The organism is Microbacterium sp. Leaf436, from assembly GCF_001424715.1.
In the GTDB taxonomy this organism is placed as follows: domain Bacteria; phylum Actinomycetota; class Actinomycetes; order Actinomycetales; family Microbacteriaceae; genus Microbacterium.
In genome coordinates this window covers 559,981-617,091 of the sequence record NZ_LMRB01000001.1, presented here as the reverse complement: position 1 = coordinate 617,091, position 57,111 = coordinate 559,981, and the positions used below count along the sequence as shown (strand labels likewise).

Sequence of the window (57,111 nt, the reverse complement as noted above, 5' to 3'; positions counted from 1 at the left end):
GCCGCGCTTTTCGCCGTGGTGGCGATTCGGGCGTTCCTCCTGGCCCGTCGAGGTGCGCAGACCGAGCGGGGGGCGTCCACCGATCGCGCGCTCGTGCTCGTCTGCCTGGTCGTCGGCGGCTTCATGCTGGTGCTTCCCGCCCTCACGGCGCTCGGTGCCCCCGGCGGTATCGCCGTGGCGATCTACGCCGTGGCGATCACCGCGGTCCTGGTCGTCCTCTGCCGCTCGAACTGGAGGACCCCCTCTTCCGGGGCTCCGCTCGCCGCTCACGGCCCCGTGATCTGAACCCTCCGGGCGACTCGGGCTACCTGTCGGTCGCCCCGAAGCGCACTCAGCGCAGGGAGCGGATCGCCAGCGCCACCGCCTTCACCTCGCGGATGCGACGCTCGTACGTCGCGGCCACGACGATGAGCAGGACGCCGGCGATGCCGAGCCACAGCCACCAGAGACCCGTCGCGCTCTCGTAGAGCGCGGTGATCCCCGGCCACAGCTGGGCGACGGCGTGGACGATGAGCACCACCCCGCCGAGCAGCACGGGGGCCTGCCAGCGCAACCGTGCGCCGATGAGGAGCACCGCGAGAGCGACGACGCCGAGCGCGAGGACGCGCCAGAGGGCGTTGTCGGCGCCGAAGTCGAACAGCAACGAAGGGACGAGAAGCAGCCCGAGACCGATCCCCAGGGCGGGCCAGGTGCGCAGCTCGGGATGCCGATGCAGGGCCCGGATGCCGTGGAAGACGACGGCTGCGGCGAGAGGAGCGGTGGCCGCCTCGACGGGGTCGGCGCTTCCGAGGACCATCGCGGTGAGGGCGAGGACGGTGGACAGGGCGATCACGGCCCAGAACACGATCCGGCCGCGCCACCACAGCCCCAGGGTCAGGACGGCGACGAGCGTCACGACCAGGCGCACAGCGCCCTCCCCCGTCGCCGACAGACGCGCCGAGGTCAGCGCGACCGCGACCGAGGGGGCGGCGAGGGCGAGGACCACCGGCATCCACGAGGCGACGGCTGCGCGGCGCCGGAGCAGCAGCACGGCCGCACCCGCCAGCGGGACGGTCGCGAGGAGCATCCAGACGTCGAAGAGCGGTGTGGCGAGTTCGCGCAGGGCGCGGAGCGACGCGGCGACGATCAGCGCCAGTCCCGCGACCGCGATGACGGGCGTCAGGAGCGGGGCGAACGCGTGCCGCAGAAGGAGCACCGCCCCCACGAGCACGGCGATCGCCGCGACGGCGACGCCGATCGCCCGGGCCGGCGACGTGTCGGCGAGCACGGCGGAGGGCAGCAGTCCCACGGTCAGCCCCGCCGCGGCGAGCAGCACGAAGGGCGGCGTGATCGGGCGGCGGCGCTCGAGCAGGGCGGCGACGATCCAGGCCAGGGCAAGCGGGATCGTCGTCCACTCGATCGGGCGCACGTCGACTCCCACCCCGGCGACGGCGACCAGACCCGCGCCGCCGAGTCCGGCGATCGACAGAGGGATGCCGAGCAGCGGCGATGCGGATCGGAGAGCGCCGACGCCGAGGGCGCCGAGTACGACGATCGCTCCCACCGTGCGGACGATCGGCCCCCCGTCGGCGGCGACGAGCGCCGTCGAGCCCAAGGCGAGGATCGCGGCCGCCGTCACCGCGGCGATGCGCGCCGATGCCGGCGCCCACGGCGCGGGGCGACGGGTCACTCCCCGCGCGGCCACCCCGATCGCGACCGCCGTGACCATCAAGACGAGATCGGCGAGACCGATGCCCCCGCGACCGGCCGCGTGCCCGAGCTGCGAGACCGTCAGCAGCACGAGGGCGAGCGCTCCCGAGGCACCGACGGCGACGGGCAGCTCGTCGGGAGTGCGCGCGGGGCGCACCCAGGCTCCGGCGACGAGCACCGTGGCCGAGACAGCGCCGACGACGAGAGTGCGGACGGTGTCGTCGGGGGTGGCCAGGGCGCCGGGGGCGAGAGCGACGGTGATTCCCGCGGCGGCGATGACCGCGGGACCGGTCACGGAGCGACCGTCGACGAGACGTCGCGCACGCTCGTGACCGGCGGCCAGAGCGAGGAGCGCAACGCCGACGGGCACCGTGAACGCCTCGACGGCCTCGGTCTGCTGCCAGAACAGCCGGGTCCACAGGGCCAGCGTTCCCAGCAGGAGCGCGAGCCAGACGAGATGACGCCGCGGGCCACGAGAACGGAAGAGGCCATCGACGTCGGTCGCCCAGATCATCGCGGTCACCGCGGCGAGCAGGAGGGGGATCCACCGCACGCCCTGCGACGGCGCATCGGCGATCGACAGGGCCACGACGATCGCCGTTCCGGCGTCGAGGAATGCGCGGGTGAGAGCGTCGGCGCGCAGCAGGCGGAGCGCCGCCGCAGCGGCCACGAGGGCGATCGCCGCGAGAACGACCACGCGCGCGAGAGGGGCCGCGTCGACGAGACGCAGTGCCGCCCCGGCCGCGCCCGCCACGAGCAGCGGGGCCAGGAGGGCCGCGGCCGGCCTCGCCACACGCCACGACCGGTAGGGCACCGTGAGCACGGCTGCCGACGCCCCCGCCGAAACGGCCGCCGAAGCGAGTATCCAGACGTCGGCCGCCACCCCCGTGCGGAACAAGAGCGCCAGTGGTCCCACGGCAGCGATCACCGCGAGGGCCGAGACGATTCCGGATTGGCGTTGCGCCGCGGTGAGCCCCACCCCGCGGACGAGCGGGAGCACGAGGACGATCAGGCACAGGGAGGCCATGACGAGCGACGCGATGAAGAGGGAGAACCCCTCGATGACGACATCGGCGCCGATGCGCATCGCCGGGGGCACGAACGGAGCGCTCCCCGATACGAACAGCACGACCGACACCGTGGACGGCACGCGGAGCCCCGGGTGCACGCCCGCGGCGGCCGCGAGGACGGCGGCCACGACGATCGAAGCGAGCCCCCAGGCGAGCGGAGACGAGAACGACAGCAGCCAGCCGATGCCGAGGGCCATCGACCCGGCCACCGCGGCGAGCGCGATGTCGCCGCGCCGGCGCCGGAGGACGATGAGGGCGACGACAGCCAGCACGAGGTACCAGCCGACGACGAGCAGGAGCACCCGCAGCTGGGGCCCGACGAGCAGGGCGACGGTCGCCGCGGCGATGAGCGCGGGCGATCGGCGTTGCGGCCACGACCCCGAGAGGCGCCAGACGACGGCGGCGAGGGCGACGATGGCGGCGAGCGCGATGACGGCGGCGGTGCTCGTGGCATCCGGAGCTGTGGTGTCGACGGCGGACTGCCCGAACGTCGAGATGATCGAGCGCACCGGGGCGCCGAAGGCGGTCAGCGCCCAGAAGAACGGGACGACCGCGGCGAGCGCGGCGGCGAGGGCGGCCGCCCAGGCAGCGGTCACGACGGTGGTCCGACCCACGCCGGGGGTGGCGCGGCGCGCAGCGGCGTCGAGACCGAGCGCGAGAGCGGCGGCGATGAGCACGGGAACCGTCGCCGACAGCGCGGCGTCGGCCGTGCGGACGGCGGAGGCGGCGACGCCCACGCCCAGGACGAGCACCGACAGCACGGCCGCGGTGGGGGCGAGACGCGCGGCACCGCGCCGGGCGAGCGAGCGGGCGTGCAGCGCGAGAGCCACCGCGAGGGCGGCCGACAGCAGAGCGGGACTCGCGGCATTCCGCGGGTCGACGAGCAGGGCGGCGGTCACCGCGACGGCCGCCCCGACGGCGGCGAGACCCCGTACGACGGCGACCTCGACGGCGAGTGCCGGGCGCGGGCGGCGGGCGAGGAGCGGGGCCAACGGGGCCGCGAGGGCGACGACGAGGAGCGCGAGACCCCCGGCGTACCCGCCGAGGGCGGCATCTCGCTCGACAAGGCCGGTGACCAGCACCGCCGGGCCGATCGCGAGCGACACGACCGCGGTCGACAGCGGGGCACGGAGCCGCGAGAGCCGCGCCCACCCGACGAAGGCTCCGCCCGCGACGATCGAGGTGACTCCCCAGAACACGCGGGGCTCGACGTTCATCGCCCCGCCCAGGTCGTTGGCGCGCACGGCCCAGACGTCGAGGGCGACGAAGGCGATGCCGAGCAGAGCGATGCCCTCGGCGGTGGCTCCGAGACCGCGTCGGCGCAGGATCGACGCGGCGGCGATGATCGCCGCGGTCACCAGCCCGATGATGATCGACCGCAGCACGAGGCCACCGCTGATCCACGCGACGGTGAGGAAGAAGGCCGCCGCGACCGCGAGCAGCACCACACCCACCGACAGCAGGAACACCTGCACGCTCGAGCGGCGCGGCTTCGCCGGCGGGGACGGGGGCGGCGGGGACCCGGCGGGCGGGGACCCCGTCGGCGCCGCCACGGCGGGGGGCGGGCCCCCGACGAACGGCGGGGCCGGGGTGGCGGCGGGCGGCATCGGCGCCGCGACCGGGGGAGGGACCGAGGCGGCGACCGGCGCGGGCGACGGGTCGAGGGGCACAGGAAGAACCGGTGCCCCCGACGGCGGCGCGAAGACCACCTCGGTCGCCGCGACCGGAGCCGAGGCCGCCGCGGAGGGCTCCGCCGCCACCGAGGCCGCAGCTGCGGCGTCAGTCTTGGCTGCAACGTCGGTCGCGGCGGGGGCACGGGGCACCTCGGTGGGGGCCGGCCCCGCCGGCGTCCGCTCCCCCGCAGCCGGAGCCGGAGCGGCCGCAGCCGCCGCTTCCGCGACCGCGGCGTCGCGGTGGACCCGCAGGAGCACGTCGGTGCGCTCGTCGACGAGCTCGACGATACGTTGCGACAGCTCGAGCACGCGCGCGGTGCGTGAGTCGGCGAGGTTCAGTCCGCACGAGACGCACGGCGTCGCGGTGATCGGGGTGAAGCACGACGGGCAGCGCGAGGTGTCGACGAGCGCTCCCGACCTCGGCGGCCAGGCAGGACCGGAGAACTCTCGTCCACCATCGACTTCCGTCATCGTGCCCCCTCGGCGTCGGTCGTCGACCCCAGGCTAACGAAGTCCTGCCCGCGGCCCGTGTCATCCACCCCCGCCCCTCCTCCCCAGGGGGCGGGTGCGGCCATCGACCGAACAGCCGATCCCCCCGCGCTCCGCGGGGACCGTGTCGCGCGACCTAGTCTGGACACCGTGCGGGTGAGGTTCTTCGGCGGCCTGGCCGTGACATCCGACGACGGCGAGGCCGTCGTCGTTCCCGGGCGTGCGCGACAGGCCCTGCTGCTGCGCCTCGCCATCGATGCCGGGACGACCGTGGGCACCCGCGCGCTGGCGGAAGACGTCTGGGTGCGCGACACCCCCGACGATCCCCGCGCGGCCCTGCAGTCGCTCGTCTCGCGCCTGCGCGGGTCGCTGCCGGCGGGGCTCGTCACGTCGACCCCCGGCGGGTACCGGCTCGAGCTCACACGCGACGATGTCGACGTCACCCGCTTCGCCGACCTGGTCGCCGAGGCCCGAGCGGCGAACGACCCCGAGCGCGCTCGCGCGGCGCTGGCGCTGTGGACCGGCGACGTGTGGACCCCGCACGAGGGCTTCGACTGGCTGGTGCGGGACCTGCTCGAAGACCGCGCCCACGCCGAGGGCCTGATCGCCGCCGCCGCGAGAACATCGACGGCATCCCCGCCGACCGCGTCCGCATCCCCGCCCACCGCGTCCGCACAGGCGGCGTCGCCCGTCGGAGCCGCGCTGACCGCCCTCGTCGGCCGCGGCGACGAGCTCGACGCGATCCGCGAGCGGCTCCGCACCGACCGCCTCGTCACCGTCATCGGCCCCGGTGGCGCCGGCAAGACCACGCTCGCCATCGAGACCGCCCGCGCGGTCGCCGATTCGATCGTCGTCGAGCTCGCCCCGGCCGCCGCCGGAGACGTGTGGACCGCGATCGCCGGCGCCGTCGGCCGTCGCATCCGCCTGCCCGAGACCGCGGCCACCCCGGTCTCTCCGCTCGACCGGGTCACCGAGGCCGTGGCCGGCCGCGACGTCGTGATCGTGCTCGACAACTGCGAGCACCTCGTGCGCGAAGCCGCGGAGGCCGCCCTGGCGCTGCTGCGCATGAGTCCCGGCGTGCGCGTGCTCACCACCAGCCGCGAGCCCCTCGGCATCCCGGGCGAGGCGTTCGTCGATCTCGGGCCGTTGCCGCCGACCGATGCCCGGATGCTCTTCGCCCAGCGCGTGCGCTCCGCACGCGGCCGCCTGCCCGACGACGACGAGCGCGCCACGGCGGAGCGCATCGTGCAGCGCCTCGACGGCCTGCCGCTCGCGATCGAACTCGCCGCCGCCCGCACTCGAACACTCACCCTCGCCGAGATCGACGCCGGCCTCGACGACCGGTTCGCGCTGCTGTCGCACGGTCCTCGGCTGAGCGTGGAGCGCCACCGCACCCTGCGCGCCCTCATCGACTGGAGCTGGGACACCCTGTCTGCGGGCGAACGCATCGCACTGCAGGCCTCGGCCGTCTTCGCCGACGGCATCGGCGCCGGGGACGCGGCGGCCGTGGCTGCCGCCTTCGAGGTGGATGCCGAGGAATTCGACGCCCTCGTCGACCGCTCGCTGCTCGTGCGTCGCGACGCCCGCTTCCGCATGCTCGAGACCGTGCGCGAGTACGGACTCGACCGCCTGCGCACCGACGGCGCCGCCGAGACGTACCGCCTGCGCGCGGCCGTGGTGCTGACGGAGCTCGCCGCCGCCCGCGAGGCGCGTACCCGCGGACCGGGCCTGCGCGACGCCCTCGCCTGGTTCGACGCGAACGACGAGAACCTCACCGCGGCCCTGCGCGTCTGCGCCGAGGCGCACGACCGGCGCGCGGGGGTGCGCCTGCTGCGGAGTCTCGTGTGGCCCTGGGCCGTGCGCGAACGCACCGACGACCTGCGCCGCGCCGTCGCCGAGTTCGCCGATCCCACCGCCGCACTCGACGACGAGCCCCGCGTGGTGGTCGAGGCGGTCGCCCTGTTTGCCGCGGCGTTCCCCGCGCCGGGTCGGCCGTCGACGGTGACCCTCGAGAGCTACACCGCCCGCCGCGCCGAACTCGAGCAGGCGGCTCACCGGAATCGATCCGACGTCACCGCGCTGGTGCCGCCCCTGCTGCGCCTAGCACAGACGGTGCTGCGCAGCGGCGCCGGCGACGCCGCGCGCACCTGGCACGTCGACGTCACCGACGAGGAGTTCGCCGCCGCCCCGGCGTGGACGCGCGCGATCCTGCACGCGCTGCGGGCGGGAGCGGCGCAGAACTCCGGCGACATGACCGCGTTGGACCGCGAGAGCGAACGCGCGCTCGCGATGTTCGAGGCGATCGGCGACCCGTGGGGCACGGGGTTCGCGAGCCAGTTGCGCGCGGAATGGCTCTCGCTCGCCGGCCGCCTCGACGATGCCCTGGCCGTCACAGACCGCTCGGCGGCGGCCGTGCAGGGCCTGTCGTCGGTCCCCGACGTTCTGCAGCAGCAGTCGCAGGCGGTGGGCATTCTGCTGCGACTCGGCCGCCTCGACGAGGCACGGCTCCGCGCGCGCGCGATCGACGACGCGGCCCAGGCCGACGGATCGGTGCGCTCGCTCGCCCAGGCGTACATGACCGCGGCCCAGGTCGAGGTCGCGGCGGGCGACGGCGAGGCCGCCCTGCGGGTGGTCGGCCTGGTGGATCTGCGCGGGCAGCCCGGCATCCCCGAGCAGTTCTCGGCATGGCTCGACGCGCAGCGCGCCCAGGCGCTGCTGCTGCTCGGCCGAGACGACGAGGCCCGCGTGACGCTGCGCACCGCGCTCTCGGCGGCGATCTCGTCGCAGGATCACCCGATCATCGCGTCGGTGCTGCTCGCCGTCGCGGGGTGGAACGCCGTCACCGGGCGCTCCGCCCGAGCGCGCGAGGCCCTCGCCCGCGCCACCGCGGTGCGCGGGGCCGCCGACGTGCACGACCCGTTCCACGTGTGGGTGAGCGCACGCACCGGAGCGGGCGCCGAGGAGACCTCGGCGCCCGCTGGTGGCATCCGTTCCGCCCTGTCGGACGTGGATGCCGAGACCCTCACGGCCCTGCTCGACTAGGCCTTGCGCATGTAGGCGCGCACCGTGAGCGGGGCGAAGACCGCCACGATCACCGCGGCGCCGAGCAGCGACACGAGCACGTCGGAGCCGACGACGCCGTTGTTGACGAGGTCGCGCACCGCCGACACCAGGTGCGACACCGGGTTCGCGTCGACGAACCACTGCAGCCACGAGGGCATGGTGTTCGAGGGGACGAAGGCGTTCGAGAGGAACGTCAGGGGGAACAGGATCAGCATCGAGATGCCCTGGACGCTCGACGCGCTGCGCGCGATGACGCCGAAGAAGGCGAAGATCCAGCTGATCGCCCACGAGCAGACGATGACGAGCAGTCCCGCGGCGACGACGGCCCAGAGACCCCCGGCCGGACGGAATCCCATCAGGTAGCCCATCGCGAAGGTGATCGTGGTGGCGATCGCATAGCGGACGGTGTCGGCCAGCAGGGCGCCCGACAGCGGCGCGATGCGCGCGATCGGGAGCGAGCGGAACCGGTCGAACACGCCCTTGTCCATGTCTTCGCGCAACTGCGTCCCCGTCACGACCGAGGTCGTGATCACGGTCTGCACGAGGATGCCCGGAATGATGATGGGCAGGTAGTTCTGCACGTCTCCGGCGATCGCCCCGCCGAAGATGTACGTGAACATCAGGGTGAACAGGATCGGCTGCACCGTGACGTCGATGAGCTGCTCGGGCGTGCGGCGGATCTTCAGCAGACCGCGGCCCGCCATCGTGAGGGTGTTCTGGACGGTCTGGGCGAGACCCGCGGTTCGGGGCAGGTCGCGCGAGAGGGTGAGGGCGCTCATGCGCGGACTCCTTCGAGAGGGGTGGCGCTCTCGTGCGCGCCGGCGTCGTCGGCCGGCACTCCGGCGCCGGTCAGGGTGAGGAAGACCTCGTCGAGGGTGGGTTGCTGCACGCTGAACTCGCTCAGGTGCACGCCCGCCTCGCGGAAGGCCACGAGCAGATCGGTGACCCGGTCGGGGTCGGACATCGGCACGGTGAGGCGCGCCGCCTCGGGCGAGACGATCGCCGTCGCGTCGAGCACCCGGGCCACGGTCGTGCGGGCGAGGTCGAGGTCGGAACCGGGCTGCAGCCGCAGCACGAGCGACGCCTGACCGACCGACGCCTTCAGCTCGAGGGCCGTGCCCTCGGCGACGACGCGGCCGCGGTCGATGACGGCGATGCGGTCGGCCAGCTGGTCGGCCTCGTCGAGGTACTGGGTGGTGAGCACGACGGTGGAACCCGACGACACGAGCCGCCGGATCGTGTCCCACATCTGCCCGCGGGTGCGGGGGTCGAGGCCCGTGGTGGGCTCGTCGAGGAAGATGAGCGGCGGCTGGGCGATGAGGGAGGCCGCGAGGTCGAGCCGGCGACGCATGCCGCCCGAGAACTTCGCCAGGGGGCGGGATGCCGCCTCGGTCAGGCCGAACTCCTCGAGCAGGTCGCTCGCCTTGCGGCGCGCATCGCGGCGCGAGAGGCCGAGCAGCCGGCCGAAGATCATGAGGTTCTCGGTGGCCGAGAGCTTCTCGTCGACCGAGGCGAACTGCCCGGTCAAGCCGATGAGCTGGCGCACGACGTGGGGCTCTCGAGCGACGTCGTGGCCGAAGATCTCGGCGCGACCGCCGTCGGGACGCAGCAGCGTCGTGAGCATGCTGATGGTGGTGGTCTTGCCGGCGCCGTTGGGGCCGAGCACGCCGTAGACGGTGCCCGCCTCGACGACGAGATCGACGCCGTCGACGGCCCGGTTCGAGCCGAACGTCTTGACGAGGCCCTCGGCGCGGACCGCCGGGACGCGGGTGGATGAAGTGGTCATGACGCAAGAATGCGCCGGGGGCTCTGTCGCACCCCTGTCACGGGGACGGGGACGCTGTCACGGCACTGTCGCGGCGCTGTCACGGACCCGTGAGACGACGAGACCGGATGCCGCGACCTCCAGGTCACGGCATCCGGTCAGTCGTGCGTGAGGGGTCAGGCTCCGCGCAGGCGCTCGGCGAGGTAGCCGTGCAGGGCGTCGAGGCCGATGCGCTCCTGGCCCATCGTGTCGCGGTCGCGCACGGTCACGGCGTTGTCGTCGAGCGAGTCGAAGTCGACGGTGACGCAGAACGGGGTGCCGATCTCGTCCTGACGGCGGTAGCGGCGGCCGATGGCGCCGGCGTCGTCGAAGTCGATGTTCCACCCGGCCGCACGCAGCGTGTCGGCGACCTCGCGCGCCAGCGGCGACAGGCGCTCGTTGCGCGACAGCGGCAGCACGGCGACCTTGACCGGCGCGAGGCGCGGGTCGAGCTTGAGCACCGTGCGGGTGTCGGTGCCGCCCTTGGCGTTGGGCACCTCTTCTTCGCGGTAGGCGTCGACGAGGAACGCCATCATGGCCCGCGTCAGACCGAACGAGGGCTCGATGACGTACGGCGTGTACTTCTCACCCGAGGCCTGGTCGAAGAAGGTGAGCGACTGGCCCGATGCCTCGGAGTGGCTCTTGAGGTCGTAGTCGGTGCGGTTGGCGACGCCCATGAGCTCGCCCCACTCCTTGCCCGGGAAACCGAAGCGGTACTCGACGTCGATCGTGCCGGCGGAGTAGTGCGCGCGGTCGTCCTCGGGAACGTCGAAGCGCTTCATGTTGTCGGCGTCGATGCCCAGGTCGAGGAACCAGTTCCAGCACGCCTCGACCCAGTGCTCGAACCACTCGTTCGCCTCGGCGGGCGGCGTGAAGTACTCGATCTCCATCTGCTCGAACTCGCGCGTGCGGAAGATGAAGTTGCCGGGGGTGATCTCGTTGCGGAACGCCTTGCCGACCTGGCCGACGCCGAACGGGGGCTTGCGACGGGATGCCGTGAGCACGTTCGAGAAGTTCACGAAGATGCCCTGGGCGGTCTCGGGACGCAGGAAGTACAGGCCCGACTCGTCGTCGACGACCCCGAGGTAGGTCTTCACCAGGCCCGAGAACGACTTCGGCTCGGTGTACTGCCCCTTGTTGCCGCAGTTGGGGCAGGGCACGTCGGCCAGACCGTTCTCGGCCGCGCGGCCCTTGCGCGCCTCGAAGTCCTCGATGAGCGTGTCGGCGCGGAAGCGCTTGTGGCAGCTGAGGCACTCGACCAGCGGGTCGGTGAAGGTGGCGACGTGCCCCGAGGCCTCCCAGACGCGCTTGGGCAGGATGATGCTCGAGTCGAGCCCGACCATGTCGCCGCGCCCGCGGACGAACGTCTGCCACCACTGCCGGCGGATGTTCTCTTTGAGCTCGGTGCCGAGGGGGCCGTAGTCCCACGCGGAGCGGGAACCGCCGTAGATCTCACCGGCCTGGAAGACGAACCCGCGGTGGCGGGCGAGGGCGATGACCTTGTCGAGGCGGGACTGTTCGGCCACGGTGGCTCCAATGGTCGGGAAAGCTGTGGGGATGCGGCGCGAGTGCGCGGCTCCAGTTTATCGAGCGTCGGCCCTGCTCACCGTGTGAGCCTCTCGCGGCGCACGGTGAAGCGCTCGAGCGCCGCCGCGTCGATCTCGACGCCGAGGCCCGGACCGGTCGGCACGCGCACGTGTCCGTCGTCGAGCACGGCGGGTTCGGTGACGATGTCGTGCTCGTAGAAGCGGGCGGATGCCGAGATGTCGCCGGGCAGAGTGAAGCCCGGCAGGGCCGCGAGGGCGGCGTTGGCGGCACGGCCGATGCCCGTCTCGAGCATGCCGCCGCACCAGACGGCGATGCCGGCGTCGCGGCACAGATCGTGCACCGCGACGGCCTCCAGGTACCCGCCGATCCGACCCGCCTTGACGTTGATGATCGACCCCGACCCCAGCGCCAGGGCGTCGGCCGCCGCCTTCGCCGACACGATCGACTCGTCGAGGCAGACGGGGGTCCGCAACCGCGCGGCGAGCGTCGCGTGGTCGACGAGGTCGTCTTCCTGCAGAGGTTGCTCGATGAGCAGCAGGTCGAAGCGGTCCAGTTCGGCGAGGGTGTCGGCATCCTGCAGCGTGTAGGCCGAGTTCGCGTCGACCTGCAGCGGGATCGATCCGAAGGCCTCGCGCACGGCGGCCGTGTCGGCGAGGTCGCGCCCCGGTTTGATCTTGATCTTGATGCGCACGTAGCCCTCGTCGAGGTACCCGCCGACGACGTCGACGAGCGCCGCGGGGTCGCGCTGGATGCCGACCGAGACGCCCGAGGGCACGCGGTCCTTCTCGGCGCCGAGGTACTGCCCGAAGCTGCGCCCCTCGGCGCGCAGGGCGGCGTCGATCACCGCGAGCTCGAGCCCCGCCTTGGCCATGCGGTGCCCGACGAACGGACGCAGGATGCCGGGGACCTCTTCGGGCGCGAAGGCGCGGCGCTCCAGCAACGCCGGCGCCACGTACCTCGCCAGCACGTCCCACGCGCTCGCGGTGTACTCGCTGGAGTACAGCGGAGCGGCCATGGTCACCACCTCGCCCCACCCCCGCCCGTCGGGAGTCTCCGCCGCGACGACGATCACCTCGCGCACGGTCTCGGTGCCGAACGACGTCGTGAAGGGCGAGACGAGCGGGATCTGCAGCACGCGCAGCTCGACGGCGTCCAGGGTCACGGGGGCGGCGGCGCGGGTGAGCGGCATGAGGGCAGGGTAGCCGGGCCGGGACCGTAACGCCCGCGTCCGACGCTGGCAAGGCCGCCGACCGCGCCGGGGCGCACGCGTAGCGTCGGTCGCATGAGCGACTTCACCCCGCGCCACGCGATCGTCACCGGCTCCGACTCGGGCATCGGTGCCGCCACCGCCCTCGCCCTGGCCGACGCCGGCATCGACGTCGCGATCACCTACCACTCCGACAAGGACGGCGCCGAAGAGACCGCCGAGGCCGTCCGCGGCTGCGGCGCCCGCGCGATCGTCGCGCAGTTCGACGCCACCGACTTCGACTCCGTCCCCGACGCCGTGAACGCCATGGCCGACGAGCTCGGCGGACTCGACGTCTTCGTCAACAACGCGGGCGGCGGCATCGGGGGCACGTTCCTCGACCTCGACCTGAAGACCTGGCGCACCGACATCGCCCTCAACCTCGACGGAGCGTTCCTCGCCCTGCACACCGCGGCCCGCCGCATGGTGCAGGCCGGTAACGGCGGTCGTCTCATCGCGGTGTCGAGCGTGCACGAGCACCAGCCCCGCGTGGGCTCCGCCCCCTACGTCGCCGCCAAGCACGGTCTCGGCGGCCTGATCAAGACGATGGCGCTCGAACTCGGCCAGTACGGCATCACCGCGAACGCCGTCGCCCCGGGCGAGATCGCGACGCCCATCAACGACATGTCGGCCGACGACGCGGAGCGCACGCATCGCCCGGGCATCCCCCTCGGCCGCCCCGGCAAGCCGAGCGAGGTCGCCGATGTGATCCGCTTCCTCGCGTCGCCCTCGGGATCGTACGTCTCGGGCGCCAGCTGGGTCGTCGACGGCGGAATGCTGCAGATGGGCCCGCAGGCGGGCTCCCACATGGAGTCGGACGCCTGGCGTTCGGCGGGCGAGGAGTGAGCGCGATGAGCGACGAGAAGAGCTTCGAAGAGAACCGTCACGACCAGTTGACGAGCGCACCGAAGGCGACCGAAGAAGACGCCGCCCCGCGTTTCGACGTCACCGAGCACGATGGGGTCACGCGCATCGACGTGCGCGACGACGCGGCCGTGCGCCCGGGCCCCGGTCAGGGCGACCCGGCGGCCGAGAAGGACACCCCGATCACCGAGCAGTGATCCCTGCCGCGTCGCCCGCCCCCACGGAGCGGGCGACGCGAGGCGTCACCGCACGATGAGGTACCCGCGTCGATCGAAACCGCCGACGCGGCGACCGGATGCCCCGTGCTCACGCAGTTCGTCGCGCACGCGCACGCGCCACTCGGCGGCGGCCACCGGGTCGCTGCGGCGGAGCGCCGCGACGTCGTCGGGCACCGCCACGGCGGCGAGGATCTCGGCATCCGCGGGGGTCGGTGCGGGCGGCTCGGCGAGCGCCCACGCGACCATGAGGCGGTCGGACTCGTCGCCGCGGTTCACGGCGTCGTCCATCTCGCCGTACTGGTTGACGAGGTAGTCGGTGACGCGGGCGCCGAGGACGGCCAGGTTGAAGTGGGCGTTGCGCGCGACGAGCGGGTCGAAAGTCCAGGTGATGTGCCCGACGCCGCGCTCCAGCGCCCAGGCGCGCTGGTGCTCTTTCAGCTGACGACCGAGGCCGCGGCCCTGGTACCCGGGCAGGATGCCGGTGATGTGCGAGTGCATCGAGCGTTCGGCGGGCGGCGCGAAGAACGCCGCCGACGCGCCGACCATGCGATCGCCGTCGAACAGGCCCACGACGTAGTTGCCCGCGTGTTCGAGGGCGCGCAGGATGTTCGCCGGCATCGTTCCGCGCTCGCCCCACACCTCGTCGAGTACCCCCGCGGCCCGGTGGATGCCGTCGATGTCGTCCAGCGTGCGGATGTCGATCGCGCTCATGCTCCGAGTCTCGCACCGGGTCCGCCGGGTGCGTGTCGGGGAAACCCCGTCGGGGCGTGACGATTCCGCCGCCCGGTACGTCTCCTCCGTGACGACACCGTCACCTTCACGAGAGGACATCGACATGGCATCCACGATCATCGACTCCCGCGTCACGTCGCTCGAGGTGCACCCGTGAGGCGCGCGACCTCGGGTGCCCGTCGCCGGCCCCGCGGCGTGTTCATCGCCACCGGCGTGGGTGCGGCCCTCACGGTGATCATCGCCCTCGCGCTGTACCTGCCCCTCGTCGGCTTCCTCGCCGCGACCACGGCCGGCACGGCGGGCCTCGTTCCGTTCCCCGTCGGCGGTGTCGCCCTCGCGACCCTGCTCGGCGTCGTCGTGGCCGCGGGTGCCCTGCTGGTGGCGGTCACGCGCCGCAGCGTCTGGCTCGCGTGGACCTTCGCGGTCGTCGCCGTGCTCGCCGCCCTCGCGACGACCGTGTATCCCCTCGTCGCGGTGGCCGTCGGTTCGGCCGACCGGGCCTCCGACGTCGTGCCGCTGCTCATCGACCTCTGGCAGCGGGTGACCGGCCTGGGCTGACCGGAGCGATCTGTCCTCCCCTGCCGGCCTCGCCGCGGGCGTCAGCGCGGCAGCTTGTCGAACCCGCCCACGTGACGGATCGTGCGCCCGCGCTCGACGGCGATCGCGATCCCCCCGACGAGCCACAGCGGCACCTGGGTGAGGAACGCCAGGCGGAAGGCATCCAGCGAGTAGGTCGCCGGGGTCCCCGCCCCCTGCACGTCCATCGCGACGCCGATGAACAGGATCGCGAGGAGCGCGGCGAGGAAGCCGCCGCCGTTGACGATGCCGGTCGCGGTACTGAGCCGGTGGCTGGGAGTGAAAGTGCGCGCGTGGTCGAACGCGATCATCGAGGCGGGTCCCCCGGTCGACAGCGCGAACATCAGCACGATCAGCAGCCACACCGGGGCGGGCCCCGGCCAGGCGATCACGGCGATCCACACCAGCGCTTGGAACACCACGACCGGGAGCACGAGCCAGCGCGAACGACGGGTGGGATGCCGACTCGACAACGCGCCGATGACCGGACCGCACACGATGCCGAACAGCACGAGCGTCGTCATGATCAACGACGCCGTCGCCGCCGGCAGCCCCTCGCCCGCGGTGAGGAACGGGAAGCCCCAGAGCAGCATGAACGCCGTCCCCGCGAAGGGGGTGGCGAAGTGCGACCAGAAGCCGAGGCGGGTGCCGGGGTGCGCCCACGACTCGCGGAACCCCTGCCGCAGGTCGGCCGCCGAGGTCACGACCCGGATCGCGCCGGTCTGCGTGTCGACCGAGGTGTCGACCAGGTCGGTACGACGCTCGGGCGGGCGGTTGCGGATGATCGCGTACGTCAGCACCGCGAACAGCACCCCGAGTCCCGCGACGCTGCCGAAGGCGACGCTCCAGCTCGTGGCGTGCAGCAGCGCGGCGAGCGGCACCACGGCGATGATCTGGCCGAACTGGCCGATGATGCCGGTGAGCTGCACCAGCAGCGGCGCGCGTTGCGCCGGGAACCACGTCGCGATCACGCGCAGCACGCTGGGGAAGATGGCTGCGTCGCCCGCCCCGATCAGCACGCGGGCCAGGATGCCGATCCCCACCGCATCGGCGAACGCCATCACCAGCTGGCCGAGCGCCATGAGCACCATGCCGATCGCGATCATGGGCCGCGCGCCGAAGCGGTCGAGCAGCAGGCCCACCGGGATCTGCATGGCGCCGTAGACGAAGAGTTGGATGACGGCGAACATCGACAGCGCCGACGCGTCGGCGTGGAAGCGGGTGGCGGCATCGACGCCCACGGCCGAGAGCGACGTGCGGTTGACGATCGAGACGACGTAGGCGAGCAGGCCGACGCCCCACAGCACCCAGGTGCGCCACCCCGGCCGGTCGAGGCGCAGGGCGTTGTTCACGTCTCCCAGGCTAGCCCCGCCCGCCGACATCGAGGCTGGTGCGGTCAGCCCGGCGCACCGGGGCGCGATCGGCGCACCGGGGCGCACGGTGACCGCCCCGGTGCACGAACAGCGCCCCGCTGTGCGCCGCAACCTGGTCGGCGACCGCGTCGGCGCACGGCAGAATGGTCCGATGGTCTCCGCGAGCCCCCACCTGCAGCCCGATCACGCGTGTCTCATCGTGCACGGCAGTGACACCCCCGGCATCATCGCCGCCGTCTCGGCCCTCATCGCGCGACAGGGCGGCAACGTCGTCGCCTTCGACCAGTACTCCGACCAGCTGCGCGGCGGCGCGTACTTCCAGCGCGTGGTGTTCCACCGCCCCGACCTGCCCGCGGCCCTGCCCGAGATCGAGGCCGACCTCGCGAAGACGCTCGGCGACGGCTTCGAGCTCGAGTGGACCCTCACCGACCTCTCGACGCCGAAGCGCATGGCGATCCTGTCGTCGAAGCAGGACCACTGCCTTCTCGACCTGCTGTGGCGTCACCGCCGTGGCGACCTGCCCGTGAGCATCCCCATGGTGGTGTCGAACCACACCTCCTCGGCCGACGACGTGCGCTCTTTCGGCGTTCCGTTCTTCCACGTCCCCTCGACGCCCGGGCCCGACAAGTCGGCATCCGAGGCCCGCATCCTCGAGCTGCTCGTCGGCAACGTCGACTTCATCGTGCTGGCGCGGTACATGCAGATCCTCTCGCCCGACTTCCTCGAGAAGATCGGGGTGCCGGTGATCAACATCCACCACTCGTTCCTGCCGGCCTTCATCGGCGCGGAGCCGTACAAGAAGGCCAAGCAGCGCGGGGTCAAGCTCATCGGCGCCACCTCGCACTACGTCACGAGCGACCTCGACGAGGGTCCGATCATCGAGCAGGACACGGTGCGCGTCACGCACGCCGACTCGGCGGCCGAGCTCGCCCGTCGCGGCGCCGACGTCGAACGCCAGGTGCTCTCGCGCGCGGTCCTGTGGCACGCCGAAGACCGCGTGCTGCGCGACGGGAACCACACGATCGTCTTCTGACGCGGTCGTGAGGCGGCGTCGCTACCGCCACGCCCGACCGAGGACGCATTCGTTCGTCGAGACCGCATCCGATCGAGCGCACTCACGTGCGGCCTCGACGAACGGATGCGTCCTCGACGAACGGATGCCGCTTCGACGGCGCCCAGCCCGTCCACCGTCTCAGTCGGGATCGCTCGCGCGGCTGAGCGGGCCGCTCCCACCCCGCGGCGGTTGCTTCCGCTGACGCGCCAGCTCGCCGCCGACGCGCCCGCCGTACGGTCGGCCGTGATCGGCGAACTCAGCGCGGAAGTAGGCGAGCCGCCAGTCGCCCAGCTCGATACGCGCACCGGTGCGCAGGATGCGCCCGCCGCGGTCACGACCCGGGCCCTGCTCGCGCGCCCCGCCGCCCCCGACCTCGTCGAAGCCGTACAGCACGTACTCGTCGTCGCCCTCGTGGCGGATCTCGGCGTGCACCGGCGCCAAGCCGGGCAGGCGCAGGTCGACCTCTTCGCCCGAACCGATCACGGTCTTCTCGGGCAGCAGGTCGAACTCGCGCGGCCGCGAGCCGTCCCACGTCGCGTCGCCGACCGCGAAGATCAGGCGCGGCCGCCCCGAGCCGGGCGTGTAGTGCGTCGTGGTGATGCGGCGGCGCACCGTGCGGTTGACGGTGGGAACCAGCGGCATCGGGGTGCCCGGCGGGATCGGGAAGACCGATCCCCGACCGTTCCGTTTCATCAGCAGCGGTGCCACCGCCGCGACCGAACCCAGCCGGATGTGCGCCGACCCCGTGACCGCCCGCTGCAGCACGCTGCGTTTGACGTCGCCGAGGTGCAGGATCGGACCGTCCGGCCCCTCCACACGCACCGAGATGCCCCGGGATGCCAGGGCGTCGGCCAAGGTGGACAGCTCACCCAGGGTGCGCCGACCGCGGCCCGGCAGGCGCGAGGGGTCGCTCACGAAGACGCGCACCTCGGAGCCCGCGGCGGTCACCGCGCCCTCGAACGGAGGCGACCCGGCATCCTCCGTCTCGTCGCGCTCCGAGAAGGCGAGGTCGATGTCGAGACGCACCATGACGGCGCCGCCCCTCAGCTGCCGCGGTGCGGGTCGGACCCGGCCGCGGTGTCGTCGCTCGTCGTGACGCGCAGGGTGCCGTTGAGCTTCCAGGTCGCGCGCGGGGCGTCGGGGCCGATGTCGCGGGGAACCTCGACGGTCATGTCGACGAACGAGTAGTTGACGGCCGCGCCGCGACCGGTCAGGTACGACCACATCTCGCGACCGAGGTCGGTCCAGTCGGTGATGGAGTGGCCCTCGGGGCCGGCGTTGTCGGCGAACGGGTCGGTGGTGGAGGAGTCGGACATGGCCCCGGTCCCTTCTTTCGTGTGGAGGCCAATAGCGTCCCAGCGACCCTCCGCGCCGGGGAAGGGATTGCGTTCGCGCGCCCGGTGGGGGAGCATTCTTCGCCGCCCGTCAGTACACGTACTCCATGAGCTCGACACCCAGCACGCGGAAGGCGTCGTGCGCCCGCAGACGGTGGGCGATCGAGAGGTCGTCGAAGTTGACGATCAGCGCGAACGCGACGCCCGCGCGCGGTCCGCCCAAGACGCCGGCCTCGGCGCGCACGCCCGCCGCGCGACCCGTCTTGTTGACGAACAGCAGACCGTGCTGATCGTTCTCGTGGGCGAAGGGATCGAGGCCGGTGGCGGATGCCACGAGCGACAGGTCGTGGTTCAGGCTCAGCCACTCCGCGACCTGCGCACTGACCCCCGGCGACACGATGGTCGAGTTCACCAGACCGGCGAACACGTGCGCCATCTCGCGCGCCGTGGACAGGGCCAGATGGGGGGCGTCATCGGGTCCGCGGGCGTCGCGGAACCGGTCGAGCAGCGCCGTGCGCCGCAGGCCCAGCTGTTCGACCCGGGCCCGCACCGATTGCAGCCCCACCCGGTGCACGAGGGCATTGACCGCCAGAGCGTCGCCCGACGACGCGGCCAACGCCGCGAGATCGGCCACGGGCAGCGCCGGGGCCTTGAGGTGCTGCCAGACCCCGCCCTGGGCGGCGTCGTGCACCGACGCGCGGTCGACGATCTCGAGCGGGTCGAGGCGCCCCGCCTCGATCGCGGCGGCGACCTCGATCAGCAGCGGCACCACGCCGAGACCGCCGACGGGCAGCGTCACGAAGTCGTCGCCCGAGAGCACCTCCGCCCCACCGTCGAGATCGTCGATGCGCACCGAGACCTTGGCCCCCGACGCCGCCAGCTCGTCGAGCGAGCGCAGCGTCGCCGTGAACGACCGACGACCGGCCGCGGCACGACGGGGGAGGCGCTTGGGCCCCTTGCGTCCCGCCCCGCGCAGGGCGGGGGCGTCGCGACGAGACGACGACTCCACGGGCCCGCCGACGGGGTCGGGCACGGCGGGCTCGGGAACCGGGGGCATGCCCACGAGCGTGGCTCCTTCCGGGTCAGGAGGGCAACAAACGCGACCTCACCAAATGGTGACGCGCTGGTCGGCGTCGAGCCAGAGGGCGTCGCCCTCGGTGACTCCGAACGCCTCGTAGAATGCGTCGATGTTACGCACGATCTGATTGCAGCGGAACTCGTTCGGCGAGTGCGGGTCGATGGTGAGCAGCCGGATCGTCTCGGCGTCGCGCCCCTTCTGCTGCCAGATCTGAGCCCAGCTCAGCAGCAGACGCTGGATGCCGGTGAACCCGTCGACGTCGGGGCCCTCACCCGCCGTCTCGCCCTGTCCCTCGAGGAAGAGGCGGTATGCCGCGATCGCGATGCCGAGGCCGCCCAGGTCGCCGATGTTCTCGCCGATGGTGAGGGCGCCGTTGACGTGGTGCTCGTCGGCGAGGCCCTGCGGCACGAGCGCGTCGTACTGGGCGATGAGGGCCTTGGTGCGCTCCTCGAAGGCCGCGCGGTCGGCATCCGTCCACCAGTCGCGCAGCGACCCGTCACCGTCGAAACGGCTGCCCTGGTCGTCGAAGCCGTGTCCGATCTCGTGACCGATCACCGCACCGATGCCGCCGTAGTTGGCCGCGGCGTCACGGTCGGCGTCGAAGAACGGGTACTGCAGGATCGCGGCGGGGAACACGATCTCGTTCATGAGCGGGTTGTAGTACGCGTTCACGGTCTGCGGGGTCATGTACCACTCGTCGCGGTCGATCGGCTGGCCGACCTTCGCGAGCTGGCGGTCGTGCTCCCACAGGTGAGCGCGGCGTACGTTGCCGATCAGGTCGTCGGCGACGACCTCGAGCTCGCCGTAGTCCTTCCAGCGCACGGGGTAGCCGATCTTCGGCGTGAACGCGTCGAGCTTCGCGAGGGCGCGCTCGCGCGTCTCTTCGGTCATCCACTCGAGGCCGCGGATCGACCGACGGTACGCCTCGATGAGGTTGGCGACCAGGCCGTCCATGGCGTCCTTCGCCGCCGGCGGGAAGTGCCGCTCGACGTAGACCTTGCCGATCGCCTCGCCCAGGGCGGCCTCGACGAGACCCACCCCCCGCTTCCAGCGCTCGCGGTTGACCGGCACGCCCGTCAGCTGCGTGCCGTAGAAGGAGAAGTTCTCGGCGACGAAGTCGTCGGAGAGGAACGATGCGGCGGAGTGCACGATCTTGAACCGCACCCACGCCTTCCAGTCGTCCAGGCGCTCCTCGACCAGCAGCCCCCCGAGCGACTCGATGAAGCTCGGCTGATAGACGACGACCTCGGCGAGCGCGTTCTCGTGCCCCGGCGCGACGGCGGAACGCCACGGCTCGAGGTCGAGCCCGGCCAGGGCGACGGTGTCGTCCCACGACTTCAGGTTGTACGTCTTGACCGCGTCGCGGTTGTCTTCGCGCGACCAGTGGTGCGTGGCGATCTCGGTCTCGAGGGCGAAGACGCGGTCCGCGGATGCCGCGGCCTCGGCGACGCCGGCCAGGTCGAGCAAGCGCTCGATGTGGCCGCGGTACGCCGTGCGGGTCTCGTCGAAGTTCTCGAGGCGGTAGTAGCTCTCGTCGGGCAGCGAGATGCCGCTCTGGTACAGCACCGGGACGTAGCGGGTGGGCGCGCCGGGGTCGGGCTCGACGAACAGCGCCAGCAGACCGCTGACGCCGTCGCGCTCGAGGTCGCCGATGAGCTGCAGCAACGAGGCGATGTCGGTCACGGCGTCGACGCGCTCCAGGCGGGCCTCGATGGGCGCGCGGCCGAGCTGCTCGATGCGCTCAGTGTCCATGAAGCTCGCGAAGAGATCGCCGATCTTGCGGGCCTCGGTGCCGGGCTCGGCATCCTGCGACTCCTGCACGATGGTGCGCACGTTCGCCTCGGCCTGCTCGGCGATGAGGTGGAACGAGCCCCAGCGGGCCTTGTCGTCGGGGATCTCGGTGCGCTCCAGCCAGCGGCCGTTCACGTGGCGGAACAGGTCGTCCTGCGGGCGGATCTCGTCGCTGAGCTCTTCGAGCGCGAGACCGGAACGGAGGTTGTCGGTCATGCAGTCAGGATAAGTGCCCCACATCGGTGCGGGCTCGGAACGGCGGTCGATGACCGCACGCTCCCGGGCGGTGTCGCACCCCCGCCCTAGGCTCGGAGCGTGACCACCCGCCCACCCGAGACGCTGAACCGCGCGATCCTCAGGCTCGCCGTTCCGGCGCTGGGCGCGCTCATCGCCGAGCCGCTGTTCCTCATCGTCGACGCGGCGATGGTCGGGCACCTGGGCGTGGCGCCCCTGGCCGGTCTCGGTATCGCGGGAGCGGTGCTGCACACCGTCGTCGGACTCATGGTGTTCCTCGCGTACTCGACGACCCCCGCCGTGGCACGCCGCTTCGGCGCGGGCGAGTTCGGTCGCGCGGTCTCGGTGGGCATCGACGGCATGTGGCTCGCCGTGGGTCTCGGCGCGCTGCTCGCGGCGGTCGGCGTGCTGGCGACGCCCGCGATCGTCGACGTGTTCGGCGCCGCCCCCGACGTCGCCGAGAACGCGCGCACGTACCTGTCGATCTCGATGTGGGGCCTGCCCGCCATGCTGGTCGTGTTCGCGGCGACCGGATTGCTCCGCGGGATGCAGAACACCGTGACGCCGCTGTGGATCGCCGGCCTCGGCTTCGGCGCCAACGCGCTGCTCAACGCCGTCTTCATCTACGGCTTCGGCTGGGGGATCGCCGGCTCCGCCGCCGGAACGGTCGTGGCGCAATGGGGAATGGTGGGCGCGTACGTGCTGGTCGTGCGGCGATTGGCCCGTCGGCATTCGGCGTCCATCCGCCCCGAGCGCGCGGGGCTGAGCGGCACGGCCCGTTCGGGCGGCTGGCTGTTCCTGCGCACGGTGAGCCTGCGCGTGGCGTTCCTCGCCACCGTGGCCGTCGCGACCGGTCTCGGCTCGGCGGAGCTGGCGGGGTGGCAGATCGCGTTCACCATCTTCTCGACCGCGGCGTTCGCCCTCGACGCGCTCGCGATCGCCGCGCAGGCGCTGATCGGCAGCGCCCTGGGCGCCGGTGACTCCCCGACCGTCGGCCGGGTGCTGCGGCGCACGAGCGCCTGGGGTGTGTGGTTCGGCCTCGCCGTGGGGGCGATCGTGGCCGCCGCGTCGGGCGTGGTGGGGCTCGTGTTCACCGGCGATCCCGCGATCGCCGCCCTCATCCAGCCGGCGCTGCTCGTGCTCGCCCTGGCGCAGCCGCTCGCCGCTTTCGTGTTCGTGCTCGACGGGGTGCTGATCGGCGCGGGCGACGCGCGCTACCTCGCCCTCGCGGGCGTGCTCAACCTGATGCCGTACGTGCCCGCGCTGGTGCTCGTGGCGCTCTTCGCCGGCGGCGGCGCCGCGGGGCTCGCGTGGCTGGCCGCGTCGTTCTTCGGCGTCTACATGCTCGCGCGCGCGTTCACCCTGGGACTGCGCGTGCGCGGGCAGAGGTGGATGACGGCGGGCGGGTGACGCCCGCCCCTCGATCCCCCGGGCCGAACTCGCCGCGGAGCCGGTGAGGGCAGCCACCCGACCCGCGTCGGGGCTCAGCCGAGGGCGTCGACGCCCTCGGCCGCGACCTCGTCGAGCACCGCGGCGACGGCTTCGATCTCGACCAGCTGGCTGTCGTAGCCCAGCACCGTGACCCCGATCAACGTGCTCGGCACGTCGTGGTCGCCGAACGCGGCGCGCACGACGTCCCACGCCGCGACCAGATCGGTCTGACGCGTGGATGCCACGAGCACCCGCGTCGAGATGACGTCGGTGAGCTGCGCCCCGGCATCGGCGAGCGCGGTGACGAGGTTGTCGACGCAGCTCCGGGCCTGTGCCGCGACGTCGCCCACCCCGACGGTCGCGCCGTCGGCGTCGAGGGGGCAGGAGCCCGCGAGGAAGATCAATCGGGCCTCGGCGGGGGCTGTCGCGGCGTAGGCGTACTCGGCGACGCTCGACAGCGAGGCCGAACGGATGAGGGTGACGGCTTGCGGCATCCCTCCACCCTCGCACGGGCTCACGCCCAGCGACGGCACCACTCGTACATGATCACGGCGGCCGCCGACGCGGCGTTGATCGACCGCGTCGAACCGTACTGCGTGATCTCGACCACGCCGGTCGCGGCCTCGATCGCCTCGGGCGACAGACCCGGGCCCTCCTGGCCGAACAGCAGCACGCAGCGCTCGGGCAGGTCGGCCCGGTCGACCGGCACCGATCCCTCGACGTTGTCGACGGCGATCACGGGCAGACCCGCCTCGCGCGCCCAGGCGGTGAACGCCGCGACGTCCTCGTGGTGACGCACGTGCTGATAGCGGTCGGTCACCATCGCGCCGCGGCGGTTCCACCGGCGCTTGCCGACGATGTGCACCTCGGCGGCCAGGAAGGCGTTGGCGCTGCGCACGATCGATCCGATGTTGAGGTCGTGCTGCCAGTTCTCGATCGCGACGTGGAAGGGATGCCGCTGCGCGTCGAGGTCGGCGACGATGGCCTCCATCGACCAGTAGCGGTATCCGTCGACGACGTTGCGCGTGTCGCCGTGGGCCAGGAGATCGGGGTCGTACCGCGGGTCGTCGGGCCATTCCCCGGGCCAGGGTCCGACGCCGTGGGTCGGGGCGGCGGCGCCCCCGTCGGGTTCCGGCGCGACCCGGGGCTCGGGCGCGGGGTCAGCGGCATCCGTCACCGGTTCAGGCTACCCGGGCCGCACCCGCGACCACTCCCCCGCTTTTCGGTCACCCGAAATATCGATAGGGTTTCGGCATGCCGAAAAATGACCTGGTCGCCGACCGACGCCACACCCCCGGGCGTGGGCTGTGGCTGCTCGGACCGGCGATGGTCGCGGGGGTCGCCTACCTCGACCCCGGCAACGTCGCCAGCAACATGACCGCCGGCGCGACCTTCGGCTACCTGCTGGTGTGGGTGGTCGTGCTGGGCAACGTCATGGCGTGGCTCATCCAGTACCTCTCGGCCAAGCTCGGCATCGTCACCGGCGAGAGCCTGCCCCAGGTGCTCGGACGCCGCATCCAGCGGCCCTGGGCCCGACGCCTCTACTGGGTACAGGCCGAGCTCGTCGCCATGGCCACCGACATCGCCGAGGTCATCGGCGGCGCCGTGGCCCTGAACCTGCTGTTCGGCATCCCGCTCGTGTGGGGCGGCGCGATCACCGGCGTCGTGTCGATGCTGCTGCTCGTCGTGCAGTCCCGGCGGGGTGCGCGGGCGTTCGAGACCGTGCTGATCGGGCTCCTGCTCATCATCGCGGCGGGATTCACCTTCGGCCTGTTCTTCGCGCCGCCCGACCCCGCCGGCGTGGTCGAGGGGCTCGTTCCGCGTTTCGAGGGGACGAACTCGGTGCTGCTGGCCGCGTCGATCCTGGGCGCGACGATCATGCCGCACGCCATCTACGCGCACTCGGCGCTCAGCCGCGACCGCTTCGCCCCCGGGTCGCCGACGGCGGCAGCCGACCTCGAGCAGGCCCGCGGCATCTCGACGCTCCGACTGCTGCGCGCCACCCGCTGGGACGTCACCATCGCCCTCGTGGTCGCCGGAACCGTCAACCTCGCGATCCTGCTGCTGGCCGCGGCGAACCTCGCCGGCGTCGACGGCACCGACAGCCTCGAGGGCGCCTACGCGGCTCTCCGCGACGGACTCGGCCCGGTCGTGGCGACGATGTTCGCCGTCGGGCTGCTCGCCAGCGGGCTCGCCTCGACCTCGGTCGGTGCGTACGCCGGCGCCGAGATCATGCACGGCCTGCTGCGCGTGCGCGTCCCCCTGCTGGTGCGGCGGCTCGTCACCCTCATCCCCGCACTGGTCATCCTGGCCCTCGGCGTCGACCCCACGCTCGCCCTGGTGCTCAGCCAGGTCGTGCTGTCGTTCGGCATCCCGTTCGCGCTCATCCCCCTCGTCGCCCTCACCGCGCGGCGCGATCTGCTCGGCGCGCACCGCAACCGGCCGCTCACCACCGCCGGCGGGGTGCTGGCATCGGTGTTCCTGGTCACTTTGAACGCCGTGCTCCTGTGGCTGGTCTTCGCCGGCGGATAGGCTGACGACGTGGAATCGCCCGTGTCCGACGACTATCTCAAGGCGATCTACCACCACACCGAGTGGCAGGACTCCCCGATCACGCCCTCGCAGCTCGCCGCCATGCTGGGCCTCGCCCCGTCGAGCGTGACCGAGATGGTGAAGAAGCTCGCCGCCCAGGGCCTGGTGACGCACCGGCCGTACGGTCCCGTCTCGCTCACCGCGGCGGGCGGCCGCCGCGCCGCCGGGGTGATCCGGCGCCACCGCCTGATCGAGACCTGGCTCGTGCGCGAGTTCGACTACGCCTGGGACGAAGTGCACGACGAGGCCGAGGTGCTCGAGCACGCGCTCAGCGACCGACTGCTGGAGGGCATCGACGCCCGGCTCGGGCGACCGCGCTTCGACCCGCACGGCGATGCGATCCCGGATGCCGACGGCACGGTGCACCGCGAAGCCTTCGTGCTGCTCGCCCAGGCGTCGACGGGCCACACCGGGCGCGTGCTGCGGGTGAGCGACCGTGACCCCGAGCTGCTGCGGGCGCTGGTGGAGCGCGGCATCGACGTGGGGCACGAGATCGAGGTCGTCTCCGACGCCGTGGTGCGCGCGGACGGCGTCGACGTGACGCTTCCCGACGGCGCGGGCACTTCGGTCTGGCTGACGCGCTGAGGATCGCCCCCGCTGTCGCTACGCTGACCCCACCGGCACCCTGCCCCGCCGTCGATCGTGAGGCCCCCATGACCACTCCCGCCACGGTGCGCCGCCCCGTCGCCGTCACGGTCGCGATCGTGCTGGTCTACCTGGGCGGGCTGCTCAACACGGCGCTCGGCATCCTCGTGCTGCTCACCCGCTACGAGGTGACCGACGACCTCGTGCTCCCCGTCTCGCTCGTGGGTGCCGCGACCATCCTGCTGGGCCTGCTCACCGTCGCCGGCGGCTCGGCGCTCGCGCGCGGCAGTCGCCTCGCCCGCACTCTGCTCACCACCTACCTGACGGTCCTGGTCGTCCTGCAGGCCGCGGCGCTGGCGTTGACCGAGCTCGACCCGACGATCATCGTGGCGCTGATCGCGGCGCTCACGGTGATCGCGGCGATGTGGGTCCCCCCGCACGCGCGACGCTACTTCGCGCGCACGGGCGTCGAACCTGTGGTGGCCTCGACGCCGATGATCTGACCCGCCGCGTCAGCGCCGAGATCCCTCGACATCGGCCCGCAGCAGACGCCGCACGAACCGGCGATGGGCGAAGCGCACCGCCTCGATCGCGGCGATCGCGACCACGACGATCATCGTGATCAGCACCGCTCCGTCTTCGCCCGGGTCGCGCAGCTGGAAGAAGTCGCCCAGCGCCGGCACCGTGAAGATCGCCGTGAGGGCGATGAACATGGCCCCGATGACGAGCACCTTCACCCGCGTGACCGGCCGCGAGAGCACCGTCAGCACCCAGATCGCGACGATGGCGAGGATGATCGTCGCCCCGGTGCGCAGCTGCTCGACGCTCAGCCCCATGCCCAGCGCGAACCGCGTGTACACGGTGAGCGCGATGGCGATGACGATCCCGGCCGGGATCGCGAAGCTCAGCGACCTCTTCAAGAAGCCCGGCACGTAGCGCTGGGTGTTCGGGAGCAGGGCGAGGAAGAACGCCGGGATGCCGATCGTGAGGCCATCGGTGATCGACAACTGCCGCGGGAGGAAGGGGAACTCCATCACCAGCGCCCCGAACAGCACGGCGAGACCCGTCGCGTAGACGGTCTTGGTGAGGAAGAGCATCGACACGCGCTCGATGTTCGCGATCACCTGACGACCCTCGGCGACCACCGACGGCAGGTGCGAGAACCGACCGTCGAGCAGCACGAGACGCGCCACCGCCTTGGTGGCCGCAGCTCCCGAGTTCATCGCGATGCCGATGTCGGCCGTCTTGATCGCGAGTGCGTCGTTGACCCCGTCGCCCGTCATGGCCACGACGTGCCCGCGCGCCTGGAGGGCGGTGACCATGCGCCTCTTCTGGTCGGGGGTGACCCGGCCGAACACCGTGTGCTGCTCGAGGATCTCGCCGAGCTCGACGTCGTCGTCGGGGAGGCGCCGGGCGTCGTAGCCCTCGTCGACCTCGAGCCCCACCTCGCGCGCGATCGCGGCCACGGTGCGGGGATTGTCGCCCGAGATCACGCGCACGCCCACGCCCTGGTCGCGGAAGTAGGCCAGCGCCTCGGCGGCGTCGGGGCGCACCGCCTCGACGAAGGTGAGCACGGCGACGGCCACGGGCGCGGCGGGAAAACGTTCGGCTTCGACATCGGCGTCGTCGAGCGGTGCGCCGGTGTGGGCGAGAACGAGCGTGCGGCGCCCCGACGACGCCAAGCGGGTCACCGCCGCACCCAGCTCGGTGCCGGCGTCGCCCGCGACGTCGCCGAAGACCATCTCGGGCGCACCGAGCACCCAGGTGCCGGACGGGCCCGCGGCGAACGACACCGCGCTCCATTTGCGTGCCGACGAGAACGGGATGCGCCGGGAGGCGTCGAGCGGGGCCTCGACCGGGAACGGCTCGCGCAGGCACTGCGCCGTGGCGTTGGCGTCGGGCGCCGCGCCGTACCACCCCAGGGTCTGCTGCCACCCCGCCCGTTCGGCCAGCGGCAGCGCGGCGTCGAACCGGATCTCGCCCGCGGTGAGCGTGCCCGTCTTGTCGAGGCAGATGACATCGACGCGCGCGAGGCCCTCGACCGCCGGCAGCTCGTTGACGAGCACCTTCTGCCCCGCCAACCGGGCCGCCCCGACGGCGAACGCGATCGAGGTCATCAGCACGAGCCCCAGCGGGATCATCGCGGTGAGCGAGGCGATCGTGTTCACGACGGCCTGCGACCAGGTGCCCTGCTGCCACGCCTGCACCCACCCGCCGGCGACCATCATCTGGGCGTTCAGCACCAGCAGTCCGATGGGACCGACGCCCCAGCCGACCCACCGCAGCACGCGGTCGATCGAGGTACGCAGTTCGCTCGAGACGAGCTGGAAGCGTTTCGCCTCGGTGGCGAAGGCGTTCGCGTACGACTCGGCGCCCACGCGCACGACGCGGGCCGTGCCCTCGCCCGCCACGACGATCGATCCCGACAGCGCCTCGTCACCGGGCCTCTTGTCGACGGCATCCGATTCGCCGGTCAGCATCGACTCGTCGATCTGCAGCGCCCCCGAGTCGACGACGACGGCGTCGGCCGACACCTGGTCGCCGGCGCGCAGCACCAGCAGATCGTCGCGCACGACCTCGGACGGGGCGATCTCGACGTCGACCCCGTCGCGGCGCACCCGGGCGCGCGGTGCGTTGAGCAGCGCGAGCCGGTCGAGCGCCGCCTTCGCGCGGAACTCCTGCACGCATCCGATCACGGCGTTCGACAACGCGGCCACGCCGAACAGGGCGTCCTGCCACCGTCCGAGCAGCAGCAGAACGAGGAAGCACGCGCCGACGATCCCGTTGAAGAGCGTGAAGACGTTCGACCGCACGATGTTCCACGCGCTGCGGCTGCTGTCGGCGGTGAACGCGTTGGTCTGCCCCGAGGCGACCCGTTCGCCCACCTCGGCCGCGCTCAAGCCACGGGCGTCGTCGAACTCGATGCTGTCGGCGATCGCCTGGTCCATGCGATCACTGTAGGGCCCGCCGGCGACATCGACGGGGGCGGATCACGACGCCGCGCGCCGCGCGCGGTCGAACGGCCAGCGCACGTGCGTCGCCGTCTCGCACGCGCGCCACAGCTCGGCGCCGAGTTCGCTCCCGCGGATGCGGCGCGCCGGCGTGGCCGGGCGCGGGGCACCCCGCGCGACGAGTGCCGGCCCGTACATGGCCCCGCCCTCGGCGTGCGGGTCGACGAGCGCCCGCACCAGCGCCCAGGCGCCGTGCTCCTTGGACTGGGTGATGGGCGCCTGCAGGTTGTCGAGGAAGCGCTCGAGCCGCGTCGGCTCGTTCACGCCCCGGATGCCGCGGGTGCGCCCGCTCGTGGAGTAACCGGGGTGCGCGACGAGGCTCTCGACGGGCACGTCGTGGGCCCGCAGCCGCCGGTCGGCCTCGAGCGCCAGGGCGGTCGTCGCCGCCTTCGACTGCACGTACGCGCGCCACGGGGTGTAGCCCTCGGTGAGCTCGGGGTCGGTGGGAACGTGCCTCCACAGCGAGGTCGACATGCTCCCCACCCAGACCATGCGGCCCCGCGCCGTGGCGAGGGGCTTGAGCAACTCGCCCGCCAGGGCGAAGTGCCCCAGAACGTTGGTGGCGAACACGAGCTCGTGCCCGCCGGCCATCTCTCGGGTCTTGGGCGGGTGCACGACGCCGGCGTTCAGCAGCAGACCGTCGAGCCGGCCGCGTGCGCGGGCGGTGGCGGCCGCCGCCCGCACCGACCCCATGTTGCTGGTGTCGAGCAGCAGCGTCTCGATGTCGGCATCCGGATCACCGCGCGTGACGGCGGCCTTCGCCGCGGCCAAGGCGTTGGGGTTGCGTCCGGTCAGCACCACGTGGGCTCCGGCGGCGGCGAGCTGCACGCACGAGAAGAAGCCGAGGCCGCGCGTGGCTCCCGTGACCAGGTAGGAGCGCCCCGTGAGGTCGGGGAGGTTCTCGGGGTCCCATTCGGTGCGCGCCACCCTTCGACCCTAACCAGATCGCGCGCCGCCGTCACGGGTGCATTCCGTGCGAGGAATATCGGCACGCGGGAAAATTTTCCGAACATCGCGTGACGAATCGTCCCGTCGTCTCGTCTCATCCCCGAGCGCACCCGCTCCGTCGCGACGAACACCCGCCGCCGACGCCGTCACGACAGGTAAAGGAGTCAGGCCATGGGTCTCGACGACAAGATCAAGAACGCCGCTCAGGACATCGTCGGCAAGGCGAAGGAAGCCATCGGCAACGCGACCGACAACGACAAGCTGGCCGCAGAGGGCAAGGCCGACCAGGTGAAGGCGGATGCCAAGAAGGCCGGCGAGAACGTCAAGGACACCTTCAAGTAATCCGCCACCGCGGACGGGCGGGCATCGGCTTCGGCCGTGCCCGCCCGCGCTCGTTCCGGCGGCGTGTCGGAGGCCGGGGCTAGGCTGGCCGCATGCGGACCCGAGGCGACATCGAGTGCTGGCTCACCGACATGGACGGCGTTCTCGTCCACGAGAACACCCCGATCGCGGGAGCGTCCGAGTTGCTCGCGCAGTGGCGCTCCGAGGGCACCCCGTTCCTCGTGCTGACCAACAACTCGATCTTCACCCCGCGCGACCTCAGCGCGCGGCTGCGGGCCTCCGGCCTGGTCGTGCCCGAGGCGTCGATCTGGACGTCGGCGCTCGCGACGGCCGACTTCCTCAAGTCGCAGATGCCCGGTGGATCCGCCTTCGTCATCGGCGAAGCGGGTCTGACGACGGCCCTGCACGAAGCCGGGTTCATCATGACCGAGACCGCTCCCGACTACGTCGTGGTCGGTGAGACGCGCAACTACTCGTTCGAGGCCATCACCAAGGCCATCCGTTTCATCCGCGGCGGAGCCCGCTTCATCGCGACGAACCCCGACGCCACGGGCCCGTCGACCGATGGCGTCCTGCCCGCCACGGGGGCCATCGCCGCCCTCATCACCAAGGCGACCGGCAAAGAGCCCTACATCGTGGGCAAGCCGAACCCGATGATGTTCCGCTCGGCGCTCAACCGCATCGGCGCGCACAGCGAGAACACCGGCATGATCGGCGACCGCATGGACACCGACATCGTCGCCGGCATCGAGGCGGGCCTGCACACCGTGCTCGTGCTCACCGGCATCAGCGACCAGCGCGAGATCGAGCGCTACCCCTTCCGCCCCGACGAGATCCTCGGCTCGATCGCCGAACTCGTGCGCCAGGAGCCCCTCGAGACCGACCTCGCCGACGGCGAAGAGGGCCTCGAAGCGGGTCTCTGAGCCGCCCCACCGAGAGGACGACCGCATGGACGACCGCACGCTCTGGCTGATCGTCGCCTTCTTCATCACCCTGGGAACGCTCGTCGCGTTCGTGGTGCAGTGGAGACGATCGCGCCGCGGCGGCGGGGGCCGCGATCCGTTCGATGGGCCGGGGCCGGGAGACGACTCGCCCTGAGGGCGGGATCGAGGCGGCGCGCCGGGTGCCCGGCATCCGTGGGTCGGACCGCGTCAGGAGACAGGCGGCGCCACCGACTCACGCCTCGGCGGCATGTTCGCGTCGTGGGCCCCGCTCTCGTGACGGGCGCGGACGGGCGGCGCGGCGATCCGACTACTGCGGCGCGAGCCCCAAGTCGTCGAGGTCGACCGAGGCGAGCCACTGCAGGCCCTCGGCCTCGATCGCGGCCTGTGCGCCGGTCTTGCGGTCGACGATCACGGCGACGGCCACGACCTCCGCACCCTCGCGGCGCAGCGCCTCGACGGCCTTGAGCGCCGACTGACCGGTGGTGGAGGTGTCTTCGACGACGACGACGCGCTTGCCGACGATGTCGGCCCCCTCGATCTGACGACCGCGGCCGTGGTCCTTCGCCTCTTTGCGCACGACGAACGCGTCGAGCGGACGGCCGGCGTGCACCGACTCGTGCATCACGGCGTTGGCGATGGGGTCGGCGCCGAGCGTGAGCCCGCCGACGGCGACGACGCCGTCGAGGTCTTTGACGAGGTCGAGCACGAGACGCCCGATCGCCGGGGCGGCACGGTGGTCGAGGGTGAGCTTTCGCATGTCGACGTAGTACGTCGCCTTCTTGCCGCTCGAGAGGGTGAAGTCGCCGTGGAACACCGCCTCGTCGGAGATGAGGCGGATGAGCGCCTGACGGTCGGCTTCGAGCTCGGGAGTGGAGGCGGTGGTCACGGCGTCGAGTCTAGAGGGGCGGGCACACGGCGGGCGGGCACGGGGGCGTCGCGGGGTGACCGTGTGGCACCTGTCGCGCGCTCATCGATGTCGGCGCACGAAAGTAGGCTGGATGCCATGCGCCTGGCCACCTGGAACGTCAACTCCATCCGCGCCCGCGTCGCCCGCACCGTCGAGTTCTGCGTGCGCGAGCACATCGACGTGCTGGCGATGCAGGAGATCAAGTGCAAGACCGAGCAGTTCCCCTACGCCGCGTTCGAAGAGGCGGGGTATCACGTCGCCGCGCACGGCCTGAATCAGTGGAACGGCGTCGCGATCGCCAGCCGCGAGCCCCTCGAGGACGTCGAGATCGGATTCCCCGGCATGCCCGGTTTCGAGAAGGGCAAAGAGGGCCCCGATCTTCCCCAGGAAGCCCGGGCCATCGGTGCGACCGTGGGCGGCGTGCGCGTCTGGAGCCTGTACGTGCCCAACGGGCGCGGGCTCGACGACCCGCACTTCACGTACAAGCTCGACTGGCTCGACAAGCTCCGGCAGTACACCGCCGACACCCTCGCGGGCGACCCCGACCTGCCCCTCGCGCTGACGGGCGACTTCAACATCGCGCCCACCGATGCCGACAACGGCGACCCGACGATCGTGCAGGGCGCGAGCACGCACGTCTCTCCCGCGGAGCGGGCGGCGTTCTCCGCCTTCGAGACGGCCGGACTCACCGACGTCGTGCGGCCCCTCCTCCCCACCGGTTACACGTATTGGGACTACAAGCAGCTGCGCTTCCCCCGCAACGAGGGGCTCCGCATCGACTTCATCCTCGGCTCGCGGGCCTTCGCCGACGCCGTGCAGGGCGCCGAGATCCACCGCAACGAACGCAAGGGCGAGGTTCCGAGCGATCATGTTCCCGTGGTGGCCGACCTCGACCTCTCGGGCGCCGACGATGACGACGATCTGCCGATGATCTTCGGCTGAGCGCCGGCTCAGCGGCCATCCGTCCGCTCGGGCGGCGGCGCAGCATCGAACGCGCGCACCGGAATCTTCTCCGTGCCGCCGCGGACTCTGATTCCGGGGCACTCCCGCGATTCCGCGCCGCACCACGTCCGCGGCATCCGGAAATTCTCTCGACCCCTGACGATTCCGCCCGGCGCCGTTCGACGCGATAGTAGGGGAAGGCATTCGCTCCCCTCAGTTCGCTCGCGAGAGCACCCACGAGAAGAGTCCACGATGAAGTTCATGCTGATCATGCGCGGCACCAACGAGGCGTACGCGGCGTACAAAGAGATCCCCTTCGAGCAGGTCATCAACGAGATGGGCGCGTACAACGAGTCCATGATCACCGCGGGCGTGCTCGTCGCCGGCGACGGTCTGGCCGAGGACATGAGCGCCAACTTCGTCGTCGAGTTCGGCGGGGAGGAGCCGGTCGTCACCGACGGCCCGTACGGCGAGACGCACGAGCTGTTCAACGGCTTCTGGATCATCGAGGTGTCGACGCGCGACGAGGCCGTCGAGTGGGCCCGGCGCGCACCGCTCATCGCCGGCAACAAGCTCGAGGTGCGTCGCGTGACCGACGAGACCGACTTCGCGGCGTTCGCCGACAACGAGTACATCCAGAAAGAGGAGGGCTGGCGCGAGGAGCAGTCCTCGCGCTGACCACCGCGGTGAACACCGACGTCTCGCGTCGCGTCGTTCGGGGCGCCTTCTGTGCATCGGGGCGTGCATCGTCCGCCCCAGTGCACAGAACGCGCCCCACACCCCTGACCGCCCCGCGTCGAACGACGGCGGGGCCGGGGCGAACCCCGACCCCGCCGTGATGCCCGATCGTCAGGCCGCGGGGACCTCGGCGGGCGCGGTGCGCTCGATGAGCGTCACGAGCGCCTCGATGATCGATCGGAGGAACGCGGCCGTGCCCTCGTCGGTCACCGTACCGTCGTCCTCGAAGAGGCCGGGGGTCGACTGGATGTAGCCCTCGGGCTGCCCCAGGACGAGGGCGTTGTAGTGCAGGAGCACGGAGCGCAGGTGCTGCTGGCCCGCGGCGGTTGCGACGCCACCCTGCGAGGTGCCGATGACGGCGGTCGGCTTGTCGTTGAACGACGCCTCGCCGTAGGGGCGGGCCGACCAGTCGAGGGCGTTCTTGAGCACGCCGGGGATGGAGCGGCTGTACTCGGGGGTGACGATGAACATGCCGTCTGCGTCTTCGATGGACTTCTTGAACTCCGTCGCCACCTCGGGGAAGTTGCCGTCGTAGTCGGGCGAGTAGAAGGGGAGGTCCTTGATCGGGATCTCCTTCAGGGTCACGCCCGCGGGGGCGACCTTCTCGAGCGCCTTCGCGAGACGGCGGTTGATCGAGGTGCTGGAGATGCTTCCGACGATGTAGCCGATCGTGTACTCGGTCACGGTGATCCTCTCTGGGATGACGGGGGCGCCGAACGCCCAGGTTCATTCACGTGCAAGGATCGTGAACGCCCCGGTATTCCCCGGGTCGCGTGCTCCGTCGCGCGGGGGATGCATGTGCCGCGGCTCACCCCTACCGTGGAGGGATGCCCCGGCTCACCCGCACCCAGCAGCGCAACGACATCGTGCTCGCGGTCGTGCTGCTGCTCGGCGGGCTGCTCAGCGCGGTGCTGTCGTCGGTTTCGGGCATCTACGGCGACCAGCAGGGCTCGCTCGCGATCGCCCTCGGATACGTCGCCGTGCTCGCGATCCCGCTGGCGTTCCGCCGGCGCTGGCCATCGGTGGCGGCGGTCGTCGTCTCGGTCGCGTACTTCTTCGCCGTGACGTTCCGCATTCCCGAGCTGTACGCCGGCAACATCGCGATGTTCATCGCGCTGTACACCGTGGGCGCCTGGGAGCCCCACCGTCGCCGCGCCACGATCGTGCGGGTCGCGATCATCGTCGGCATGTTCGCGTGGCTGTTCGTGGTCATGTTCCAAGACGCCACGCAGCCCGTCGATCCGGCCGTCGAGGGCGCGTTCTCGCGCGCCGGAGCCTTCTCGCCCTTCGTGGCCTACCAGCTGCTGATGATCGGCGTGAACGCCCTCTACTTCGGCGGCGCCTACTACTTCGGCAACCGCACGTTCCAGCAGATGCGTCAGCGCGCCGCGCTCGAGGAGCGTACGGCCGAACTCGAGGCCGAGCGCGAGGTCACGGCGGCGCAGGCCGTCGCCCTCGACCGCGTGCGCATCGCGCGCGAACTGCACGACGTCGTCGCGCACCACGTGTCGCTCATGGGGGTGCAGGCGGGCGTCGCCCGGTCACTGCTCGCCCGAGACCCCGACAAGACGCGCGAGGTGCTGGCGGGCATCGAGGTGTCGGCGCGCACGTCGCTGCACGAGCTGCGTCAGCTGCTCGAGACCCTCCGCACCCCCGGCAGCGAGGCGGCCCCCGACACCGCGCCGACCACGCACGGGTTGACGTCGATCTCGGCGCTGGTCGACGAGGCCTCCGCCGCCGGACTGCCCACCACCCTCACGATCATCGGGAAGCCCACGCGCGATCCGGCACCTCTCGTGCAGGTCAACCTGTACCGCATCGCCCAGGAGGCCCTCACGAACGCACGTCGGCACGCCGGTCCCCGTGCCACCGCCGACGTGCGCCTGCGATTCGATCCGGATGCCATCGAACTCGAGGTCGCGAACACGGGGCGCGCCGGGTCGGCGGCGTCGGGGCTCGGCCAGCTCGGCATGCGCGAGCGCGCGGCCGTCTCGGGCGGAACGATCGACATCGGCCCGCGCTCGCGCGGCGGGTATCTCGTGCGGGTGCGCGTCCCGGTCGTGGACGCCGAGGTGGCGCATGTCTGAGCTGAGGGTGCTGCTGGTCGACGACCACGCGATGATGCGCGCGGGCTTCCGCACCATCCTGTCGCTCGAAGACGACATCACCGTCGTCGGCGAGGCGGCGTCGGGGGTCGAGGCCCTCGCCGCGGCGCGCGCGCTGCGTCCCGACGTGATCTGCATGGACGTGCAGATGCCCGACATGGACGGTCTCGACGCCACACGCCGACTCACCGCCGACCCCGGCTCCGACGCCGCGATCCTCATCGTGACGACCTTCGACCGCGACGACTACCTCTTCGCCGCCCTCGCCGCCGGCGCCAGCGGGTTCCTGCTGAAGAACGCCGGTCCCGAGGAGCTCGTCGCGGCCGTGCGGATCGTGGGTGCCGGCGACGCCCTGCTCGCCCCCGAAGTCACCCGTCGGGTCATCGAACGCTTCGCCACCGGTGCGCCCGAGCCGGCGGCATCCCCTCTTCCGGTCCCCCCGCCCGCTCTCGCCGAGTCCCTCACGGAGCGGGAGTCGGAGGTGCTGCGGCTGGTCGCCGAGGCCCTGAGCAACGCCGAGATCGCCGCCCGCCTGTTCATCGGCGAAGCGACGGTGAAGACGCACGTGTCGAACGTGCTGCAGAAGCTCGGCGCGCGCGACCGCGTGCAGGCCGTGGTGCTGGCGCATCGGCACGGCCTGGCCTGAGCTGCCCCCACCGGTCCCCCGCGAGGGGGAGCCGCCCGACCCTCCCCAGGGCGGAGGCGCCGGACGCCCGCCCTCCGTAGCGTGGGACGCACCGAGGAGAAGGGACGCACCGTGCTCGAGCTGGACGGCATCACCAAGAGGTACGGCGACCGCCGTGTGCTCGACGACGTGAGCTTCGGGGTATCCCCCGGGCGACTCACGGGTTTCGTCGGCGGCAACGGCGCCGGCAAGACGACCACCATGCGCATCGCCCTGGGTGTGCTGGCGAAGGACGGCGGCACGGTGGCGCTGAACGGCGCGCCCCTGACCACCGCCGACCGGCGCCGCTTCGGGTACATGCCCGAGGAGCGCGGGCTCTACCCGAAGATGAAGGTCGCCGAGCACATCGCGTACCTCGCTCGCCTGCACGGCTTCGGCAAGGCCGAGGCGAACGAGAAGGCCACCGCCCTGCTCGAGCGGCTCGGACTCGGCGAGCGCCTCGGCGATCTCGTCGAGACCCTGTCGCTCGGCAACCAGCAGCGCGCGCAGATCGCCGCCTCGCTCGTGCACGAGCCCGACGTGCTCATCCTCGACGAGCCGTTCTCGGGCCTCGACCCGCTGGCGGTCGACGTGGTCGCCGGCGTGCTGCAGGAGAAGGCGGCGGCGGGCGCCGCGGTGCTCTTCTCATCGCACCAGCTCGACGTCGTCGAGCGCCTCTGCGACGACCTCGTCATCATCGCCGGCGGCACGATCCGCGCGGCGGGCACGCGCGACGAACTGCGCGCCCAGCACGCCACCCACCGGTACGAGCTGGTGTCGCGCGGCGACGCCGGCTGGCTGCGCGACGAGCCCGGCATCACGGTGCTCGATTTCGACGGTGGCTACGCCCTGTTCGACGCCGACGACGACAGCGCCGCTCAACGCGTGCTGCAGGGGGCGGTGTCGCGGGGCGACGTCGTCAGCTTCGCGCCCCAGCGTCCCACCCTCGCCGAGATCTTCAAGGAGGTCATCCAGTGAGCACTCCGTCGCCCACTCCCCGTCACGCTCCCAGCGAGCTGCAGAGCGTCTGGCTCGTCGCCGAGCGCGAGATCGGGTCGAAGCTGCGCAGCAAGTCCTTCGTCATCTCGACCGCCATCCTCGTCGTCGCGGCCCTCGCCTCGGTGATCTGGGGCGGGTTCGCCGCCGGCAACGCCAGCGGCAGCGGCATCCCCGTCGCCGTCACCTCCCAGACGCAGAGCGCCGTGTCGAGCCTCGACGGGCTCGAGGTCACCGTCGCCGCCGACGACGGTGCCGCGACCGCCCTCGTCGAGGACGGGACGGTGGATGCCGCCCTGGTCTCGGGCTCGTCGGATGCCGCGTTCGACTACACCGTCGTGGTGAAGGACAGCGTGCCCTCGACGCTGCTGCAGATGCTGAGCGAGACCCCGCCCGTGCAGGAGCTCGAACCGGGTGCGGGAGCGGCGAGCGCGTTGCGTTACCTCATCGCCCTCGGCTTCGGTCTGGTGTTCCTCATCGCCGCCTCGACCTTCGGCGGCACGATCGCGCAGAGCGTGGTGGAAGAGAAGCAGACGCGCGTGGTCGAGATCCTCATCTCGGCGATCCCCGTGCGCACCCTGCTCGCCGGCAAGGTGCTGGGCAACACGGTGCTCGCGATGGCGCAGATCGTGCTGCTGGCGGCCGTGGCCGTCATCGGTCTCGCCGTCACGGATCAGGCCGGGGTGCTGAGCGCCCTCGGGGCACCGATCGCCTGGTTCGCGATCTTCTTCCTCTTCGGGTTCGTGCTGCTGGCGGCGCTGTTCGCCGCGGCGGCCGCGATGGTCTCGCGCCAGGAGGACATCGGCGCCACGACCACCCCCATCACCATGCTGATCATGGCGCCGTACTTCCTGGTGATCTTCTTCAACGACAACCCGGTCGTGCTGACGGTCATGTCGTACGTGCCGTTCTCGGCACCGGTGGGGATGCCGCTGCGCATGTACCTCGGCGACGCACAGTGGTGGGAGCCCGTGCTCTCGCTGCTCATCCTGCTCGTCTCGTGCATCGCGGCCATCGGCGTCGGCTCGCGCATCTACCGCAACTCGCTGCTGCGCATGGGCGCACGCGTCAAGCTGGCGGAGGCGCTGAAGGGCTGATCGAGCGGCTCACGTCGGAGGGGGATGGATGCCAGGGGTTCGGCATCCATCCCCCTCTTCGCGCCGCGCCACCCGGTCTCGGCGCCGTCACTCCTCGAGCACGGCGAGCACGTTGCCCGCCGGGTCGCGGAACCAGGCGATGAGCGGGCCGCCCGCGCGCATGATGCCGCGCTCATCGGTGGGGATATCGGCGTCGGGGTAGATCTTGGTGTCGACGCCGCGGGAACGCAGGTCGTCGACGGCTGCCTCGACGTCGGCGACGGGGAAGTTCAGCACCGTGAACGTGGCGGGCTCGTGATGGGGTTTGCCGTAGACGAGCACGCTCCCGCCCGATCCGAGCTGGAGCGAGAGGAAGCCCGTGTCCTCGAACACCTCCACCGTCAGGCCGAGGGTGGCGGCGTAGAACCGGCGGGCCGCGTCGAGGTCGTCGACGGCGAAACCCGAGAAGGCACCGGCGGGATCGAACATGATCGTGCTCCTTCGTTCAGCGCGCCACGAAGGCCGTGACGCTGTCGGACAGGCGGATCGGGATGCCGTCGATCACCGACCGCACCGGCTCCCCGATCGCGACGGTGAGTTCCTCGTCGACGCCGAAGACCGCGGCCCCCGTCTGCGCGCCGCTCGCGCACCCCGCCGACCACGGACTGTTGTCGGTCGAGGTGAAGGTCGCGATGCAGCGCCCGTCGCCGTCGTCGGGTTGCGCGAGGTAGATGCGGAAGTCGCTCACCGTCGCGATGTAGCGCGTGCTGGCGGGGTCGATGCCGCTGTCGCGCAGGATGTCGGCCGAGATCACGTCTTCGACCGTCTGCGGGAACGTCAGCTCGGGCAGGCTCGCCGCCGCGGGGTCCGGGGTCGCGGCGGTCGAGGGCACGGCCGACAGCCCCGCGCCGATCGCGGCGCCGACGCCGAGCAGGGCGAGGGCGCCGACCGCGGCGAGCGCCCACCGCAGGGCGGGGCGCGGTGGTCGGGCGTCGGCGTCCGCGGGCTCGGCGCCCTCGGGCGCGGCATCCGGGGTCGGGGGGTCTGAGGCATCGGGGTCGCGCCGGGGCGCACGTTCCGGCTCGCCGCTCCCGGCGCGGCGCACCCGCTCTTCGAGCTCGCCGAGACGCTCGATCATGGCCGGCGTCGCGGCGGCGCCGTCGGCACCGTAGACCCGCTCGCGCAGGTGCCGCAGCTCGACGTCGTCGTCCATGCGTTGACTCTAGAGCCGCGCGGGGGCGGCGGGGGCGGGAAGCGGTCTTCCGCGACGTCAGCCCCCGCCGTGCAGGGCGAGGAGCCCGAGCGACCCGACGCCGCGACGAGATCAGGCGCCGGGGCGCGGCGCCGTCGCATCCAGCGCATCGGCCGCCCCCACCAGCGCGAGGTGCGACAGCGCCTGCGGGGTGTTACCGACCTGGTGACCGGTGGTGGGGTCGTACTCCTCCGACAACAGGCCGAGGTCGTTCGCGACGGCGGTGAGCCGGTGCATCAGCGTCACGGCCTCGTCGCGGCGACCGCTGTGCGCGTACTGCCCGACCAGCCAGAAGGAACAGGCGAGGAACGGATGCTCGTCCCCGGTGAGGCCGTCGACACCGGTCGTGCGGTAGCGCAGCAGCCACCCGTCGGGCATGAGCGTCTCTTCCATGCGGGCGACGGTGGCGAGCATGCGGGGGTCGTCGTACGCGCAGAACCCGACCTGGGGCAGCACCAGCAGCGAGGCATCGACCTCGTCGGTGCCGAAGTACTGCGTGAACCATCCGCCCTCGTGCACCCCGTGCGCGTCGATGTCGGCGCGGACCCGATCGCGCAGGGTGCGCCAGGTGTCGACGTCGCCGTCGCGCCCGCCCTCTTCGACGGCGCGGATGCCGCGATCGAACGCCGCCCACACCATCGCCCGCGAGTGGGTGAAGAAGTGCGGCTCGCCGCGCATCTCCCAGATGCCCAGGTCGGGCCGGTCGACCTCGCTCGCGAGCTGGTCGAGCAACGCCCGCTGCAGCGACCACGAGAACGTCGTCTCTTCGACGCCGGCGTTCCGCGCCGCCTCGAGCGCCACCATGACCTCACCGATCACGTCGGCCTGGTACTGGTCGACGGCGCCGTTGCCGATGCGCACGGGGGCGGCTCCCCCGTACCCGGGGAGGCTGGTGATCTCGCGCTCCGGCAGGTCGCGCTCGCCCGCGATGCCGTACATGATCTGCACGTCGGCGGGGTCCCCGGCGATCGCCCTCAGCAACCAGGTGCGCCAGCGCTGTGCGGCGTCGAGGTAGCCGTGGTCGATGTACGCGCTCAGCGTGAGGGCCGCGTCGCGCAGCCAGACGTAGCGGTAGTCCCAGTTGCGCGAGCCTCCGAACGCCTCGGGCAGCGAAGTCGTGGCCGCGGCGACGATGCCGCCCGTCTCGGAGTGCGTGAGCGCCCGCAGCACCATGAGGGAACGGGTGACGAGGGCGGCGTGCGTGCCGGCGGACTGCACGCGGTCGGCCCACGACGACCACCACTCGCGCGTGCGCTCCAGCGCCGCCGACACGTCGAACGACACCGGCGGGTCCTGCCACGACGGCCCCCACGACAGGACCGAGTCGACGCGGTGGCCCGGGCTCGTCGTCCACCGGCCGCGGTGAGCGGTGCCGACGGCGATGAGACGGGGGCCCCGCAGGGTCACGGCGTCGGGGCCGGCGACGGCGAGGATCGCGTGCTCGTCGGCGTGGCCGATCTGCCGCACCCAGGGCACGGCGCGGGCGTAGTCGAAGCGCAGACGCACCTCGCTGACGAAGTCGACCTGGCCCGAGACCCCGACCACGCGGCGGATGACGGCCTCCACCCCCTCGTCGACGGGCATGGCGTCGTACACCTCGGCGACGCCGGTCTCGGTCTCCCAGCGGGTGACGAGCACGAACGTGTCGCCGTCGTACCGACGCGTCGCGCGCGCCTCGGGATCGGCCGGGCGCAACGACCACGCGCCGTGCGACTCGTCGCCGAGCAGCGCGCTGAACATCGAGCCGCTGTCGTACCGCGGCAGGCAGAGCCAGTCGATGCTCCCTCGCGAGGAGACGAGGGCGGCGGACCGGCAGTTGCTGAGGACGGCGTAGTCCTCGATCGGAGTGGTCACCCTCGGATCATGGCAGCAAACACCCGCATCGCACCTCTGGGTTCGATGAGTGGCATCCCTGGGTCATCCGCAAGGGCGGGGCGAGGTCGGAAGGTGTCGCTACGCTGAGCGGCATGGCGGCGGACACCACCCTGATCATCCTGGGCGCTTCAGGCGACCTCACTTCTCGACTGCTCCTCCCGGCCCTGGGCCAATTGCTCGTGCGCGAGCCCGGGCGGTCGGTGCGCCTGCACGGCGCGGGCATGGAGGACTGGACCGACGAGCACTGGCGCGAGGTGGTGCACCGGGCGTTCCAGACGATGGACGCCGAGGCTGCTTTCGACTCGGTCTCGGCCACGACCTACTCCCGAGCCGACATCACGAAGGCCGCCGACCTGCAGCAGCTGCTCGACGACGCCGAGGGGCGTCCGGCGCTGTACTTCGCCGTCCCGCCGGCCGTGGCCGAGAAGTCGTGCCTCGCGCTGAGCGACGTGACCATTCCCGAGGGAACGATCCTCGCGCTCGAGAAGCCGTTCGGCACCGACGAGGCCAGCGCGCACAAGCTCAACCAGCAGCTGGCGACGCTCGTTCCCGAGGACCAGGTCTTCCGCATCGATCACTTCCTCGGGCGTTCCACGGTGCTCAACCTGCTCGGCGCGCGCTTCGCCAACCGCATCATCGAGAGCGTGTGGTCGGCCGACGATATCGCGTCGATCACCGTCGACTTCCCCGAGAAGCTCGGCCTCGAGGGCCGCGCGGGGTATTACGACTCCGCCGGCGCGCTCGTCGACATGATCCAGAGCCACCTGCTGCAGGTCATGGCCTTCGTCACGATGGAGCCGCCCTCCACCCTCGACCAGCTCGACCTGCGCGATGCCACCTCGGCGGTGCTGCGGGCGACCCACGTGCTCGACGACGACCCGGTGAAGAACTCCCGGCGCGCGCGGTACACGGCGGGCGACGTCGGCGACCGCCACTTCGCCTCGTACGTCGACGAGCCGGGTGTCGATGCGTCGCGCGGCACCGAGACACTGGCCGAGATGACCGTCGAGGTGCGCACCGCCCGCTGGCAGGGGGTGCCGATCACACTGCGGTCGGGCAAGGCGCTGGATGCCGGAGACCCGGCCGCGACCGTCACCTTCAAGCCCGTGCGGCACCTTCCCGGCGGCTTCGTCGGCGAGAGCGACCCGTCGGTGCTCGTCTTCTCGCTCGGCCCCGACACGATGAGCCTCGGGCTCAACGTCAACGGCGCCGACGACCCCCTCGAACTCGAGCGCGTGACGCTGGCCGCCGACCTCGGCGTCGGCGGACTGAAGGCGTACGGCGAAGTGCTCTCGGGCATCCTCGACGGCGACGCCATGCTCGCGGTGCGCGCCGACGCGGCCGAGCAGTGCTGGCGCATCGTGCAGCCCGTCATCGACGCGTGGCGCCAGAACCGGGTGCCGCTCGACGAGTACCCGGCCGGTTCCACGGGCCCCGAGTCCTGGAAGCTGTGACGCCGAGGGGCTGAGGTCCCGTCGGGGCACCTCGCCGCGGCGCCGCCGCGTGCACAACGGCGGGGGCCGGGCAGACACGCCGGGGTATCGGCATCCCGAACCGGCGTGTTGCCGCCTGGCCCCGCCGTTGTGCACGGCTGCCGGGACCGAGGCTGGACGACCCATACCGTCACGAGGGAACACGAAAGAGACCGTGTGTGTTCAATGGTGGAGGTCAATGGCGACCGGATCTGTCCCCGTTCTCAGGAGTAGCCATGTCCCTCACCCTCGACCGCACCGCACCCACCGACGCTCCGATCCTCGGCGTGCTCGCCGAGCGTTGGAGCACCCGCATCTTCGACCCCGAGACGCCGATCGACGAGACCGCGCTGCGCTCCGCCCTCGAGGCCGCCCGCTGGGCACCCTCGGGCATGAACCACCAGCCCTGGCGCCTGATCCTCGCCCGTCGCGGTTCGGCGGCGCACGAGAAGATCGTGTCGGCCCTCATGGGCTTCAACCAGGCCTGGGCCCCCGCCGCCGGCGCCCTGCTCGTCGTGCTCGCCGAGCACGAGACCGCCGAGGGCGACGCGCGCCCGTGGGCGCTCTACGACGCCGGCCAGGCCGCCGCGCACTTCACCGTGCAGGCACACGCCGAGGGTCTCGCGACGCACCAGATGGGCGGCTTCGTGGCCGACGACCTGCGTGCCGCCTTCGACATCGAGGCGCGCTTCACCCCCGTCACCGTGATCGCGGTCGGCGCTCTCGGCGACATCGACGCCGCCGAAGAGGGCCTGCGCCAGCGCGAGCTCGCTCCCCGCGAGCGCCGCTCCGTGGCGGAGTCGCTGCTCGTCGACGACTGAGCGTCCCGCCCGTCACGAACGCCCGCCGCACCGGAGACCCCGCCGAGGGTCTTCCCGGTGCGGCGGGCGTTCCTCATGGCGTCGGCGCACGGCCGACGCGCTCTGCCGACGCCCTCTTGTGCATAAACGCTCATCCTGCGCAGAAACGCTCAGCCAGCGCGTTTATGCGCACGAACAGCGTTTATGGGCGAGGGGCCGGGACGCGGAGACCGGCACCGCGCGATGCGGGGCCGACCGCACACGAGAGGGGGATGCCGCGCACCGCGCGCCGCATCCCCCTCTCGCATTCGACTACTCGACGATCTCGGCCTCGATCACGTCGTCGTCGCCCGTCTCGGGCTGGGCGGGGCCCGCGCTCGCCAGCACGAGCGAGTCGCCGTCGCTCGCCACGTCGACCCGCACCACATCGCCGTCGCGCACCGTGCCGGCGAGGATCGCCATTGCGAGGCGGTTCTGGATCTCGGTCTGGATCAGGCGACGCAGCGGCCGGGCGCCGTACACCGGGTCGTACCCGCGTTCGGCGAGCCACGAGCGGGCATCGGGCGTGACCGCGAGGGACAGCCGGCGCTCGCGCAGTCGCTTGTGCAGGGCATCGACGGCGAGTTCGACGATCTGCGCCAGGTCGTCCTGGCTCAGGGCCTGGAAGATGACGATGTCGTCGAGGCGGTTCACGAACTCGGGCTTGAAGGCCTGGCGCACCAGCGCCTGCACCTGCTCGTGCTTGGTCTCGATCGACAGCGTCGGGTCGATGAGGATCGGCGAGCCGAGGTTCGAGGTGAGCACCAGGATGACGTTCGTGAAGTCGACCGTGCGGCCCTGGCCGTCGGTCAATCGACCGTCGTCGAGCACCTGCAGCAGCACGTCGAACACCTCGGGGTGCGCCTTCTCGACCTCGTCGAGCAGCACGACGCTGTAGGGACGACGGCGCACGGCCTCGGTGAGCTGGCCCCCCTGCTCGTACCCGATATACCCCGGAGGGGCACCGACGAGGCGCGAGACGGAGTGCTTCTCGCCGTACTCCGACATGTCGATGCGCACCATGGCGTGCTCGTCGTCGAAGAGGAAGTCGGCGAGCGACTTCGCCAGCTCGGTCTTGCCGACACCGGTCGGGCCGAGGAACAGGAACGATCCGACCGGACGGTTCGGGTCGCTGATCCCGGCGCGCGAGCGGCGGACGGCGTCGGACACCGCCTTCACGGCATCGCGTTGCCCGATCAGGCGCTTGCCGAGCTCGCGCTCGAGGTGCAGCAGCTTCTCGGTCTCGCCCTGCAGCAGGCGCCCGACCGGAATGCCGGTCCAGGCGGCGATGACCGCCGCGATGTCCTCGTCGGTGACCTGATCGTTGACCATCCGGTCGCCGGTGGGCTCCTCGCGCTCGGCGGCCATGAGCTCGCGCTCGAGCGCCGGGATCTCGGCGTACAGCAACCGCGACGCGCGTTCGAGGTTGCCCTCGCGCTGGGCGCGCTCGGCATCCACGCGCGCCGAGTCGAGACGGGTCTTCAGGTCGCCGACGCGGTTGAGCGAGGCGCGCTCGCGCTCCCACCGGGCCTGCAGCTCGTCGAGTTTGGCCTGCTCGCCGGCGAGGGTGTCGCGGAGCGTGGCGAGACGCTCCTTCGAGGCCGCGTCCTTCTCTTTCTTCAGCGCGAGCTCTTCGAGCTTCAGGCGATCGACGTGTCGGCGCAGCTCGTCGATCTCGAGGGGCGCGGAGTCGATCTCCATGCGCAGACGCGAGGCCGCCTCGTCGATCAGGTCGATGGCCTTGTCGGGCAGCTGGCGCGCGGGGATGTAGCGGTTCGACAGCGACGCTGCGGCGACCAGCGCCGCATCGGCGATGGCGACCTTGTGGTGCGCCTCGTAACGCTCCTTCAGGCCGCGGAGGATCGCCACGGTGTCTTCGACCGTGGGCTCGCCGACGTACACCTGCTGGAAGCGGCGTTCGAGAGCGGCATCCTTCTCGATGAACTCGCGGTACTCGTCGAGCGTGGTCGCGCCGATCAGCCGCAGCTCGCCGCGGGCGAGCATGGGCTTGAGCATGTTGGATGCCGCGACCGAGCCCTCGCCGCCGCCCGCGCCCATGAGCACGTGCAGCTCGTCGATGAACGTGATGACGCGCCCATCGGACTCGGTGATCTCTTTCAGGACGCTCTTCAGTCGCTCCTCGAACTGGCCGCGGTACATCGCGCCGGCGACGAGCGCCGAGATGTCGAGCGACACGAGTTCTTTGTTCTTGAGACTCTCGGCGACGTCGCCCGCGACGATGCGCTGCGCGAGCCCCTCGACGACGGCGGTCTTGCCGACACCGGGTTCGCCGATGAGCACGGGGTTGTTCTTCGTGCGGCGGGTCAGCACCTGGCTGACGCGGCGGATCTCGCCGTCGCGCCCGATCACGGGGTCGAGCTTGCCCTGGCGGGCACGGTCGGTGAGGTTGATGCCGAACTGCTCGAGGGCGCTCCGCGCGTCCTCCTGCCCCGGCTGTGGCGTGGCGTTCATGTGTTCTCCCAAAATCTGTTCGCGGTCTCAAAAACTTGAGTTGCGTGGACTCAAGTTTAGCAGTGCACCGGCGTGAGAACAATGGATGCCGCGGCACAGGCGGTAGCGCGGACGCGGGCGCGGCGTGAGAGCGGGCGCGGGCAGCGCGGGAGCGGTGGCGGTGTGAGAGCGGGCGCGGCGCGGCCCTCAGGCCGGAATCGGTTCCGCCACCGCCGGAGCCGATACGGTCGCGGAGGCGACTCGCTCATCGGCGTTGCACGAGAAACGCGCGCGGTAGGCGGTCGGGGTGAGTCCCATCGCTCGGGCGAAGTTCTGGCGCAGCACCGCCGCCGAACCGAAGCCGCACTCGGCGGCGATGCGGTCCAGCCCCAGATCGGTCTCTTCGAGCAGTCGCTGCGCGTGCAGCAGGCGTTGGCGCGCGAGCCAGGCCGCGGGCGTGGCGCCGAGATCCGCCTTGAAGCGGCGGGCGAAGGTGCGCGGGGACATGTGCGCGCGTGCCGCGAGTCGATCGACCGAGAGCTCGGCATCCAGGTTCTGCAGCATCCACTCGGTCACCGGAGCCAGCGAGAGCGACGAGTCGATCGGGATCGGCGAGGCGATGAACTGCGCCTGGCCCCCGTCGCGCTGCGGCGCGACGACCATGCGTCGCGCAATACGGTTGGCGAGCTCCGAACCGAGCTCCTGGCGCAGTAAGTGCAGGCACGCGTCGAGTCCCGCGGCGGTTCCGGCGCTCGTAACGATGTTGCCCGACTGCACGTAGAGCACGTCGGGGTCGACCTCGATCTCCGGATACATCCGCGCCATGACATCGGCGTAACGCCAGTGCGTCGTGGCGCGCTTTCCGTCGAGCACCCCGGCGGCGGCGATGACGAACGACCCGCTGCACACGCTCAGCAACCAGGCGCCACGGGCATGGGCGGCGCGCACCACCTCGACCACGCGCGGGTCGACGGTGCCCCACTGATCCCGCGGGATGGGGGCGAGAACCAGGATGTCGACGTCGGACGCCGCCTCGAGACCGAGATCGACGTTCACCGAGAAACCGATGTTCGAGGGCACGACCCCGGGTTCGGGCGCGACGATGCGGAAGTCGAAATTCGGGATGCCGTCGTCGCTGCGGTCGAGGCCGAAAGCTTCGCACGCGAGGCCGAACTCGAACGGGGCGAAGCCGGGCTGGATGACGACGGCGACCGAGCGCATGCGAACCTCCGGTGTGGCAGAAATATGACGAACACCGTCCATCATGCCACTCGTGACACTTTCCCTCTACTCGTAGCGTCTCTGCCATGGCTTACTTCATCGCCCTCGGCATCCTCTCGCTCGCCGGCATCGTCGGCACCGTGTGGCTCGTGCGGACCGACGGGTACGGGCGCATCCCCACCGACCCCTCGCGCGTCGCCCCGTCGGCGCCCCGTTCGGCCCGCTCGCGGGAGAAGACGGTCCAGGCCGCTCCCGCGGTCGAAGCCGCACGCCCGAGCATGCACGTCACCCTGCCGTCGGCCTCGACGGCGACCGCTCCGCTGCGCATCGTGGGAACGGAGTGACCCGACGACGCGGCACACGCCGCCCCGGCGCGGCCGAGGCTCGGCGGGCGTGGGATCCGCCGGGTCAGCGCCCCGCGGCGACCGCCCGCTCGTACACGGCGACCATCGCCGCCGTGCGCGACGACTGGCGGAACCGCTCCGCGACGCTCGCGTCGGGCGTGACCGGCGACCCGGCGGCGATGTCGGCGGCCGAGCGGCGGAGGGTCTGCGAGAGCGCCGCGACCGTGGCATCCGGAACCGTCCAGATCCCGGCGCCGAGCTCGGCGCCGATGTCGGGGTCGCTGACGACGGCGGGGGTGCCGAGCGAGGCGGCCTCGAACACCGTCATGCCCTGCGTCTCGAAGCCGATCGACGTCTGCACCACGGCGTCGGCGTCGGCGAGCCGGCGGAGGGTCTCGGCGTACGACAGGCGTCCCGCGAACGTGACGGATGCCACCGGCGCCCGGCGCTCGATCAGCCGCTGCGCGGCACGGAGCTGACCGCCGCCGCCGATGATCTCGACCTCGGCGTCGATCCCCGACTCGGCGACCGCCTCGAGGAAGGGGAGCAGGCGCTTCTCGGGGCTCATGCGGCCGAGCCAGACGAAACGCGGACGGCCCGGGCGACGCTCGGTGGGTCCGGCCGCGAGGGCGGCGTCGAGCGCGTCGTCGTCGATGCCGTTCCAGATCACGTCGACCGCGTCGGCGACACCGTGCCGTTCCAGACGACGCGCGAAGTGACCCGAGGGGGCGGTCACGGCGCGGGACACCGCGGCCAGACGGCGAAGGTACGCCCAGCCGTCGATGTCGCTGCCGGCCGGTGCGATATCGCGTCCCGCCGCCGGCGCGGCGACCTGTCGCGGCAACGCGCGTCGCGCCCACGCGTTCAGCGCGCGCAGTACCAGGCCCGGGAACGGGGCGGTCGCCTCGATGCCCACGTCGACGCGGTTGTGCATCGTGTGCACGACGGGCAGGCCGTGCCGCGCCGCGAAACGGTGCCCGATGTACGCGCCCCAGAAGTCGGCCTGCACGTGCACGACGTCGACCGGCAGGCGCGCGCCCATCTCGGAGTCCACGAACCGGTCGGTCCGGGCACCGGGCCAGGTGAGCGCGTACTCGCGATCGAGCGTGAGGGGGATCGAGGGCAGGTCGAGGTAGGCGGTGTCGTCGGGCGCAGGGCGGTGCAGGCGCGGAGCGACGACGGTGACGACGTGGCCCGCGCGCTCGAGGAAGCGCTTCTGCAACCGCATCGACACCTGCGCGCCGCCCAGCGACTCGAGGTGCTGGTCGGCGAACATCACGACGTGCACGAGGTCACTCCGGGAGCGGGCGTCCGCGGTACAGCGCCTCGAAGGTGTCGAGGGTGCGGCCGATGTCGTGCACGATCACGCCGTCGAGCGACGCCTGCTGCATCCGCCGACGCTCGTCGGGGGCGGCGGTGAGCACGTCGGTCAACCGGGCCGCGAGCTCGTCGGCGTTTCCGGGCTCGAACAGGTACCCGTTCTCGCCGTCGTGCACGAGGTGCGGGAGTGCGACCGCATTGGCGGCGACGATCGGCAGGCCGGAGGCCATCGCCTCCATCGTCGCGATCGACTGGAGCTCGGCGATCGAGGCGATCGCGAAGACCGACGCGCGCGAGTAGAGCGCGCGCAGCTCTTCTTCGGACGTGTGGCCGTGGAAGGTCACGCGGTGCGCGAGACCGAGCTGCTCGGCGAGCTGCTCGAGGTTGCGGCGCTGGTCGCCGCCACCGACGATGTCGAAGGTCACGTCGAGGGCGGGGTCGATCTTGGTCATCGCGCGCAGGATGACGTCGATGCCCTTCTCGGTGGTGAGGCGTCCGACGAAGAGGATGCGGTTCGCGTCGCGCGGCTCGAGGTCGGGCGTGTAGTTCGAGCGGTCGATACCGCAGGAGATCGGGATGACACCCTCGATGCCGATCGTCGCCTGCAGGAAGTCGGCGGCCCGACGCGTGGGCGTCGTGACGGCGCGCGTCATGACGAAGGTGCGCTTGGCATCGGCCCAGGCCAGCTTGAGCATGATGCGGTCGAGGAAGTCGGGCAGGGTCGTGAAGTCGAGGATGTTCTCGGGCATCACGTGGTTGGTGGCGATCACCGGGATGCCGCGCTTGCGCGCCTCGCGGGCGAGTCCTCGGCCGATGATGATGTGCGACTGGATGTGCACGACGTCGGGCCGGATCTGGTCGAGCATGAGTCGCGCGTAGTGCTTCGCGCGCCAGGGCCATACGAACGTGAGCCAGTCGTGCGGAAGGAAGCGGTACGACGGAAGACGGTGCAGCGTCATCGGCTGCCCCTCGATCACCTCGGTCGCCGTGCCCGCGTGGCCACGGCCGATGCTGGGCGCGGCGACGTGCACGTCGTGACCGCGGGCGACGAGACCGGCGGCGAGGCGCTCGGCGAAGCGGGCGGCCCCGTTGACGTGGGGCAGGAACGTGTCGGCGCCGATGAGGACCGTGAGCGGACGTTCGGCCGGGGCGGGAGTCTCGCGCGAGACGGCGGGATCGTGCGCGTCGTCGGATACGGGATGGTCGGCGGGCGTCGCAGAAGTGGTCACGGGTGGTGAGGCCTATCTATGCGGCGGACGGGTCGCACGGTGCGGTTCATGCGCTCGCACCACTGTACCCGAGCGGTTTTCGCGAACCCGGAGCCGTCTCGCGGTGTGGAGGACGGGGGCGTGGGCGCCCGAAGCGCGCCGGACGCGGCACCGCCCGCCCGGCGCGGCACCGGGCGGGCGGATCGGCGCGGGCGGAGTCAGTCCCGACCGTCGAGCCGCGGGTCGGGCGACGGAGCACCGTGCGCGGGGCGCGGCGGCCCGTCGGTCCCGGCGGGGGCGGGAACCTCGGATGCCGCGGCCGCCATCGCCGACACCACCACGGCGTCGTCGGTGGCCGGCGCCTGCCGGGGATCAGCCGCGCGGGGGGCCTCGGCCGCCGCGAGATCGACGTCGGCGGTGGCCTGCTCGAACTGCGAACGGTAGAGCCGGTAGTACGCCCCCTCGGTGCCGATCAGCTCGTCGTGCGTCCCCTGCTCGACGATGTCGCCGTGCTCCATGACCAGGATGAGATCGGCATCGCGGATCGTCGACAGGCGGTGCGCGATCACGAACGACGTGCGTCCTTCGCGCAGCGCGGCCATCGCCTGCTGCAGCAGCAGCTCGGTGCGCGTGTCGACCGACGAGGTCGCCTCGTCGAGGATGAGCACCGACGGACGCGCGACGAACGCCCGCGCGATGGTGATGAGCTGTTTCTCACCCGCCGAGACGTTCGCGGCGTCCTCATCGAGGACGGTGTCGTACCCCTCGGGGAGCGAGTGCACGAACTGGTCGACGCGGGTGGCGACGGCGGCTTGCTGGATCTCGTCGTCGGTGGCGGTCTCGCGGCCGTAGCGGATGTTGTCGCGGATCGTCCCGGCGAACAGCCACGGGTCTTGCAACACCATGCCGGTGCGCGAGCGGACGTCGTCGCGGCGCAGTTCGGCGATGTCCTGACCGTCGAGCAGGATGCGCCCGCCGTCGAGCTCGTAGAACCGCATGATCAGGTTGACCAAGGTGGTCTTGCCGGCCCCCGTCGGTCCGACGATGGCGACCGTCTGACCCGGCTCGACCCGGAACGACAGGTCGCGGATGAGCGGGCGATCGGGCGAGTACGCGAAGCGGACGTTCTCGAACTCGATGACCCCGCGTCCGTCGCCCGGGCGCGGGGCGTCGGGGGCGTCGGGGCCTTGCTCGTCGGCATCGAGCAGGGCGAAGACGCGCTCGGCCGAGGCCGTACCCGACTGCACGACCGCGGCCATGCCACCCAGCTGCGACAGGGGCTGCGTGAACTGCTGCGAGTACTGGATGAACGCCTGCACGTCGCCCAGGCGGATCTGCCCGCCGGCCACCATGAGCCCACCGAGCACCGCGATGCCGACGTAGGTGAGGTTTCCGACGAACATCATGCCCGGCATGATCATGCCGGAGAGGAACTGGGCCCGGAAACTGGCCTGGTAGAGCTCTTCGTTCTCGACCTCGAACTTCTCGCGGGCGTCTTTCTCGCGGCCGTAGACCTTGACCAGCGCGTGACCCGAGAACGACTCCTCGACGCGGGCGTTGAGACGGCCCACCTTCTTCCACTGCTCGCCGAAGGCCTTCTGCGACTTCGGGCCGATCACCCCGAAGATGACCGCCATGAGCGGGAGCGAGATGAGCGCGACGAGGGCCAGCTGCCAGGAGATGGTGAACATCATGATGAGCACGCCCACGACCGTGAGCACGGAGGTGAGAGCGCTCGAGAGCGACTGCTGCATCGTCTGCGTGATGTTGTCGATGTCGTTCGTGACCCGGGAGATGAGCTCACCGCGCTGCACCTTGTCGAAGTACGACAGGGGGAGCCGGTTGACCTTGGCCTCGACGTCTTCACGCAGGCGCCACATGGTGCGCACCATGATGATGTTGATGACGTAGCCCTGGATCCACGACAGCAGCGACGAGCCGACGTAGATGGCCAGCACGGTCACGACCACGATGCGCAGCGCATCGAAGTCGACGCCCGCGCCGACCTGGAAGTTGTCCATCGCGCCGACGATGTTGGCGATGTCGCCCTGCCCGGCGGAGCGCAGGGCGTCGACGACGGTGTCTTTCGGGGTGCCGGCCGGGAACTGCTCGGCGAGCCCGCGCGAGACCACGCCCTCGAAGATGATGTTCGTGGCGTTGCCGAGGACGCGCGGGGCCAGCACCGCCAGCACGACGCCGAGGGCCCCGAGCACCGAGACGAGCCCGAAGGCCCCGGCGTGGGGACGCAGGAGTCCGATCAGCCGGCGGAAGCTCGAGCCGAAGTCCGAGGCCTTGCCCGGCGCGACGCTGTCCCAGTCGCCCGAGTTCAGACGGGCCTGTTCGGCGAGCTCGAGTTCGGCGCGCTCTTCTTCGGTGCGGGTGTCGGGAGTGCTCATGCTTCGACCCCCAGCTGCGACTCGACGATCTCGCGATAGGTGGTGCTGGACTGCAGCAGCTCCTCGTGCGTGCCGAGTCCGGCCATGCGTCCGTCTTCGAGCACGACGATCCGGTCGGCACCGGTGATGGTCGAGACGCGCTGCGCCACGACGATCTTCGTCACCTCGGGGAGCTCTTGCCACAACGCCTGCCGCAATCGGGCGTCGGTGCTGAGGTCGAGGGCCGAGAACGAGTCGTCGAAGACGAGCACCGCCGGCCGGTGCACGATCGCTCGGGCGATGGCGAGGCGCTGGCGCTGCCCGCCCGAGACGTTGGTGCCGCCCTGGGCGATCTTGCCGTCGAGGCCGCCCTCCATCGCCTCGACGAAGTCGCGACCCTGGGCGATCTCGAGCGCGTGCCACAGTTCGTCGTCGGTGGCGTCTTCTCGACCGAAACGCAGGTTGGATGCCACCGTGCCGCTGAACAGGAACGGACGCTGCGGCACCAGGCCGATGCTCTTCCAGAGCAGGTCGAGGTCGGCCTCGCGCACGTCGACGCCGCCGACGCGGACCGCTCCCGCCGTCACGTCGAACAGGCGCGGGAGCAAGGAGACGAGGGTCGTCTTTCCCGCCCCCGTCGATCCGACGATCGCCACGGTCTCTCCGGGGTGGGCCGCGAACGTGACGCCCGACACCACGGGCGACTCGGCTCCCGGGTACGCGAAGGCGACGTCGTCGAACTCGACGGTTCCGACCGAGGGGAAGACGCTCACCGGGTTCGCCGGACGCTCGAGCGTCGAGTGACTGTCGAGCACCTCTCCGATGCGCTCGGCCGACACGGCCGCGCGCGGGATCATCACCGTCATGAAGCTCGCCATGAGCACACCCATGAGGATCTGCGCCACGTACTGCATGAACGCGAAGAGGGTACCGATCTGCACGCCGCCGGCGTCGACCTGGATGCCGCCGAACCAGATGACACCGACGACGGTGACGTTGAGCACCAGCATCGCCAGCGGGAACAGCAGCACGAAGAGCGAGCCCACCTTGCGACCGACGTCCATGATGTCGGTGTTCGCCTCGCGGAAGCGCTCTTCTTCGATGCGCTCGCGCACGAAGGCGCGCACCACGCGCACCCCGGTCAGTTGCTCGCGCATCACCCGGTTCACGGCATCGAGCTTGGACTGGTAGCTGCGGAACAGCGGCACCATGCGGGCGATGATGAGGGCGACCGCGACCAGCAGGATCGGAACGGCGACGCCGAGCAGCCAGCTGAGACCGACGTCTTGCTGCAGCGCCATGAAGATGCCGCCGAGGGCGAGCAGCGGGGCGCTGACGAGCATGGTGGCGCCCATCATCGCGAGCATCTGCACCTGCTGCACGTCGTTCGTGTTGCGCGTGATGAGGGAACCGGCGCCGAACTGCGACAGTTCACGCTCGGAGAAGCCGCTGACCTTCTCGAACAGATCGAGCCGGATGTCGCGGCCCGCGGCCATGGCGGCGCGCGCGGCGAAGTAGGTCGCGACGACCGAGGCGACGATCTGCCCGAGCGAGATGCCGAGCATGATCATGCCCTGCGACCAGATGAACCCCGTGTCGCCCTGGGCGACGCCGCGATCGATGATGTCGGCGTTCAGGCGCGGCAGGTAGAGGGATGCCATCGCCGCGACGAACTGGAACACCAGCAGCGCCACGAGGAGCCAGCGGTACCGGGACAGGTAGCGGACGAGGATCTTGCCGAGCATGGGACCTCCGGAGCAGGTCTGACGCGGCCGCCGTGACCGCGAAGACCAGCCTGGCACCAACCTCCGACACCGGGGAACCATTTCTGCAACTCAGCGCCCGTTCGGTCGCGGCTCGTAGGGTGGAGCCATGTCTCGACTGCAGGCCGACGCCGCCGCCGACCTCTGGGTGCCCGTGACCGGTTCACTCGGCCTCCGCGGCCGACGACACCGCAAGGCCGCCATCGGCATGCTGCTCGGCCAGGCCGCCCGCACGACGGGCACCGCCCCCCGCCCCGGCGGCGGCGCCTTCGCGTGGATGCTGAGTCAAGCCGCTCCGCTGCTCATGCGTCGCGCCGGTGGCCGCGTTCTGGTGTGGGTGTGGAAGAGCGCGCCCGAGCTGCTCGTCGTGATGGCACAGCTGCAAGAGGCCACCGCGCAGCTGCGCACCGCGCGCGCGATGATGCCGATGGAGTACGACGACACGGAGTCGTTCCGCAATCCGCACCTCGGCGTCGGCGAGAAGCTCGCGATGCCGCTGCCGATCGATCCGAAGACTCCCCCGTTCGCGACCTACACGTGGGACACGGGCTCGCACTTCGTCACGGTGACGGCGGTGTGCGCCGACCGCGAGCGGTTCGGCACCGTCATCGGCGCGGTCGACGACATCGCACGCACGCTCCGCGTCGTCGACGACCTCTCGGTCGGAGAGACGCCGACGGTGCTGCGGATCGATCCGGCCTGAGCCGCTGCCCCGCTCCGGCCGAGCCGTCGGGGCACCGTATGCACAGACCCTTCGACGCGCTCAGAACCTCGGTGCCGCGACGGGATGTCAGTCGTCGTGGATGTCGCGCGGGCGCCAGAGCACGATGTCGGTCGCGCGACGCACGCGCGAGCCGTGGCGGAGCGTCACGACCGAGCCGGTCGCGCCGGCGGCGAAGACGCGCGCACCGGGGCGGGACTGCCGCTCGATCGTGAGCTGCCGCTCGAGGTCGTTCACGCGGCGGGCGAGATCGTGCACGCGCTCCTCGAGGGCGAGGAGGCGCGCGATCGCGGGAAGGCTCATGCCTTCCCCCGACAGGCGGGCGACCTCGCGCAACTGCTGCACGTGGCGGCTCGAGTAGCGACGCGACCCGCCCTGGGTGCGCGCGGGCACGACGAGACCGAGCCGGTCGTACTGCCGCAGCGTCTGCGGGTGCATGTTCGACAGCTCGGCGGCGGCGGCGATGGCGAAGATCGGGGCGTCTTCGTCGATCTCTCTCTCGGACACGTCTTCACCTCTTTCGTCGTGCCGGGTGCGAGTGCCGGGTTCTCGGCATCCTGACGTATCGGATGCCGAGAACCGCGACGACGCGCGTGGGATGCGTCAGCGCGCCTTGGCCATCAGGTCGGCGCGCGGGTTCTCTTTCGGTTCGAGCTCGTGGAAACGCTCGAGGGCCTCGCGGGCCGCGTCGTCGAGGTGCGTGGGCACCGCGACCTGGACCTCGGCGAGCAGGTCGCCGACGCCCTTGGTCGACTCGATCCCGCGTCCCTTGACGCGCAGCACCCGTCCCGACGGGGTGCCGGGGGCGACGCGCAGTCGCACCGGCTCCCCCCCGAGTGTCGGGACCTCGATCGTGGCGCCCAGAGCCGCCTCGGTGAAGGTGACCGGCACCGTGACCCGCAGGTGGAGGCCGTCGCGCGTGAACACCGGGTGCGGACGCACCGCGACGGTCACGACGATGTCGCCGCTCTCGCCGCCGTCGGGCGACTTGCGTCCGCGGCCGCGCAGGCGGATCTTCTGCCCGTCCGACACCCCGGCCGGGATCTTCACCTTGAACGGGACGTTGTCTTCGCCCTGCAGGGTGATCGTCTCGCCCTTGGCCGCCGTGACGAAGTCGATCGTCGTGCGCGCCGTGACGTCGGATCCGCGCTGC

The 57,111-nt window shown here is 71.7% G+C and carries 51 protein-coding genes (2 of these 51 cut by a window edge); 23 read left to right on the top strand and 28 right to left on the bottom strand.

Annotated features, from left to right (window positions below):
- Positions 1-285: the 3' portion of a hypothetical protein gene (locus ASG45_RS02955; RefSeq protein ID WP_055832753.1), read on the top strand. Its footprint begins 165 nt before the window's first position; 285 of the gene's 450 nt are visible here — the last part of the coding sequence; its start codon lies beyond the left edge, outside the window; it ends in the stop codon at positions 283-285.
- Between the two features lie 46 nt (positions 286-331).
- Here the strand turns inward: ASG45_RS02955 and ASG45_RS02950 are convergent, their stop codons facing one another.
- Entirely contained in the window at positions 332-4,903 is a 4,572-nt protein-coding gene (locus ASG45_RS02950) for an SCO7613 C-terminal domain-containing membrane protein (RefSeq protein ID WP_055832752.1), read from the bottom strand.
- A gap of 168 nt (positions 4,904-5,071) precedes the next feature.
- Here ASG45_RS02950 and ASG45_RS02945 point away from each other — a divergent pair, with 168 nt between their 5' ends.
- Entirely contained in the window at positions 5,072-7,963 is a 2,892-nt protein-coding gene (locus ASG45_RS02945; RefSeq protein ID WP_055832751.1) for an ATP-binding protein, read from the top strand.
- Here the strand turns inward: ASG45_RS02945 and ASG45_RS02940 are convergent.
- The 4 genes from ASG45_RS02940 to menC all read right to left on the bottom strand — a co-directional run bounded on the left by ASG45_RS02940 (position 7,960) and on the right by menC (position 12,525).
- Positions 7,960-8,763: an ABC transporter permease gene (locus ASG45_RS02940; protein WP_055832750.1), complete on the bottom strand. Its 804-nt coding sequence runs from the start codon at positions 8,761-8,763 to the stop codon at positions 7,960-7,962. The genes ASG45_RS02945 and ASG45_RS02940 overlap by 4 nt on opposite strands.
- Positions 8,760-9,770 carry an ATP-binding cassette domain-containing protein gene (locus ASG45_RS02935; protein WP_055832749.1) on the bottom strand — a complete coding sequence of 337 codons (1,011 nt, stop codon included), beginning with the start codon at positions 9,768-9,770 and terminating at the stop codon, positions 8,760-8,762. The genes ASG45_RS02940 and ASG45_RS02935 overlap by 4 nt, the downstream gene beginning before the upstream one ends.
- A 155-nt stretch (positions 9,771-9,925) precedes the next feature.
- Positions 9,926-11,314: a glycine--tRNA ligase gene (locus tag ASG45_RS02930; RefSeq protein WP_055832748.1), complete on the bottom strand. Its 1,389-nt coding sequence runs from the start codon at positions 11,312-11,314 to the stop codon at positions 9,926-9,928.
- Positions 11,315-11,391: 77 nt separating this feature from the next.
- The gene (menC, locus tag ASG45_RS02925; RefSeq protein ID WP_055832747.1) at positions 11,392-12,525 is read right to left on the bottom strand and encodes an o-succinylbenzoate synthase; all 1,134 of its coding nucleotides are present in this window, start codon (positions 12,523-12,525) and stop codon (positions 11,392-11,394) included.
- 93 nt (positions 12,526-12,618) lie between these two features.
- On the opposite strand from menC, the gene ASG45_RS02920 reads away from it, so the two are divergent.
- Together ASG45_RS02920 and ASG45_RS02915 are read left to right on the top strand one after the other, a co-directional pair.
- Positions 12,619-13,428 carry an SDR family oxidoreductase gene (locus ASG45_RS02920; protein WP_055832746.1) on the top strand — a complete coding sequence of 270 codons (810 nt, stop codon included), beginning with the start codon at positions 12,619-12,621 and terminating at the stop codon, positions 13,426-13,428.
- A gap of 5 nt (positions 13,429-13,433) precedes the next feature.
- The gene (locus ASG45_RS02915) at positions 13,434-13,643 is read left to right on the top strand and encodes a hypothetical protein (RefSeq protein ID WP_055832745.1); all 210 of its coding nucleotides are present in this window, start codon (positions 13,434-13,436) and stop codon (positions 13,641-13,643) included.
- Between the two features lie 45 nt (positions 13,644-13,688).
- Here ASG45_RS02915 and ASG45_RS02910 read toward each other — a convergent pair whose 3' ends face one another.
- A complete protein-coding gene (locus ASG45_RS02910; protein WP_055832744.1) occupies positions 13,689-14,375 on the bottom strand; it encodes a GNAT family N-acetyltransferase in 687 nt (228 codons plus the stop codon).
- Positions 14,376-14,549: 174 nt separating this feature from the next.
- Between ASG45_RS02910 and ASG45_RS02900 the strand changes: the two genes are divergently transcribed.
- Positions 14,550-14,954: a hypothetical protein gene (locus ASG45_RS02900; RefSeq protein ID WP_055832742.1), complete on the top strand. Its 405-nt coding sequence runs from the start codon at positions 14,550-14,552 to the stop codon at positions 14,952-14,954.
- A gap of 41 nt (positions 14,955-14,995) precedes the next feature.
- On the opposite strand, the gene ASG45_RS02895 is transcribed toward ASG45_RS02900, so the two are convergent.
- Complete coding sequence (locus ASG45_RS02895; RefSeq protein ID WP_055832741.1) at positions 14,996-16,324, bottom strand: MFS transporter; 1,329 nt, start codon at positions 16,322-16,324, stop codon at positions 14,996-14,998.
- 172 nt (positions 16,325-16,496) lie between these two features.
- On the opposite strand from ASG45_RS02895, the gene purU reads away from it, so the two are divergent.
- A complete protein-coding gene (purU, locus tag ASG45_RS02890) occupies positions 16,497-17,378 on the top strand; it encodes a formyltetrahydrofolate deformylase (RefSeq protein ID WP_055833210.1) in 882 nt (293 codons plus the stop codon).
- 159 nt (positions 17,379-17,537) lie between these two features.
- Here the strand turns inward: purU and ASG45_RS02885 are convergent, their stop codons facing one another.
- The 4 genes from ASG45_RS02885 to ASG45_RS02870 all read right to left on the bottom strand — a co-directional run bounded on the left by ASG45_RS02885 (position 17,538) and on the right by ASG45_RS02870 (position 21,818).
- On the bottom strand, positions 17,538-18,428 hold the full coding sequence (locus tag ASG45_RS02885; protein ID WP_055832740.1) for an FHA domain-containing protein: 891 nt from the start codon (positions 18,426-18,428) through the stop codon (positions 17,538-17,540).
- 14 nt (positions 18,429-18,442) lie between these two features.
- The gene (locus ASG45_RS02880; protein WP_055832739.1) at positions 18,443-18,715 is read right to left on the bottom strand and encodes a hypothetical protein; all 273 of its coding nucleotides are present in this window, start codon (positions 18,713-18,715) and stop codon (positions 18,443-18,445) included.
- 109 nt (positions 18,716-18,824) lie between these two features.
- The gene (locus ASG45_RS02875; RefSeq protein WP_070409946.1) at positions 18,825-19,790 is read right to left on the bottom strand and encodes a serine hydrolase; all 966 of its coding nucleotides are present in this window, start codon (positions 19,788-19,790) and stop codon (positions 18,825-18,827) included.
- Between the two features lie 48 nt (positions 19,791-19,838).
- Positions 19,839-21,818 (bottom strand): M13 family metallopeptidase, encoded by a 1,980-nt coding sequence (locus ASG45_RS02870; protein WP_055832738.1) that lies wholly within the window; start codon positions 21,816-21,818, stop codon positions 19,839-19,841.
- A 99-nt stretch (positions 21,819-21,917) separates the two neighbouring features.
- Here ASG45_RS02870 and ASG45_RS02865 point away from each other — a divergent pair, with 99 nt between their 5' ends.
- Positions 21,918-23,246, top strand: coding sequence for an MATE family efflux transporter (locus tag ASG45_RS02865; protein WP_055832737.1), 1,329 nt, complete (start codon positions 21,918-21,920; stop codon positions 23,244-23,246).
- Positions 23,247-23,320: 74 nt separating this feature from the next.
- Here the strand turns inward: ASG45_RS02865 and ASG45_RS02860 are convergent, their stop codons facing one another.
- Together ASG45_RS02860 and ASG45_RS02855 are read right to left on the bottom strand one after the other, a co-directional pair.
- Entirely contained in the window at positions 23,321-23,761 is a 441-nt protein-coding gene (locus tag ASG45_RS02860; RefSeq protein ID WP_055832736.1) for a RidA family protein, read from the bottom strand.
- 20 nt (positions 23,762-23,781) lie between these two features.
- Entirely contained in the window at positions 23,782-24,444 is a 663-nt protein-coding gene (locus ASG45_RS02855; protein WP_055832735.1) for a TrmH family RNA methyltransferase, read from the bottom strand.
- 77 nt (positions 24,445-24,521) lie between these two features.
- On the opposite strand from ASG45_RS02855, the gene ASG45_RS02850 reads away from it, so the two are divergent.
- The 3 genes from ASG45_RS02850 (at position 24,522) to ASG45_RS02840 (ending at position 26,947) form a co-directional block, all read left to right on the top strand.
- Complete coding sequence (locus ASG45_RS02850; protein WP_055832734.1) at positions 24,522-25,799, top strand: Nramp family divalent metal transporter; 1,278 nt, start codon at positions 24,522-24,524, stop codon at positions 25,797-25,799.
- Between the two features lie 9 nt (positions 25,800-25,808).
- Positions 25,809-26,444, top strand: a complete 636-nt coding sequence (locus ASG45_RS02845; RefSeq protein ID WP_055832733.1) for a metal-dependent transcriptional regulator — start codon at positions 25,809-25,811, stop codon at positions 26,442-26,444.
- A 68-nt stretch (positions 26,445-26,512) separates the two neighbouring features.
- Positions 26,513-26,947: a hypothetical protein gene (locus tag ASG45_RS02840; protein WP_055832732.1), complete on the top strand. Its 435-nt coding sequence runs from the start codon at positions 26,513-26,515 to the stop codon at positions 26,945-26,947.
- Between the two features lie 9 nt (positions 26,948-26,956).
- Here the strand turns inward: ASG45_RS02840 and ASG45_RS02835 are convergent, their stop codons facing one another.
- On the bottom strand, positions 26,957-29,392 hold the full coding sequence (locus ASG45_RS02835) for an HAD-IC family P-type ATPase (RefSeq protein WP_055832731.1): 2,436 nt from the start codon (positions 29,390-29,392) through the stop codon (positions 26,957-26,959).
- A 42-nt stretch (positions 29,393-29,434) separates the two neighbouring features.
- Positions 29,435-30,382 carry an SDR family NAD(P)-dependent oxidoreductase gene (locus ASG45_RS02830; RefSeq protein WP_055832730.1) on the bottom strand — a complete coding sequence of 316 codons (948 nt, stop codon included), beginning with the start codon at positions 30,380-30,382 and terminating at the stop codon, positions 29,435-29,437.
- Positions 30,383-30,574: 192 nt separating this feature from the next.
- Here ASG45_RS02830 and ASG45_RS02825 point away from each other — a divergent pair, with 192 nt between their 5' ends.
- The 3 genes from ASG45_RS02825 (at position 30,575) to ASG45_RS16080 (ending at position 31,843) form a co-directional block, all read left to right on the top strand.
- Positions 30,575-30,745, top strand: coding sequence for a CsbD family protein (locus tag ASG45_RS02825; RefSeq protein WP_055832729.1), 171 nt, complete (start codon positions 30,575-30,577; stop codon positions 30,743-30,745).
- Positions 30,746-30,837: 92 nt separating this feature from the next.
- Positions 30,838-31,668, top strand: coding sequence for an HAD-IIA family hydrolase (locus ASG45_RS02820; protein WP_055832728.1), 831 nt, complete (start codon positions 30,838-30,840; stop codon positions 31,666-31,668).
- A gap of 25 nt (positions 31,669-31,693) precedes the next feature.
- On the top strand, positions 31,694-31,843 hold the full coding sequence (locus tag ASG45_RS16080) for a hypothetical protein (RefSeq protein ID WP_156458661.1): 150 nt from the start codon (positions 31,694-31,696) through the stop codon (positions 31,841-31,843).
- 153 nt (positions 31,844-31,996) lie between these two features.
- Here ASG45_RS16080 and pyrE read toward each other — a convergent pair whose 3' ends face one another.
- Positions 31,997-32,575, bottom strand: a complete 579-nt coding sequence (gene pyrE, locus ASG45_RS02815; RefSeq protein WP_055832727.1) for an orotate phosphoribosyltransferase — start codon at positions 32,573-32,575, stop codon at positions 31,997-31,999.
- Positions 32,576-32,692: 117 nt separating this feature from the next.
- Between pyrE and ASG45_RS02810 the strand changes: the two genes are divergently transcribed.
- On the top strand, positions 32,693-33,538 hold the full coding sequence (locus ASG45_RS02810; protein WP_055832726.1) for an exodeoxyribonuclease III: 846 nt from the start codon (positions 32,693-32,695) through the stop codon (positions 33,536-33,538).
- 252 nt (positions 33,539-33,790) lie between these two features.
- The gene (locus tag ASG45_RS02805; RefSeq protein ID WP_055832725.1) at positions 33,791-34,216 is read left to right on the top strand and encodes a YciI family protein; all 426 of its coding nucleotides are present in this window, start codon (positions 33,791-33,793) and stop codon (positions 34,214-34,216) included.
- Positions 34,217-34,387: 171 nt separating this feature from the next.
- On the opposite strand, the gene ASG45_RS02800 is transcribed toward ASG45_RS02805, so the two are convergent.
- Positions 34,388-34,960 (bottom strand): NADPH-dependent FMN reductase, encoded by a 573-nt coding sequence (locus tag ASG45_RS02800; RefSeq protein ID WP_055832724.1) that lies wholly within the window; start codon positions 34,958-34,960, stop codon positions 34,388-34,390.
- A gap of 143 nt (positions 34,961-35,103) precedes the next feature.
- On the opposite strand from ASG45_RS02800, the gene ASG45_RS02795 reads away from it, so the two are divergent.
- From ASG45_RS02795 to ASG45_RS02780, 4 genes are all read left to right on the top strand, one after another.
- Positions 35,104-36,363, top strand: a complete 1,260-nt coding sequence (locus ASG45_RS02795; protein ID WP_055832723.1) for a sensor histidine kinase — start codon at positions 35,104-35,106, stop codon at positions 36,361-36,363.
- The gene (locus ASG45_RS02790; RefSeq protein WP_055832722.1) at positions 36,356-37,027 is read left to right on the top strand and encodes a response regulator; all 672 of its coding nucleotides are present in this window, start codon (positions 36,356-36,358) and stop codon (positions 37,025-37,027) included. The genes ASG45_RS02795 and ASG45_RS02790 overlap by 8 nt, the downstream gene beginning before the upstream one ends.
- A 111-nt stretch (positions 37,028-37,138) precedes the next feature.
- Positions 37,139-38,023 (top strand): ABC transporter ATP-binding protein, encoded by an 885-nt coding sequence (locus ASG45_RS02785; protein ID WP_055833202.1) that lies wholly within the window; start codon positions 37,139-37,141, stop codon positions 38,021-38,023.
- Complete coding sequence (locus tag ASG45_RS02780) at positions 38,020-39,138, top strand: ABC transporter permease (RefSeq protein ID WP_055832721.1); 1,119 nt, start codon at positions 38,020-38,022, stop codon at positions 39,136-39,138. The genes ASG45_RS02785 and ASG45_RS02780 overlap by 4 nt, the downstream gene beginning before the upstream one ends.
- Positions 39,139-39,225: 87 nt before the next feature.
- Here the strand turns inward: ASG45_RS02780 and ASG45_RS02775 are convergent, their stop codons facing one another.
- From ASG45_RS02775 to ASG45_RS02765, 3 genes are all read right to left on the bottom strand, one after another.
- The gene (locus ASG45_RS02775) at positions 39,226-39,606 is read right to left on the bottom strand and encodes a VOC family protein (protein WP_055832720.1); all 381 of its coding nucleotides are present in this window, start codon (positions 39,604-39,606) and stop codon (positions 39,226-39,228) included.
- A 16-nt stretch (positions 39,607-39,622) separates the two neighbouring features.
- A complete protein-coding gene (locus tag ASG45_RS02770; protein WP_055832719.1) occupies positions 39,623-40,330 on the bottom strand; it encodes a hypothetical protein in 708 nt (235 codons plus the stop codon).
- A 111-nt stretch (positions 40,331-40,441) separates the two neighbouring features.
- Positions 40,442-42,223 carry a glycoside hydrolase family 15 protein gene (locus ASG45_RS02765; protein WP_055832718.1) on the bottom strand — a complete coding sequence of 594 codons (1,782 nt, stop codon included), beginning with the start codon at positions 42,221-42,223 and terminating at the stop codon, positions 40,442-40,444.
- Positions 42,224-42,336: 113 nt separating this feature from the next.
- Between ASG45_RS02765 and ASG45_RS02760 the strand changes: the two genes are divergently transcribed.
- Positions 42,337-43,698 (top strand): glucose-6-phosphate dehydrogenase, encoded by a 1,362-nt coding sequence (locus ASG45_RS02760; protein WP_055832717.1) that lies wholly within the window; start codon positions 42,337-42,339, stop codon positions 43,696-43,698.
- Positions 43,699-43,952: 254 nt separating this feature from the next.
- Positions 43,953-44,537, top strand: a complete 585-nt coding sequence (locus ASG45_RS02755) for a nitroreductase family protein (protein WP_055832716.1) — start codon at positions 43,953-43,955, stop codon at positions 44,535-44,537.
- A gap of 291 nt (positions 44,538-44,828) precedes the next feature.
- Here ASG45_RS02755 and ASG45_RS02750 read toward each other — a convergent pair whose 3' ends face one another.
- A complete protein-coding gene (locus tag ASG45_RS02750) occupies positions 44,829-47,027 on the bottom strand; it encodes an ATP-dependent Clp protease ATP-binding subunit (RefSeq protein ID WP_082516426.1) in 2,199 nt (732 codons plus the stop codon).
- A gap of 186 nt (positions 47,028-47,213) precedes the next feature.
- On the bottom strand, positions 47,214-48,227 hold the full coding sequence (locus tag ASG45_RS02745) for a GlxA family transcriptional regulator (RefSeq protein WP_055832715.1): 1,014 nt from the start codon (positions 48,225-48,227) through the stop codon (positions 47,214-47,216).
- Positions 48,228-48,313: 86 nt separating this feature from the next.
- Between ASG45_RS02745 and ASG45_RS02740 the strand changes: the two genes are divergently transcribed.
- Positions 48,314-48,571 (top strand): hypothetical protein, encoded by a 258-nt coding sequence (locus ASG45_RS02740; protein ID WP_055832714.1) that lies wholly within the window; start codon positions 48,314-48,316, stop codon positions 48,569-48,571.
- Between the two features lie 64 nt (positions 48,572-48,635).
- On the opposite strand, the gene ASG45_RS02735 is transcribed toward ASG45_RS02740, so the two are convergent.
- From ASG45_RS02735 to ASG45_RS02720, 4 genes are all read right to left on the bottom strand, one after another.
- The gene (locus ASG45_RS02735; RefSeq protein WP_055832713.1) at positions 48,636-49,859 is read right to left on the bottom strand and encodes a glycosyltransferase; all 1,224 of its coding nucleotides are present in this window, start codon (positions 49,857-49,859) and stop codon (positions 48,636-48,638) included.
- A 4-nt stretch (positions 49,860-49,863) separates the two neighbouring features.
- On the bottom strand, positions 49,864-51,120 hold the full coding sequence (locus ASG45_RS02730; RefSeq protein ID WP_055832712.1) for a glycosyltransferase: 1,257 nt from the start codon (positions 51,118-51,120) through the stop codon (positions 49,864-49,866).
- Between the two features lie 197 nt (positions 51,121-51,317).
- Entirely contained in the window at positions 51,318-53,495 is a 2,178-nt protein-coding gene (locus ASG45_RS02725; protein ID WP_235561550.1) for an ABC transporter ATP-binding protein, read from the bottom strand.
- Positions 53,492-55,219 (bottom strand): ABC transporter ATP-binding protein, encoded by a 1,728-nt coding sequence (locus tag ASG45_RS02720; RefSeq protein ID WP_055832711.1) that lies wholly within the window; start codon positions 55,217-55,219, stop codon positions 53,492-53,494. Before ASG45_RS02720 ends, ASG45_RS02725 begins: the two co-directional genes overlap by 4 nt.
- Positions 55,220-55,346: 127 nt before the next feature.
- On the opposite strand from ASG45_RS02720, the gene ASG45_RS02715 reads away from it, so the two are divergent.
- Positions 55,347-55,940 (top strand): hypothetical protein, encoded by a 594-nt coding sequence (locus tag ASG45_RS02715; protein WP_055832710.1) that lies wholly within the window; start codon positions 55,347-55,349, stop codon positions 55,938-55,940.
- An 87-nt stretch (positions 55,941-56,027) separates the two neighbouring features.
- On the opposite strand, the gene ASG45_RS02710 is transcribed toward ASG45_RS02715, so the two are convergent.
- Both ASG45_RS02710 and ASG45_RS02705 read right to left on the bottom strand, forming a co-directional pair.
- Positions 56,028-56,465 (bottom strand): heat shock protein transcriptional repressor HspR, encoded by a 438-nt coding sequence (locus ASG45_RS02710; protein ID WP_055832709.1) that lies wholly within the window; start codon positions 56,463-56,465, stop codon positions 56,028-56,030.
- A 96-nt stretch (positions 56,466-56,561) separates the two neighbouring features.
- Positions 56,562-57,111, bottom strand: partial view of a DnaJ C-terminal domain-containing protein gene (locus tag ASG45_RS02705; protein ID WP_055832708.1) — the 3' portion only. The gene runs 446 nt beyond the window's last position; only the last 550 of its 996 coding nucleotides appear in the window; its start codon lies off the right edge, out of view; the stop codon is at positions 56,562-56,564.

Coding starts and splice junctions, on each gene's coding strand:
- ASG45_RS02915 (WP_055832745.1), top strand. CDS start 13,434: ATGAGCGACGAGAAGAGCTTCGAAGAGAACCGTCACGACCAGTTGACG.
- ASG45_RS02790 (WP_055832722.1), top strand. CDS start 36,356: ATGTCTGAGCTGAGGGTGCTGCTGGTCGACGACCACGCGATGATGCGC.
- ASG45_RS02805 (WP_055832725.1), top strand. CDS start 33,791: ATGAAGTTCATGCTGATCATGCGCGGCACCAACGAGGCGTACGCGGCG.
- ASG45_RS02885 (WP_055832740.1), bottom strand. CDS start 18,428: ATGGTGCGTCTCGACATCGACCTCGCCTTCTCGGAGCGCGACGAGACG.
- purU (WP_055833210.1), top strand. CDS start 16,497: ATGGTCTCCGCGAGCCCCCACCTGCAGCCCGATCACGCGTGTCTCATC.
- ASG45_RS02835 (WP_055832731.1), bottom strand. CDS start 29,392: ATGGACCAGGCGATCGCCGACAGCATCGAGTTCGACGACGCCCGTGGC.
- ASG45_RS02940 (WP_055832750.1), bottom strand. CDS start 8,763: ATGAGCGCCCTCACCCTCTCGCGCGACCTGCCCCGAACCGCGGGTCTC.
- ASG45_RS02725 (WP_235561550.1), bottom strand. CDS start 53,495: ATGAGCACTCCCGACACCCGCACCGAAGAAGAGCGCGCCGAACTCGAG.
- ASG45_RS02910 (WP_055832744.1), bottom strand. CDS start 14,375: ATGAGCGCGATCGACATCCGCACGCTGGACGACATCGACGGCATCCAC.
- menC (WP_055832747.1), bottom strand. CDS start 12,525: ATGCCGCTCACCCGCGCCGCCGCCCCCGTGACCCTGGACGCCGTCGAG.
- ASG45_RS02740 (WP_055832714.1), top strand. CDS start 48,314: ATGGCTTACTTCATCGCCCTCGGCATCCTCTCGCTCGCCGGCATCGTC.
- ASG45_RS02755 (WP_055832716.1), top strand. CDS start 43,953: ATGTCCCTCACCCTCGACCGCACCGCACCCACCGACGCTCCGATCCTC.
- ASG45_RS02920 (WP_055832746.1), top strand. CDS start 12,619: ATGAGCGACTTCACCCCGCGCCACGCGATCGTCACCGGCTCCGACTCG.
- ASG45_RS02820 (WP_055832728.1), top strand. CDS start 30,838: ATGCGGACCCGAGGCGACATCGAGTGCTGGCTCACCGACATGGACGGC.
- ASG45_RS02750 (WP_082516426.1), bottom strand. CDS start 47,027: ATGAACGCCACGCCACAGCCGGGGCAGGAGGACGCGCGGAGCGCCCTC.
- ASG45_RS02720 (WP_055832711.1), bottom strand. CDS start 55,219: ATGCTCGGCAAGATCCTCGTCCGCTACCTGTCCCGGTACCGCTGGCTC.
- ASG45_RS02825 (WP_055832729.1), top strand. CDS start 30,575: ATGGGTCTCGACGACAAGATCAAGAACGCCGCTCAGGACATCGTCGGC.
- ASG45_RS02875 (WP_070409946.1), bottom strand. CDS start 19,790: ATGCCCCCGGTTCCCGAGCCCGCCGTGCCCGACCCCGTCGGCGGGCCC.
- ASG45_RS02950 (WP_055832752.1), bottom strand. CDS start 4,903: ATGACGGAAGTCGATGGTGGACGAGAGTTCTCCGGTCCTGCCTGGCCG.
- ASG45_RS02810 (WP_055832726.1), top strand. CDS start 32,693: ATGCGCCTGGCCACCTGGAACGTCAACTCCATCCGCGCCCGCGTCGCC.
- ASG45_RS02715 (WP_055832710.1), top strand. CDS start 55,347: ATGTCTCGACTGCAGGCCGACGCCGCCGCCGACCTCTGGGTGCCCGTG.
- ASG45_RS02795 (WP_055832723.1), top strand. CDS start 35,104: ATGCCCCGGCTCACCCGCACCCAGCAGCGCAACGACATCGTGCTCGCG.
- ASG45_RS02870 (WP_055832738.1), bottom strand. CDS start 21,818: ATGACCGACAACCTCCGTTCCGGTCTCGCGCTCGAAGAGCTCAGCGAC.
- ASG45_RS02770 (WP_055832719.1), bottom strand. CDS start 40,330: ATGGACGACGACGTCGAGCTGCGGCACCTGCGCGAGCGGGTCTACGGT.
- ASG45_RS02775 (WP_055832720.1), bottom strand. CDS start 39,606: ATGTTCGATCCCGCCGGTGCCTTCTCGGGTTTCGCCGTCGACGACCTC.
- ASG45_RS02840 (WP_055832732.1), top strand. CDS start 26,513: ATGACCACTCCCGCCACGGTGCGCCGCCCCGTCGCCGTCACGGTCGCG.
- ASG45_RS02880 (WP_055832739.1), bottom strand. CDS start 18,715: ATGTCCGACTCCTCCACCACCGACCCGTTCGCCGACAACGCCGGCCCC.
- ASG45_RS02935 (WP_055832749.1), bottom strand. CDS start 9,770: ATGACCACTTCATCCACCCGCGTCCCGGCGGTCCGCGCCGAGGGCCTC.
- ASG45_RS02850 (WP_055832734.1), top strand. CDS start 24,522: ATGCCGAAAAATGACCTGGTCGCCGACCGACGCCACACCCCCGGGCGT.
- ASG45_RS02760 (WP_055832717.1), top strand. CDS start 42,337: ATGGCGGCGGACACCACCCTGATCATCCTGGGCGCTTCAGGCGACCTC.
- ASG45_RS16080 (WP_156458661.1), top strand. CDS start 31,694: ATGGACGACCGCACGCTCTGGCTGATCGTCGCCTTCTTCATCACCCTG.
- ASG45_RS02860 (WP_055832736.1), bottom strand. CDS start 23,761: ATGCCGCAAGCCGTCACCCTCATCCGTTCGGCCTCGCTGTCGAGCGTC.
- ASG45_RS02745 (WP_055832715.1), bottom strand. CDS start 48,227: ATGCGCTCGGTCGCCGTCGTCATCCAGCCCGGCTTCGCCCCGTTCGAG.